The organism is Streptomyces sp. NPDC005494 (assembly GCF_042872025.1).
Taxonomy (GTDB): domain Bacteria; phylum Actinomycetota; class Actinomycetes; order Streptomycetales; family Streptomycetaceae; genus Streptomyces.
In genome coordinates, this window is record NZ_JBIAJR010000003.1 from 510,554 (window position 1) to 565,100 (window position 54,547).

The window sequence follows — 54,547 nt, forward strand, 5'->3', positions numbered from 1 at the left end:
TCCAGATCCGGGTGGCCGGTTACCCGGGCTACAACTCCGTGCTCGCCATCGACGGCTCCTACGGCCCCGCCACCACGGCCGCGGTCAAGCGCTTCCAGTCCGCGTACGGGCTCGCCGCCGACGGGATCGCCGGACCGGCCACGCAGGCCAAGATCTACGCGCTCCAGGACGACGACTGCACCCCCGTGAACTTCACCTATCCCGAGCTCAACCAGTGCAACAGCACCTGGGCGGGCGGAGCGGTCGCCGCGGGTACGGCCAAGGCCAACGCCCTGAGCAGCATGTGGAAGCTGCAGGCCCTGCGGCACGCCCTGGGGGACCAGCCGCTGCGGGTCACCAGCGGCTTCCGGTCGACCTCCTGCAACTCGGCGGTGGGCGGAGCGACGAACAGCCGCCACCTGTACGGTGACGCCGTCGACCTCGGTGCCGGGCCCCACTCGCTGTGCACCATCGCCCAGCAGGCCCGCAACCACGGGTTCAACGGGATCCTCGGCCCGGGCTACGCCGGGCACGGCGACCACATCCACGTGAACCAGGGGCCGAGCCACTTCTGGTCGGCCTCGCAGTGCGGCATCTGACCGCACTCCTTCGGCAGTCCGGCCCCGCCGGGGGTGATGATCACCCCCGGCGGGGCCCTGCGCTCAGGCCACTTCCACCAGGCCGGCCGGTCCCCGGAACGTACGGCGGTACGCGTTCGGCGTCGTGCCGAGCGCCCGTACGAACTGATGACGCAGTGCCGCCGCGTTGCCGAAACCGGTACGGCCCGCGATCGTGTCCATCGTCTCGTCCGAGGTCTCCAGGAGGTGCTGCGCCAGCAGTACCCGCTGGCGCAGCAGCCAGCGGTACGGCGTGGTGCCGGTCTCCTGCTGGAAGCGGCGGGCGAAGGTGCGGGGTGACATGTGGGTCTGGGCGGCCAGCTGCTCGACGGTCAGCTCCTCGTCGAGATGGCGCTCCATCCAGGCGAGCGTCTCACCGACCGTGTCGCACCGCGTGGGCGGCAACGGGCGCTTGATGTACTGCGCCTGGCCGCCGTCCCGGTGCGGGGGCACCACCATGCGGCGCGCGAGGGTGTTCGCGACCGTCGGCCCGTACGCCTGGCGGACCAGGTGCAGGGCGGCGTCGATGCCCGCGGCCGTGCCCGCCGACGTGATGACCGGGCCCTCGTCCACGTAGAGCACGTCCGGCTCCACCCGGGCCTCGGGGAAACGGCGGGCCAGCTCGTCGGCATGCCTCCAGTGGGTGGTGCAGCGGCGCCCGTCCAGCAGCCCGGCCGCGCCCAGGACGAAGGCGCCGGAGCAGACGCTCAGGACCCTCGCCCCGCGTTCCACGGCCCGGCGCAGTGCCTCCAGGGCCTCCCGCGGGTACGTCCGCTCCGAGAAGCGGCCTCCTGAGGGCACAGCGATGAGCTCGGCCTCCTCCAGCCGGTCGAGCTCGCAGAGCGCGCTGATGGAGAAACCGGCGTGGGTCCGCAGGGTCGGGCCCTCGGCGGACACGACGGCGAAGTCGTGGACGGGGAGCCCTTCCTCGGAACGGTCGAGTCCGAACACCTCGCACAGGACGCCGAGTTCGAAGGGGTGGACATCGTCGAGCAACAGAACGGCGACATTCTTCAGCATGACGTCAGTGTGGCAGTAATTCGAGGGTGTGTGACAGTCCTGCCACTGACCGAATCCGGGCGGACGGACGACAGTAGAGCCATGAACACATTCCTGAGCTACCTGTCCATAACCGCACTTTTCGCCCTCGTCCTGCTGCCCGCCCTCGTCGGGTTCGCGCGGGAGCGCCGCATCGACCGTGAGCTGCGGGAGGCGGAACTCCACCGGGAGGTCCGGCCCCCGGAAACGGCGGACGCCGCGCGGCCCGTCACGGCCACGCGGCGCCCGTACCTCAGGTCCTGGGCCAGGATCTAGAAGTCGTCGTCGAAGCCGACCGACCCCTCCACCGCCACCTGGTACGCGGAGGGCCGGCGTTCGAAGAAGTTGGTCAGCTCCTGCACCCCCTGGAGCTCCATGAAGGAGAACGGGTTCTCGGAGCCGTAGAGCGGCGGGAAGCCGAGCCGGGTGAGCCGCTGGTCGGCGACGCACTCCAGGTACTGGCGCATCGACTCGGTGTTCATCCCCGGCAGGCCCTCGCCGCACAGGTCGCGGCCGAACTGCAGCTCCGCCTCGACCGCCTCGCGCAGCATGTCGGTGACCTGCTGCTGGAGTGCGTCGTCGAAGAGGTCCGGCTCCTCCTTGCGGACGGTGTCCACGACCTCGAAGGCGAAGTTCATGTGCATCGTCTCGTCACGGAACACCCAGTTGGTGCCCGTGGCGAGACCGTGCAGCAGACCGCGCGAGCGGAACCAGTAGACGTAGGCGAAGGCTCCGTAGAAGAACAGCCCCTCGATGCACGCGGCGAAGCAGATCAGGTTGAGCAGGAAACGACGGCGGTCGGCCATCGTCTCCAGCCGCTCGATCTTCTCGACCGAGTCCATCCACCGGAAGCAGAACTGCGCCTTCTCGCGGATGGAGGGGATCTCCTCGACCGCGTCGAAGGCCGCCGCACGGTCCTCCGGGTCGGGCAGATAGGTGTCGAGCAGCGTCAGGTAGAACTGGACGTGCACGGCCTCCTCGAACAGCTGACGCGACAGGTACAGCCGGGCCTCGGGCGAGTTGATGTGCTTGTAGAGCGTCAGCACCAGGTTGTTGGAGACGATCGAGTCGCCCGTCGCGAAGAACGCGACCAGCCGGCCGATCATGTGCTGCTCACCGGGGGAGAGCTTCGCGAGGTCGGCGACGTCCGAGTGGAGGTCGACCTCCTCGACGGTCCACGTGTTCTTGATCGCGTCCCGGTAGCGCTCGTAGAAGTCCGGGTAGCGCATGGGGCGCAGCGTCAGTTCGAAGCCCGGGTCGAGCAGGTTCTTGTTCTCGGATGTGCTCATTACTGGCAGGCCTCGCAGGACTCGGGGTTTTCGAGGGAACAGGCGATCGCGTCCGCGTCGGGAGCCGAGGCCTGCTGTACGGGAACGGGGGCCGCGGCCGACGCCGCGCCGGACGCCGCGCGGGCGATCCGGGTCGCCGGGCGCGAGCGCAGGTAGTACGTCGTCTTCAGCCCCTGCTTCCAGGCGTACGCGTACATCGAGGAGAGCTTGCCGATCGTCGGCGTCTCCAGGAACAGGTTCAGCGACTGGCTCTGGTCGAGGAACGGCGTACGGGCCGCCGCCATGTCGATCAGGCCGCGCTGCGGGATCTCCCACGCCGTGCGGTACAGCGCCCGTACGTCCTCGGGGATCCACCCGAAGCCCTGCACCGAGCCACTCGCCTCGCGCAGCGCCTCACGGGTGCGGGCGTCCCAGACGCCGAGCTTCTTCAGCTCCTCCACCAGGTACGCGTTGACCTGGAGGAACTCACCGCTGAGCGTCTCGCGCTTGAAGAGGTTGGAGACCTGCGGCTCGATGCACTCGTACACCCCGGCGATCGACGCGATCGTCGCGGTCGGCGCGATGGCGAGCAGCAGCGAGTTGCGCATCCCGGTCTTCGCGACCCTGGCGCGCAGCGCGTCCCAGCGCTCCGGCCAGTTCAGCTCGGTGTCGTAGTGGTCCGGGTGCAGGACGCCACGGGCGGCGCGGGTCTCGGACCAGGCGGGCAACGGCCCGGACCGCTCGGCCAGGGCGCAGGAGGCCTCGTAGGCGGCCAGCATGATCCGCTCGGAGATCTTCGTGGACAGCGCGCGGGCCTCGGGGGAGTCGAACGGCAGGCGCAGCTGGAAGAACACGTCCTGGAGGCCCATCGCGCCCAGGCCCACGGGGCGCCAGCGGGCGTTGGAACGGCCTGCCTGCTCGGTGGGGTAGAAGTTGATGTCCACCACGCGGTCGAGGAAGGTCACCGCGGTGCGGACGGTGGCGTCCAGCCGCTCCCAGTCGATGGTGCCGTCGGCGACGAACGCGCCGAGGTTGACCGAGCCGAGGTTGCAGACGGCCGTCTCGCCGTCATCCGTGACCTCCAGGATCTCCGTGCAGAGATTCGACGAGTGGACGACGCGGCCCGGCTCGGCGGTCTGGTTGGCCGTGCGGTTGGAGGCGTCCTTGAACGTCATCCAGCCCTGCCCGGTCTGCGCGAGGGTCCGCATCATCCGCCCGTACAGCTCACGCGCCGGCATCGTCTTGCGGGCCAGCCCCTTCGCCTCGGCCGCGCGGTAGGCCGCGTCGAACTCGTCGCCCCACAGGTCCACCAGCTCGGGGGTGTCCGCCGGGGAGAACAGCGACCACTCGGTGTCCGCGTCGACGCGGCGCATGAACTCGTCCGGGATCCAGTGGGCCAGGTTGAGGTTGTGCGTGCGCCGCTGGTCCTCACCGGTGTTGTCGCGCAGCTCCAGGAACTCCTCGATGTCCGCGTGCCAGGTCTCCAGGTAGACCGCGGCCGCCCCCTTGCGCCGGCCTCCCTGGTTGACGGCTGCGACGGAGGCGTCGAGCGTCTTCAGGAACGGCACGATGCCGTTGGAGTGCCCGTTGGTCCCCCGGATGAGTGAACCCCGGGCCCGGATGCGGGAGTAGGAGAGTCCGATGCCGCCCGCGTGCTTGGAGAGGCGCGCCACCTGGTGGTAGCGGTCGTAGATCGAGTCGAGCTCGTCCAGCGGGGAGTCCAGCAGGTAGCAGGAGGACATCTGCGGGTGGCGGGTGCCGGAGTTGAACAGGGTGGGGGAGGAGGGGAGGTAGTCGAGCCGGCTCATCAGGCCGTACAGCGCCGCCACTTCCTCCAGAGCCCGCTCGGAGGTGTCCTCGGCGAGCCCGGCGGCGACGCGCAGCATGAAGTGCTGCGGGGTCTCGACGACCTGGCGTGTGAGCGGGTGGCGCAGCAGGTAGCGGCTGTGCAGCGTCCGGAGCCCGAAGTAGCCGAAGCGGTCGTCGGCGCCGTCGGCGAGCGCCTGCTCGACCAGGGCGTCCAGGGCCGCGGAGTGCAGTGCGACGAACTCCGCCGTACGGTCCGCGATCAGGCCTTCGCGGTGCCCCACGGCGACCGAAGCGGAGAAGGAGACGGCGCCCTGCCCGGCCGCCTCGTCCGCCACGGCACGGGTGAGGAGCCGGGCGGCCAGCCGGGAGTACGCCGGGTCCTCGGAGATCAGGCCTGCCGCGGCCTCGGTGGCCAGCGAGCGCAGCTCCGCCTCGTCCGCCCGCGCGCTGCGGCCGCGGAGCGCGGCGGCGGCGACCCGGCCGGGGTCGGTGTCGGGGAGATCGGCCGTCAGAGCGGTCAGGGTCCGCAGCAGTGCGGTCCCGGGCGCGTCGGTCGTGCGGCCTTCGTAATCCGTGGCTGAAACCGGATCGGCTGGCGCGATGGTCACTTGGGGCTATCCCTCGCTCGGCTCGGTGCCTGCGGGAGCGGGGCAGCCGGGCACGGCGAAGCCCGTCGAAGGGCGCACGGAGTGCACGGCGTCCACCGGCCCTCCGCGGGGCCCGGACGTCTCGGCGTCCGGTTCGGTCGAGCCGGACGCACTGTCGACAGGTCTTCGGACTTCGCCGGTGCGCGCGAGCGCGCCGGTCACACCGTTGCGGGACAGTTCCGGACTCACACCGGATTCCCCTGCGACGACAGCGAGGTCGAGCATACATGTGGGGGCTACCGAATGATGCAGCCCCCACATCTTGTGTCGTGAGGGGTCACAGGGTCAGGCGGAAGGTGAGGAGCGGGAGATCGGGAAGAGGGTTCCAGTCCCGTTCCGGAGTCCGCTCGAAGCCGAGACGCCGGTAGATGCGGTGGGCGCCCAGCATGGCCGGCTGCGTCGACAGGACGATTCCGGTAAGTCCTCCCGCGGCCCGCGCCCGGTCGACACAGGCACGCACCAGCGCCTCGCCGGCGCCCCGCCCCCGGGCCTCCGGTGCGACTGCCAGCATCCGGAACTCCGCCTCGTCCTCCCCGGCTATGTCGGCCCACGGGCTGCCGGGCGCGACGTACGTGACGCCTCCCAGCAGGCGTCCCCCGGCGTCCAGCGCCACCAGCACCTCGGCCTCGGCCGCCCGGCGGCCGACCGCGCGGAGCTGTTCCAGATAGGGGTCCTCGGCTCCGAAGTCCAGGAGACCGTCGCCGAGATACGCCTGGGCGGTGATCTCGCCCAGTTCCTCGTGATGGGCGGGCAGGACCGGCCTGATCGATACGTCCATGGGCGGAAGTGTGCACCAGGCGGTGTGCGCCGCGCGCCCCTGTTTCGTCCCGTGGCCCCTCCGGGGGACGGGGCCACGGGAGGACGCCGTCCCGGGTCCCACGGAGCGGGTCCCGGAACGACGCCGCCCCGGGTCCCGGAAACGACGCCGTCCCGGCAGGAAGGGCCCTGCCGGGACGGAAGCCGCACTTCTCACCAGTGGCGCGAGGTCAGTGGCCCCCGCCCGGGGCGCCCACCGTGGCCGGCGGCAGTTCCGCCTTGACGCCCGGGTCGCCCACGTCCGCCGTGTAGTCGCCGGGGGAGGTCTCGTCCACGCCCGCCGGTGCCTTCACCGCGTTGAGGACGAAGGTCAGGACGACCACGACGACGACGTTCAGCACGAAGGCGGTGAGACCGATGTAGCCGATCTCGCCTATGCCGGGGATCTCCTTGGAGGACCCGCCGAAGTGCTTCTGGGTCGGGCTGGCCACGCCGTACGCCGCCACCGTGCCGTAGAGCATGCCGACCGCCCAGCCGGCGATCAGTGCCCAGCGGTGGAACCAGCGGGTGAACAGGCCGCCGACCAGGGCCGGCATCGTCTGGAGGATCCAGATGCCGCCCAGCAGCTGGAAGTTGATCGCGACCGTCTTGTCCATGGTGAGGACGAAGACGAGTGCGCCGACCTTGACCAGGAGCGAGACCAGCTTGGAGACCTTGGTCTCCTGGGCCGGGGTCGCGTCGGGCTTGATGAAGTCCTTGTAGATGTTGCGGGTGAAGAGGTTCGCCGCGGCGATCGACATGATCGCGGCCGGCACCAGCGCGCCGATACCGATCGCGGCGAAGGCCACGCCCGCGAACCAGTCGGGGAACATGTTCTCGAACAGCTGCGGGATCGCCAACTGTCCGTTGTCCACCTTGACCCCGGCGGCGATCGCCATGAAGCCGAGCAGGGCCAGGAGGCCGAGCATCAGCGAGTACAACGGCAGGATCGTGGTGTTGCGCCGGATCACCTCACGGCTGCGGCTGGAGAGCGTCGCCGTGATCGAGTGCGGGTACATGAAGAGGGCGAGCGCCGAACCCAGCGCGAGGGTCGCGTAGCCCCACTGGCCCATCTCGCCCGGCACGAGGCCGGCGACGGGCTTGCCGGCGGCCTCGTTCTTCGCCGAGAACGCCTCGCTCGCCTTGGCGAAGATGTCGTCGAACCCGCCGAGCTTTATCGGGATGTAGATGATCGCCACGGCGATGACCAGATAGATCAGGCCGTCCTTGACGAACGCGATCAGCGCGGGGGCACGCAGGCCCGAGGAGTACGTGTACGCCGCGAGGACCGCGAACGCGATCAGCAGCGGCAGGTCCTTGATGAACCAGTGCGTCGTCTCGCCGCCGCCCACGCCCATGACGTCCAGCACGGCCTGGATGCCGACCAGCTGGAGCGCGATGTACGGCATCGTGGCGAGGATGCCGGTGAGGGCGACCGCCAGCGAGAGGCCCTTCGAACCGAAGCGCCCTCGGACGAAGTCCGAGGTGGTGACGTAGCCGTGCTTGTGCGAGACCGACCAGAGGCGCGGCAGGAAGGTGAAGATCAGCGGGTAGACGAGGATCGTGTACGGGACGGCGAAGAAGCCCGCCGCGCCCGCCGCGTAGATCGCCGCCGGCACCGCGACGAAGGTGTACGCCGTGTAGAGGTCGCCCCCCAGCAGGAACCAGGTCACCCAGGTGCCGAACGACCGTCCGCCCAGGCCCCATTCGTCGAGGCTGGCCTCGTTCTCGGCCTTGCGCCAGCGCGCGGCCATGAACCCGATGACCGTGACGGCCAGGAAGAAGAAGATGAACACGGCGAGTGCGACGCCGTTCACGCCGTCCTTCATGCGGAAGCACCCCCCTTGCGGGCACGCTGGGCGCGCTGGTCACGCTGCCACAGCTTGTACGCGACCATCGTGAGGGCGGTCGACAGGAGCACCCAGAGCATCTGGTACCAGTAGAAGAACGGGATGCCTACGAAGGTCGGTTCGACCTTCGCGTACGAGCCCACCCAGAGCATCGCCACGAACGGGGCGATCAGACAGAGCGCGATGACCACTCTGGCGGGTGTCACCACCGGTGGTTTCGCATCGTTTTCTTCCGTCATTGGCGACTCCGTCCCCTCGCTGATCACCTGGTGTAATGCGCAGGAAATCTAGGCGAGAGATCCGGCCACCGTCACCCCCCGTCCGCATTGCGGTCCGGCAACGGTCCGGTGAGCGCCCGAAAACGACCGGTCCCCCCGCGCGTGCGCGGGAGGACCGGTGGGGCCGCGTGTCCGTCTGTGTCTCAGTCGGTGGGACGCTTCAGGCGGGCCACGAACTTGTAGCGGTCGCCGCGGTACACCGAGCGCACCCACTCGACCGGTTCGCCGTGTCCGTCGATCGAGTGACGGGACAGCATGAGCATCGGCAGGCCCACGTCCGTGCCGAGCAGCCCCGCCTCGCGCGGAGTGGCGAGGGAGGTCTCGATGGTCTCCTCGGCCTCGGCCAGCCGGACGTCGTACACCTCGGCCAGCGCGGTGTAGAGAGAGGTGTACTTCACCAGGGAACGCCGCAGCGCGGGGAAGCGCTTGGCCGAGAGGTGCGTGGTCTCGATGGCCATCGGTTCACCGCTGGCCAGCCGGAGCCGCTCGATCCGCAGCACCCGCCCGCCGGCCGTGATGTCCAGCAGCCCGGCGAGTGTGTCGTCCGCCGTGACGTAGCCGATGTCCAGCAGCTGCGAGGTCGGTTCGAGGCCCTGGGCGCGCATGTCCTCGGTGTACGAGGTGAGTTGCAGAGCCTGGGAGACCTTCGGCTTGGCGACGAAGGTGCCCTTGCCCTGGATGCGTTCCAGCCGGCCCTCGACGACCAGCTCCTGGAGGGCCTGGCGCACGGTGGTGCGCGAGGTGTCGAACTCGGCGGCCAGGGTTCGCTCGGGCGGCACCGGGGTGCCCGGCGGCATGGTGTCCGTCATGTCGAGGAGATGGCGCTTGAGCCGGTAGTACTTCGGGACGCGTGCCGTACGCCCACCCGCACCGGTCTCGCTCGTACTGCTGCCCCCGTCGGCACCCATGGCCCGCCTTCCCGACTGCTGCGTTGCTGCCGTCACCGGCTCCTCCGTCTGTAGCGGCTCACATGGTGGCACGGTCCGGTCACGGGTCGTCGCCCTCCCTCAGGTGTCGGTCCGATAACGGACGCGAGTGCACTTCTTATACACCCTTGACACCCCTAAAGGTCTAGGCCAAGCTCCCGGTACTGGTCTAAACCATTAAAGACCAGGTCCCAGCCCCACAGGTAGCGCCAGGCGTACGTCTTCGCGGTGGGCGGGGGGTTGCTGGTATCCCTGAGGAGGGTGTGGCATGAATCGCAAGCTCATTGCGGCAGTAGGCGTCGCAGCGATGATGACCGGTATCGCGGCGTGTGGTGGGGACGGTAGTGACAACGCCTCGAAGGACCCGAAGGACCGTACCGAGAGCCTGACGGTCTGGCTGATGGTTGACGCGCAGAGCACCTGGCCGGAGCTGGTCAAGGACGTCAACGCGCAGTTCAAGAAGAAGTACCCGAAGGTCAAGGTCGACGTCCAGTACCAGCAGTGGGCGGACAAGGCCAAGAAGCTCGACACGGCCCTCGGTGGCGACAAGTTCCCGGACGTCGTCGAGCTCGGCAACACCGAGACGATGCAGTACATCCTCAACGGCGCCCTCGCCGAGATCGACCCCAAGAAGTATGACAACTCGGACACCTGGATCAAGGGTCTGAAGGACACCTGCACCTTCGAGGGCAAGCAGTTCTGCGTGCCCTACTACGCGGGTGCCCGTGTCGCGATCTACAACAAGGACATGCTCAAGAAGGGCACCGGCAGCGACGTCCTGCCGCAGACCGAGGACGAGCTGCTCACGGCGCTCGACAAGGTCTCGGCCGAGTACAGCAAGAAGGACAAGCGCTTCTCGTCCCTCTACCTGCCGGGCCGTTACTGGTACGCGGCCATGTCCTACGTCGCGGGCTACGGCGGCTCCATCGCCGAGTACGACGAGGGCGCGAAGGAGTGGAAGGGCAACCTCTCCTCCCCCGAGTCCCAGAAGGGCATCGAGCACTTCGTCAACCTGGTCAAGAAGTACAACAAGGCCGACCAGACGAAGGACGAGCAGGACCACGCCAACGTCATGGCCAACGAGAAGACCTCGTTGATCTACGGCAACGGCTGGGAGGCCGGCTCCGTCGTCGACGGTGCCAACAACGGCAACCCGAAGCTCGAGGGCAAGATCGGCACGGCCGGCATGCCCGGCCCGAACGGCAAGGCCCTCCCGTCCTTCATCGGTGGTTCGGACCTCGCGGTGACCGCCAAGTCGAAGGTCACCGACCTGGGCGAGGAGTGGGTCTCCCTCTTCACCAGTGAGAAGTCGCAGGAGGTGCTCACCTCCAAGAACATCCTCCCGAACAACGAGAAGCAGCTCGAGCCGCTGAAGTCCAAGCCCGAGACGGCCGCCGTCGCCAACGCGGTGCCGGACGCCTGGTTCACGCCGATCGCGCCGGGCTGGACCTCCATCGAGAAGGAGGAGGTCCTGGAGAACATGCTCCTGGAGATCCTCAAGGGCGCCTCGGTGGCCGACGCCGCCAAGAAGGCCGACGACAAGATCAACGAGCTCATCAACAAGTAGTCCCCGGGCCTTCGGCTCTCCAGGCGGGGGTCCGGCGAACACCGGGCCCCCGCCTCCCTTTTCTCAGGTAGAAACGCCGTGATTCCCGGGTGCAGATCCCCGGAATCCCGATGGAAGGTCAGTCACGTGACTGCTGCCGACACCAAGGCCGCCGGTCCACCAGTCCCCGTACCGCGTGTCCCGGAGAAGACCGGGGTCTCACCCTCCGGACAGGAAGCCGACGGGCCCCGCCCGAAGAAGCGGCGTAAGAAGGGAGAACTCCTCCCTTACCTCCTGATCCTGCCGGCGATCCTGGCTATCGCCGCCGTCTACGTCTACCCGCTGATCAAGACCGTGATCATGTCCTTCCAGGACCTGGGACGGGCGGCCCTGTGGGGCAACGGCGAGACCCCGTGGGTCGGCTTCGAGCAGTTCACCAACATCCTCGGCGACCCGGAGTTCTGGGCGGTCGTCGGCAGAACCGTCGTCTTCATGGTCGTCTGCGTCACGCTGACCATGGGCCTCGGGCTGCTCATCGCCCTGATGATGCTGAAGCTCTCCACCTGGGTCCGGCTCGTCCTCACCGTGGCCCTGATCGCCGCATGGTCGATGCCGCTCATGGTCGCCGCCTCGGTCTTCCGGTGGCTCTCCGACTCCGACTACGGCCTGATCAACACCCTGCTCGCCGACATCACCGGCAACGAGGACAAGTGGCTGGGGCACAACTGGTTCCTCGACCCGTGGCAGGGCTTCGGCATCATCACGCTGCTGGTCGTCTGGGGCGCCATCCCGTTCGTCGTGATCACGATGTACGCGGCCCTCACCCAGGTCCCGAAGGAACTGGAGGAGGCGGCCGCCCTCGACGGAGCCACCGCCTTCGGCGTCTACCGCTACGTGACCTGGCCCGTCATCAAGCCGGTCTTCACGATGGTCGCCACGCTCTCGGTCATCTGGGACTTCAACGTGTTCGGCCAGATCTGGCTGCTGCGCGGCAACAAGCCCGAACCCGAGTACGAGACCCTCGGTCTCTACTCCTTCTCCAAGGCGTTCGAGTCCACCTCCTTCAGCCAGGGCAGTGCGATCGCACTGATCACCGTCCTGATGCTGTCCGGCGTCGCCGTGTACTACCTGCGCCAGCTGATCAAGACGGGAGAGGTCGAATGAGCGCCTCCACGCCCACGAACGCGTCGGCCCAGGTCCTGCGGCCGGACCGCAAGAGGAACCGGCTCGGCTACAACATCCTGGCGCTGGTCACGGCCGGGATCATGGCCTTCCCGGTCTACTGGCTGATCGTCAGCTCGCTGCGCCCCAACCACGAGATCCGGTCCTACGACCAGACCCTGTGGCCGTCCTCCCTCACCTTCGACAACTTCGCGCGCGCGGTGAAGCAGGACAACTTCGCCACCGCGATCCAGTCGAGCCTGATCGTCTCGGTCACCGCCGTCGTCGGCGGCATGATCATCGCGACCCTCGCGGCGCTGGCCATCGGGCGCTTCCGCTTCTTCGGGCGGAAGGCGCTGATGATGATCATGATCTTGGTCCAGATGCTGCCGCCGACCGCGATGCTGATCCCGATCTACCTCCAGCTCAACGCGCTGGGAGGCATCGACGAGTACTGGGGACTCATCGTCGTCTACCTGGTCTCCACGCTGCCGTTCGCGACCATCATGATCCGCGGATTCGTCATCAACATCCCCGTGGAGCTCGAGGAGTCCGCGATGGTGGACGGATGCACCCGCATGGGAGCCTTCCGCCGGGTCATCTTCCCGCTGCTGGCACCGGGGCTCGCCGCCGCGTCGATCTTCGCGCTGGTCAACGCCTGGAACGAGTACCTCTTCGCGTACATCCTGATCAACGACAACTCCAAGTACACGCTCAACGTGTGGCTGATGACGTTCACGACGGAGCGCGGAACGGACTACGGCGCGCTGATGGCGGCCTCCACGCTCATCTCCATCCCGGTCGTCATCTTCTTCATGATCATCCAGGGGAAGATGGCTACGGGGCTCACCTCCGGCGCCGTGAAGGGATAACGCAGCCTCATGACCACACTCGTATCCACCACGGACACCGTCACCCGTGACGCCCTGGCCGTCCTCCAGCCGGGCTTCACCGGCACCACGGCCCCGGACTGGCTCCTGCGCAGGGTGGGCGAAGGGCTGGCGTCCGTCGGGCTGTTCGGCCGGAACATCGATTCGCCCGAGCAGCTGGCGGCGCTCACCGCGCGGCTGCGGGCCGAGCGGGACGACGTACTCGTCGCGATCGACGAGGAGGGCGGCGACGTCACCCGGCTGGAGGTCCGCAACGGCTCCTCCTTCCCCGGCAACCTCGCCCTGGGCGCCGTCGACGACGTGGACCTGACCAGGGCCGTCGCCAGGGAGCTCGGCCGGAGGCTCGCCGAGTGCGGGGTCAACCTCAACTGGGCCCCGTCCGCGGACGTCAACTCCGATCCGGGAAACCCGGTGATCGGCGTGCGCTCCTTCGGCGCCGACCCGGCCCTCGTGGCCCGCCACACCGCGGCGTACGTCCAAGGCCTCCAGGCCGCCGGCGTCGCCGCGTGCACCAAGCACTTCCCGGGGCACGGCGACACGGCGGTCGACTCGCACCACGCGCTGCCGCGCATCGATGTGGATTCGGACACCCTGCACGCCCGTGAGCTGGTGCCTTTCCGGGCCGCCATCGCAGCGGGTTCCAAATCCGTGATGAGCGCACATATCCTGCTACCCGCACTCGACCCGTCCCGGCCCGCGACCCTGAGCCCTCGCATCCTCACCGGTCTGCTGCGCGAGGAGCTGGGCTACGACGGGCTGATCGTCACCGACGGCATGGAGATGGACGCCATCGCCGGGACGTACGGCATCGAGCGCGGATCGGTCCTCGCCATAGCCGCGGGCGCCGACGCCATCTGCGTCGGCGGCGGGCTGGCCGACGAGGACACCGTGCTGCGGCTGCGTGACGCGCTGGTGACGGCGGTGCGGACCGGTGAACTGCCGGAGGAGCGGCTGGCCGACGCCGCCGCACGTGTACGGGCCCTGGCGTCATGGACGCTGCGGGCCAGGGGGGCTGCCCCGGGGTCGGGCGCGGACATGCAGGAGGGGACCGCGCCCGGCGCCGGAGCCGATGTCGGCCTGATCGCCGCCCGCAGGGCCGTGACGGTCACGGGCTCCGCCGCACCTCTGCGGGAGCCGGCGTACGTCGCGGCCTTCACCCCCGTCGCCAACATCGCCGTCGGCGCCGAGACGCCGTGGGGCGTCGCGGCGGAGCTGTCCAGGCTCCTGCCCGGCACCGTGGCGGACACCTACGGCAGCGGCAGCGAGAACGCCGCTGCCGATGTGCTGCGGGCGGCGGGGGAGCGGCCCATCGTCGCCGTCGTCCGCGACGCCCACCGGCACCCGTGGATGGGCGCGGCGGTGGACGCCGTGGTGGCGGCGCGGCCGGACACGACGGTGGTCGAGATGGGGCTGCCCATGGCGCCGCCCCGGGGCGCGTGGCACATCGCCACGCACGGCGCGGCCCGGGTGTGCGGGGTCGCGGCGGCGGAGACGATCACCGGCACGGCGCCCTGACCCTGGGTGACGCGACGACGAACGAGGGCCGGGCCACCGCACGGTGGCCCGGCCCTCACGCGTACGAGGAGTCCTACAGGCCCTGCCACTGCGGCTTCGCCGCATAGGTGGCGCGGAAGTAGTCCGCCAGCTTCAGCTTCGACGCCGCGGCCTCGTCGACCACCACGGTCGCGTGCGGGTGCAGCTGCAGCGCGGACGCCGGCACGACGGAGGCCACCGGGCCCTCGACCGTCCGGGCCACGGCCTCGGCCTTGCCCTCGCCGGTGGCCAGCAGGATCGGGTGGCGGGCCTCCAGGATGGTGCCGATGCCCTGGGTGATGACGTGGCGCGGCACCTGCTCGATGTCGTCGTCGAAGAAGCGCGCGTTGTCGATCCGGGTCTGCTCGGTCAGCGTCTTGATGCGGGTGCGGGAGGCGAGCGAGGAGCACGGCTCGTTGAAGCCGATGTGCCCGTCGGTCCCGATGCCCAGCAGCTGGAGGTCCACCCCGCCCGCCTCGGCCAGCGCCTTGTCGTACGCCTCGCAGGCGGCCTGGACGTCCTCGGCCGTGCCGTCCGGTCCCATGAAGGACTTCTCGGACAGTCCGAGCGGCTCGACGACCTCGCGCAGTACGACCGAACGGTAGGACTCGGGGTGGCCTGCGGGCAGCCCGACGTACTCGTCGAGCTGGCAGATCCGTGCGTTCGACGGGTCCACGGCGCCTGAGCGGACCTTCGCCGCCAGGGCCTTGTAGACGGGCAGCGGGGTCGAGCCGGTGGCAACGCCGAGCAGGGCGTCGGGCTTGCGGCTCAGCAGTGCCGCGATGGCCTCCGCGATGAGTTCTCCGCCTGCCGAGGCGTCCGGGACGATGACAACTTCCACGCTGTGCCTGCCGATCTGAAGAGTGGCGGGTGGTATAGACCAATCTAAGCGCCCAATCTAGCAGAACGGGGCGGCTCGGAGGTGAACCGCTCGCCTGTTCGTCACGGGTTGTCGCCCTGTCGGCGGACGGTCGCGCCGACGGGGGATGGAAGCCGCTCGCCGGGGGTGGGGAGGCCGCGCGCTGCGAGGGCGGAGGCCGCTCACCGGGGGGCGCGGGTGCCGCGCACGCGAGGGGTGAAGGTCGCGTGCGGCGGGGGTGTGGAGGCTGCGTACGGCGGAGGTGGAGGCCCCGGAAACACCCGCGGGCCGCGGCGCCGGGACGGGACCCTCAGCCCGTCCGGCACCGCAGCCCGGAGTTTCCTGGCCGGCGGTGTGCGGTGCCTCCGGCCGTGTGAGGTGTCGGCGCAGTCAGGGCAGAGAGCGCCGGACACCTCGGTCCGTTCTCCTGTGCGGGGAGAACGGAGGTCAGTCGTGCACGGGACGGGACCTGGGTCTGGCGTCCGTACATGGTGCATTGTGGACTAGACCAATAGGCCGTGTCCATCCGTGGGCGCGGTTTTCTCCGTCGCGGTGCGCCCTCCCACAGTGTCACGCATCGGAGGGCCGATCGGTTCGGAACCTCTTGGATTCCGCGGGTACGCTCGCACATGTGCCCTCCATGAACGATCTGGTCCGCCAGCACACAGCCCTGAGTGACACCGACCTCGAGTGGCTCCACCTGCTGGTCTCGGAGTGGCAGCTGCTCTCCGATCTGTCCTTCGCCGACCTCGTCCTGTGGGTGCCCACCCGCGACGGGACCCGCTACGTCTCCGTGGCGCAGATGCGGCCCAACACCGGCCCCACCTCCTACCAGGACGACATGGTGGGCCATCTGGTGCCGCGGGGCCGCCGCCCGCTGCTGGACGCCGCCCTGGACGAGGGCCGCATCGTGCGCGAGGGCGATCCGGAATGGCGGGAGGAGGTGCCCGTACGGGTCGAGTCGATCCCCGTACGGAGGGAGGGCCGGGTCCTCGGGGTCATCGGCCGCAACACCAACCTGCTCACCGTGCGCACACCGTCCCGGCTGGAGCTCACCTACCTCCAGTCCGCCTCCGACCTGGCCCAGATGATCGCCGCCGGGTCCTTCCCGTTCCCCGGCCAGCAGGTCGACATGGACGTCTCCCCACGAGTGGGCGACGGGCTGATCCGGCTCGACGCCGACGGCATCGTGCAGTACGCCAGCCCCAACGGCCTCTCCGCCTACCACCGGCTCGGCCTGGCCTCGGACCTCGTCGGCCACAACCTCGGCGTGACGACCGCCGAACTCGCGCCGTCGCGGGGCCCGGTGGACGAGGCGCTGGTCAAGGTGGCGAGCGGATACGCGCCGAGGGAGTTCGAGGTCGAGGGCGCCGGCGGCGTCATCCAGCTGCGCGCGATCCCGCTGTCGCCCAAGGGTGTGCGCATCGGCTCGCTGGTGCTGCTCCGGGACGTCACGGAACTGCGGCGGCGTGAACGGGAATTGATCACCAAGGACGCCACCATCCGGGAGATCCACCACCGGGTGAAGAACAACCTCCAGACGGTGGCTGCCCTGTTGCGGCTCCAGGCGCGCCGGATGGAGTCGGAGCGGGGCCGGGAGGCGCTCAACGAGGCGGTGCGGCGCGTGGGTTCGATCGCCATCGTGCATGAGACGCTGTCCCAGAATCTGGACGAGCGGGTCGAGTTCGACGAGATCGCCGACCGGGTGATCGCCATGGTCGCCGAGATCTCACCCGGCAAGGTCACCTGCCGTCGCACGGGCCGCTTCGGGATCCTCGACGCCGAGGTGGCCACCCCGCTGTCGATGGTCCTCACCGAGGTGCTGCAGAACGCACTCGAGCACGCGTTCACCGTCGCCGAGCACGGCACGGTCGAGGTGTCCGCGGTGCGCGGCGGCTCATCGGCCGAGGCCCGGCTGCTGATCACCGTCACGGACGACGGGCGAGGGCTGCCCGAGGGGTTCGACCCGCAGCGGGCCGGCAACCTGGGTCTCCAGATCGTGCGCACCCTGGTCGAGGGTGAGCTCGGCGGCACCTTCGGGATGGTCCCGGCACCCGATCGCGGCACCCAGGTGGTGCTCGACATCCCCGTCCGGACCGCCCCCTCCCGCAAGGACCAGTAGCGGCGGCCCCGCACACAGCAGTGGGCCCGGACCGTGGTGACGGTCCGGGCCCACTGCGTGGTGCTCACGGTGCGATGCGCTTCGGGGGTACTGCGCGCTGCGACTCGAAGGCGGGGCTGTGCGTACGCTCTGTACGCGCCGCCGGGCTGAGGCTCGTCGTGCGGGGGGCGTCGGTCAGGCGCTGGCGTTACGCGCCCGGTTGCGAGCGGCGCGGCGCTTCATTGCGCGGCGCTCGTCCTCGCTGAGGCCACCCCAGACGCCGGAGTCCTGGCCGGACTCGAGCGCCCACTGCAGGCACTGCTCCATGACGGGGCAGCGACGGCAGACGGCCTTGGCTTCCTCGATCTGCAGCAGCGCAGGACCGGTGTTGCCGATGGGGAAGAACAGCTCGGGGTCTTCCTCACGACAAACGGCGTTGTGACGCCAGTCCATGGCTGCTACCTCTCCTTGGTATTACATGCTGGTGCTTGTGAATGTGAACGCTTTCACGAATCCCCCCGCAGACGAAGGTCCGACGCCCAGAAGAGCTGGATGTGGTCCTGTTGTGGTGAGGAGGGGTTCTGGCTTTCAGTGGAGGCCGATGTTGCGGGCCGTCCCGATCGCCATGTAGAGATTCGCAAACCTCGGCTGCGGATACAACCCCTTCTGGAAAGTTTTTTTTGATTCCTCGGTGTCGACTAGGTCACAGCCGTACTTCTAAGGGGTGGGGGCCAGCCCAAACGTTCGAGTCAAAGGACTTTGGGCCCTTCCACTCACACAATCACACGCAGTGCACGGCGTACGCCTGTGAACGTCACGCTCGTACGCAGTCCCAGGTGGTCACCGTCCATCTGGAAGGGCAGGGGCGCCTTTGAATGCAAGGTGAAGTCCGTGAGGTCGTGCCGGGAGACCGCGTGCTTGCCGTGCGGGCCCTTGTCGGGGCTCGAAGTGAGCAGCTGAGTGGCGTACCGGGCCACCGCGGCGGTGGTGAGACGCTTCAGTCCGAGGATGTCCAGGCCGGTGTCGAAGGAGGCCTTGGGGGCGGCGTACATCGGGCGATTCCCCAGGTAGGTCCACGGCGCGGTGTTGCAGATTATGGACAGCGCGAGATCCGTGACCGGCTCCTGGCCGGGGACGTCCAGCGTGATCAGGCCGTTGCGGCGGTGCGGTTCCTCCAGGAACTGGCGTATCACCTGGCGCACGTAGAGCGGGTGGGTCGAACGCTTGCCGCGTTCGCGCTTCTGTTCCACCCGGCCGAGGACGCCGGCGTCGAATCCGAGCCCGGCGCAGAAGGTGAACCAGCGTTCCGGCACGGCCTCGTCCGCCGTTCCCGGGGTCCCGGTCGCGAGGCCGAGCCCCACCGTGCGTTCGCTGCGGTCGGCGAGCGCGTCCAGGATGGCGCCCGTCGCCTCCACGGCGTCGTTGGGGATACCCAGGGCGCGCGCGAAGACGTTGGTCGAGCCGCCGGGGACCACGGCGAGGCTCGGCAGGCCCTCGGGGTCGGGCCCGCGGTGCAGCAGGCCGTTGACCACCTCGTTGACCGTGCCGTCGCCGCCCAGGGCGACGACCAGGTCGACGTCGTCGGAGTCGGCGGCCCGGCGTCCCAGGTCACGGGCGTGTCCGCGGTACTCCGTGGTCACGGCCTCGATCTTCATCTCGCTCGCCAGGGCGTGAATCAGTACGTCGCGGGTCCGCGCACTGGTAGTGGTGGCAGCTGGGTTGACCACGAGAAGTGCGCGCATGCCCGCCAGGGTACCTATCGCGCGGTACCGCCCTGAAGTTCCGCTCGGTCCGTTCGCTCGCGTGTACGGAGAGTGAGCGGGCCTGTTCGGGTGCGCCGACGGACCCGATCCGGTGGCCCCGGGCCCCGGCTTCGCGTCCGGCGGGCGGGGATGCGAATCTGAATGGCGTGAGCACTCAGCAGAACACGCCCTCCCCGTCGCCGGCGGCCGGCTCCGGGAAGCCCGGCCGCATCGCCGTCCTGGCCGCACTCACCGCCCTCGAAGGCGCGGCGCTCGCCGTCGGCGGGATCTACATGCTGGCCGTCGGGCTGTTCGGCCGGCCCGACAGCATCCAGCAGGCGGAGATGGGCGGGCTCACGCTGGTGGCGCTCGGCCTGATCCCGCTCCTCGCCGCCCGTGGTCTGCTGCTGCGGCGCAGCTGGAGCCGAGGTCCCGCGCTCATCACACAGCTCATGGCGATGCCCGTGGCCTGGACGCTGCTGCGGGCGCAGGGCACCATGATCCCCGCGGGCATCGTGCTCGCCGCCGTCGCCGTCACGGCGCTCGTGCTGCTGTTCAACCCGGCGACCACCCGGGAGCTGGGCATCCGAGGACCGCGTACGACCCCGGACGCCTGACCGGCGGAGCGTCCCGGGCCCCTCGGCTACTCCTCGACGAGCAGCCGCTCGCGCAGCTGCGCGAGCGTGCGGGCCAGCAGGCGGGAGACGTGCATCTGGGAGATGCCGACCTCCTGCGCGATCTGCGACTGGGTCATGTTGCCGAAGAAGCGCAGCAGCAGGATGCGCTTCTCGCGCGGCGGAAGGTCCTCCAGCAGCGGTTTGAGCGACTCGCGGTACTCGACGCCCTCCAGCGCCTCGTCCTCCGAGCCCAGGGTGTCCGCGACCGCGGGCGACTCGTCGTCCGTGTCCGGCACGTCGAGGGAGAGCGTGCTGTAGGCATTGGCCGATTCCAGCCCCTCCAGGACCTCTTCCTCGGAGATGCCCAGGCGCTCGGCCAGCTCGTGCACCGTGGGGGAGCGGCCGTGCTGCTGGGAGAGCTCCGCAGTCGCCGTGGTCAGCGACAGCCGCAGCTCCTGGAGCCGGCGCGGCACCCGCACCGCCCAGCCCTTGTCCCGGAAGTGGCGCTTGATCTCGCCGACGACCGTGGGGGTCGCGTACGTCGAGAACTCGACGCCACGGTCCGGGTCGAACCGGTCCACCGACTTGATCAGGCCGATCGTGGCGACCTGGGTCAGGTCGTCCAGGGGCTCGCCGCGGTTGCGGAAGCGGCGCGCCAGGTGCTCCACCAGCGGCAGGTGCATCCGCACCAGCCTGTTCCGCAGCTCGGCCTTCTCGGGCGAGCCGTCGGGAAGCTCCCGCAGCTCGACGAAGAGTGCCCGCGCACCGCTGCGGTCGTGTGGATCGTGCTGCCTGTGCTCGCTCATCTGGCCCGCCCGCTCCGCCTGCGACTGCTCCACCGCGACCGGACCGCCCTGCACGCCGTCCGCGCCGTCCGCCCCGTCCTCCGGGTGCGGCCGGGCCTGCTGCTCCGGGAGGGCGGCTGGGCGCACCGCCCCGGACCGGATCGTCTCGTCCCGCACAGGACCGTCCCCGTTCCCGTCGCTCACGCCGGCCCGGGTCCCGCGCCGCGCTGTTTGTAGAGGCTGATGCTGACCGTACGGTCGTCGGCGACCGTGGAGTCGACCTTGCCGGCCAGTGCGGAGAGCACGGTCCAGGCGAAGGTGTCGCGCTCGGGGGCGCGGCCGTCCGTGGTGGGTGCCGACACCGTCACCTCGAGGGAGTCCCCCACGAGGCGGAAGACGCAGCTGAGTACGGAGCCGGGCACGGCCTGCTGGAGCAGGATCGCGCAGGCCTCGTCGACCGCGATACGGAGATCCTCGATCTCGTCGAGAGTGAAGTCCAAGCGCGCTGCGAGGCCGGCCGTGGCCGTACGCAGCACCGACAGGTAGGCACCCGCAGCGGGCAGCCGGACCTCAACGAAGTCCTGGTTCCCGGGCTCGCCTGCGATCTGGGACACCCTCACCTCCAAGGTGGCACAAACTCGTTCGAGGCTCCGGGACGACTGCCCGGGGCCGTGCGGTCCGTCGTCGGTCCTGTGGTCCGGCGACGCTATCGCGACCCATGATGCCGTGTCGCCGGGGCTGCGACCCCGTCGTAACTCATGGTAGGCATATGAGCACGCACAGTGGCTAGAGGTCTGCGGCGGTCAATTGCGAAGAACCGGCGCCGGTTTGACGTACCCAGGCGTCAGACGATCGAACCGTCCGCGAAGCACCAGCGCCAGCTGTCCGCGCATTCGAAGCTGCGCATCACCGGATGGCCGGTCTCCTTGTAGTGCGCCGTCGCGTGCTTCAGGGGCGAGGAATCGCAGCATCCGACATGCCCGCAGACCAGGCAGAGCCGCAGCTGCACGGGATGCGTCCCGGCCGCGAGGCACTCAGGGCAGGTGTCGCCGAGCGGGGCGGGCTCGGGGCGCGGCAGTTCGTCAACGTGGAGGCACTCACTCATGATGGCCACGTTACGTCGGATGTGGGGACGGTGAGATGGACGCATTGCCGCTGGTGGCACTCGTCGCGGTCAGTGCGGCGGTGGCGGGGGCGGCCCGCCGGACGCCGGTGCCCGCACCGCTGCTGCTGGTCGCCGCCGGCCTGCTGGCGGCGTACCTGCCGGGGGTGCCGACCTACACGCTGGACGCGCACATCGTGCTGCCCCTGCTGCTGCCTCCGCTGCTGTACACGGCCTCGGTCGACAGCTCGTACCTCGACCTGCGGGCCAATCTGCGGCCGGTCGCGCTGCTGTCCGTGGGCTACGTGCTGTTCGCGACGTTCGCCGTGGGATGGCTCGCCTACCTGCTCGTCCCGGACCTGCCGCTGACCGCGGCCCTGGTGCTCGGCGCCGTGGTCGCCCCGCCGGACGCCGTCACCGCCGCGGCGATCGCCCGCAGGGTCGGACTGCCCGCCCGGGTCACCACGATCCTGCAGGGCGAGTCCCTGGTGAACGACGCCACCGCGATCACCGCCTTCAAGGTGGCCCTCGCCGCCGCGGTCGGCGAGGGCATGAGCTGGGGCGCCGGGGTCGGCGAGTTCCTGCTGGCCTCGGTCGGCGGGGTCGGCGTGGGCCTGCTGCTGATGGTGCCGCTGCACTGGCTGCGCACGCACCTGAAGGAGGCGCTGCTGCAGAACACCCTGTCGCTGCTCATCCCCTTCGTCGCGTACGCGGCCGCCGAGCGGGTGCACGCCTCCGGGGTGCTGGCCGTGGTCGTCGTGGCGCTCTACCTGGGGCACCGCTCCTGGCAGGTCGACTTCGCGACGCGGCTCCAGGAGGCGGCGGTCTGGAAGATGGTCGCCTTCGTCCTGGAGTCCGCGGTCTTCGCGCTCATCGGACTGCAGCTGCCCTTCGTGCTCAGGGGGCTGGGGTCCTACGGGGTGGCCGAGGCCCTCGGCTACGCCGTCCTCGTGTTCGTCGCGGTGGTCGTGGTGCGCTTCGTCTGGGTGTACCCGGCGAGCTATCTGCCGCTGTGGCTCTCCGAGCGGACGAGGCAGCGCGAGGGCCCGTTGCCCTGGAGTTCGCCCCTGATCGTGAGCTGGGCCGGGATGAGGGGCGTGGTCTCCCTCGCCATCGCCTTTTCCATCCCCCTGGTCACGCATGACGGCGAGGACTTCCCCGCCCGCAACCTCGTGCTGTTCCTGACCTTCACCACGGTCATCGGGACACTGGTCGTCCAAGGGCTCACGCTGCCCTTCCTGGTGCGTGTGCTGAGACTCCCGGGACGTGACGTGCGCGCCGAGACGCTGGCCGAGGCCCAGGCGCAGAGCGAGGCGTCCGAGGCCGCGGACGCGCGGCTGGCCGAGCTGCTGGAGAGCCCGGGCAACGCGCTGCCCGATCCACTCGTCCAGCGGCTGCGCACCGTCATGGAGAGGCGTCGCAACGCGGTCTGGGAACGGCTGGGCGCGGCCGACCCGGTCTCGGGCGAGTCGGCGGACGACACCTACCGGCGGCTGGCGCGGGAGATGATCGCCGCCGAGCGTGAGGTCTTCGTACGCCTCAGGGACGCGCGGCGGATCGACGACGAGATGCTGCGTGCCCTGCTGCGACGGCTGGACCTGGAGGAGGCCGCCGCCTACCGGGAGTCGGACGGCGCCTGACCGCGTTCCCGGCCGTCCCGGGGGCGGCCGGTGACGACGGCGGTGACCGTGGACCCCGGGGCGAACGCGCCCTCCCCGGCCAGCACGGTCAGCCCGTGGAGGAGTTTCGCCACATAGAGGCGCTCCACGGGAAGACCGTGACGGTCCTCGAAGTCGTCCGCGAACGAGTGCAGCTCGGGGGTCGTACGGGCGTAGCCGCCGAAGTGGAAACGCTCGTCCAGGGACCACCGGCCCGCGGGGCCTCCGAACGCCTCCTGCTGCAGGGCGCACACGGTGTCCCCGAGGAAACCGCCGCGCAGCACCGGTATGCCCAGGGCGTGCTGCTCCGGGGCGAGACCCGCCGCCAGGCCCGCGAGGGTGCCCCCGGTGCCGCAGGCCACCGCCACCGTGCCGGTCAGGCCGCGCAGTTCCTCGCCGAGGGCTGCGCAGCCCTGTGCGGCCAGCGCGTTGCTGCCGCCCTCCGGGACGACCAGGCAGTCACCGAAGAGGCTCAGCAGGCCGTCCAGGACCTCGGGAGAGGTCTTCGCGCGGTACGTCGTCCGGTCCACGAAGTGCAGTCGCATGCCGTCGGCCGCGCACTGTGCGAGGGAGGGGTTGAGGGGGCGGTGGGCCAGCTCGTCGCCCCGTACGACACCGACGGTCGGGAAGCCGAGCAGGCGTCCGGCAGCGGCCGTGGCCCGCAGGTGGTTCGAGTAGGCCCCGCCGAAGGTCAGCACGGTGCGGCCGGCGGCGGCCCGGAGGTTCGGGGCGAGCTTGCGCCACTTGTTGCCCGGCAGATCCGGATGGATCAGGTCGTCGCGCTTGAGCAGCAGGGTCACGCCGTGCCGCGCGAAGCGCTCGTCCTCGGCCGGCTGGAGAGGCGAGGGGAGCACCGGCCGCAGCCGGGAGAGGTCGGGCGCTTCGTCGTGCATGCCCCCATTGTGTGGCGCACGGGTGCTGCCGACGCAGGCGCCCCGGGCCCGCCGGCGGCGGTGCCCGGGTGCCGCGCTACTTCAGCCGGTCGTGGATCCGGTTGCGCATGCCCGTCATCGAGAAGCCGCGCGGGTCGACCTTTCCCGGTTGCCACTCACGGTGCGCGATGACCGACTGCGCGTCCCAGCCGTGGAAGCGGCAGACCGCTGCGGCGGCCTTCTCGACGGCTTCGAGCTGGACGGCGGGCCAGGGGTCGTCCCCGTCGCCGAGGTTCTCGCACTCGAATCCGTAGAAGTGCCGGTTCCCGTCCGTGTTCGACTCGTTGTCGGACGGCAGCCGCTTCTCGGCGACGACGGCGCGCAGGACGTCGTCGTCGCCGAGCCCGGCGTGGTTGGTGCGGCCGTAACCGACCAGATGGACCCGCCCGTCCTTGGCGATCACGCCGTGGCAGAGGGGCCCCGGCAGGCCCGCGTGGCCGTCACGGCAGATCTCGACCGTGCGCGCAGTGCCCCGGGTGACGGTGTGATGGAGCATGACCCCGTGCACCGGCCCCCAAGGACCCTTGTGGTTGCGGTTGTGCTTACGCCAGTCGCCCACCTGGACGACGGTGAGCCCTTCGTCCTTCAGGGCCTTGAGGAAGTTGCTCGCGGACATGGGTGAGGACATGGCCGACTCCTTCGGTACTGGGGGAGCGTGTCCGTACAGCGCTTCTACCGGAACAGGAGGCTCCGGCGGGAGCGTGTCCGTACAGCGCTTCTACCGGAACAGGAGGCTCCGGCAAACCTGTTCGGATTTGCGCCGGGCCTTGTGCGAGCCGATCCGGACAGTCCGCGAGCGTCGGGTCCCGCGGCGCTCAGTTCTGGGCGAGCCACAGGTCGGGGCCGAACACCTCGTAGTGGATGTCGGCCGCCGCGACCCCCTTGCCGAGGAGCTGGGAGCGCACGGCCCGCATGAACGGCAGCGGCCCGCAGAGGTAGGCGTGGGTGCCCGGGGCGACGGTGAGGCCGCTCAGGTCGACCGTGCCGGTCCGCTCGTCCGAACCGCCGGGCTCCGGGCTCTCGTACCAGAAGTGCGCGGAGGCGTCGGAGAGCTTGGCCGTGAGTGCCGCGTGCTCGGTGCGCAGGGCGTGATCGGCGGGCGACCGGTCGCCGTGCACGACGGTGACGGGCGAACGGTGCTCCTCGGCCACCAGGTGCTCCAGCATCGAGAGGATCGGGGTGCAGCCGATGCCGGCCGACGCCAGGAGCAGCGGGGCGTCGGAGCCGTCGAGCACCAGGTCGCCGTACGGTGCCGAGACGCGCAGGCGGTCACCGGCGCGCAGTCGCTCGTGCAGGTGCGCCGAGACCTCGCCCTCGGGGCCGCTCTCCCCGCGGACGCGCTTCACCGAGAAGGAGCGCAGGTCCTCGCCGGGTGCACCGATGAGGCTGTACTGGCGTATCTGGTGTGCGCCGTCGGGGAGTTCCACCTGCACGGAGACGTACTGGCCCGGCCGGAACGCGGGAGCCGGCGCGCCGTCGGAGGGAGCGAGCCGGAAGGTGGCCACGTCGGCGGTCTCCTCGGTGCGGGAGACCACCGTCCACTCGCGCCACACGTCGCCCGCCGCCACGCCCTGCTGGGCGTAGAGCCGTTCCTCGATCGAGATCAGGGCGTTGGCCATCAGCCAGTAGACCTCGTCCCAGGCCGCGGCGACCTCAGGGGTGACCGCGTCGCCGAGCACCTCGGCGATGGCGGCGAAGAGGTGGGTGTGCACGATCCGGTACTGCGGGGCGGTGATGCCCAGTGAGGCGTGCTTGTTGGCGATCCGGCCCAGCATCACATCGGGCCGGGTGCCGGGGTGTTCGACCAGTTGGGTGGCGAACGCGGCGATGGATCCGGCGAGCGCCTGGCGCTGGGCGCCGGACGCCTGGTTGCCTCGGTTGAACAGATCCCGGAGAAGCTCGGGGTGGGCCTCGAAGAGCTTGCGGTAGAAGAGGTCCGCGATGTCCCCGACGGCCGCGCCGACGGCGGGGAGCGTGGCTCGGACGGTGGCGGTCGAGGTCTCGGAGAGCATCCGTTGGCTCCTCTGTACGTGGGTGCCGTACGGCGGTCACCCGGTTTAATTGGTAAATGAAATGCTTATTTCTGCCCGGCCCGATCCCGCCCACGCGCGAGGGGGTGCGCGCGGGCGGGGCGAGGGTGGATCAGCCGGGCGCGGGGCGGCTGCGGCTGATGCCGAGCAGCAGCGGGCCGGTGGGGGAGGCGGTGAGATCGCTGACCGTGAGCGGGTCGAGGGAGGCGTAGAACGCCTCTTCGGCCTGGCGCAGCGCGGAGCGGAGCCGGCATGCGGAACGCAGCGGGCACGGGGTGCTGCCCTCGCACTCGACGACCTCGCCGGGCCCTTCCAGCTGCCTGACCAGGGTGCCGATCGATGCCGACCGCCCGGCGATGGTGAGGGAGAGCCCTCCGCCCCGGCCGCGGCGCGCGTCGACGAGGCCGAGGTGCTGGAGGCGTGCGACGACCTTCGCCGTGTGGGTGTACGGCACCTGCATGGTGTCCGCCACCTCGCGGGTGGTCGGCGAGTCCTCGCCCTCTGCCGTGACGGCCAGGCGCATCAGTACCCGGAGCGCCACATCGGTGAATCGCGTCAGCCGCATGGCGGCAGCGTAGATAACTTGTATATCCAATGCAAATTATGGTGCCGCTCTGCCATACCGATGGACGCGTCATGATGGGTGGGTGCGGCTCCGTGACGGATGCGGAGTGCGCGAGGTCGAGAGAGGTGGTCAGCGGCCGTGCCGAAGCCGAACGCAGCCGACGGGATACCGGCGAGCAAGGTCATCACCGACCCGGACAGCCTGGGCCGCTACGCACACGACGAAGCGGAGTGGGCGCCGGCCGGGCGCCCACTCGCCGTCGTGCGGCCCCAGGACACGGACGAGGTGCGGGCCGTCGTCGCCCACTGCGTGGAGCACCGCATCCCGGTGGTCCCGCGCGGTGCGGGCACGGGACTCTCGGGCGGGGCCAACGCGGTGGACGGGGCCGTCGTCCTCTCCTTCGAGGACATGAACCGGATCCTGCGCATCGATCCGGTGGAGCGGCTCGCCGTCGTCCAGCCGGGCGTGGTCAACGACGACCTGCGCGCCGCCTGCGCCGGGCAGGGCCTCTGGTACCCGCCGGACCCCGCGAGCTCGCCCTGGTCCACCATCGGCGGGAATGCCGCCACCAACGCGGGCGGCATGTGCTGTGTGAAGTACGGCGTGACCCGCGACTACGTGCTCGGGCTGGAAGTCGTCAACGGCCTCGGTGAGGTCGTCCGCGTGGGCCGGCAGACCGCCAAGGGGGTCGCCGGCTACGACCTGTGCGGGCTGCTCGTCGGCTCCGAGGGCACCCTGGGCGTGATCACCGAGGTCACCGTGAAGCTGCGCGGCGCGCGGCCCGCCGAGCGCACGGTCGCGGGCTTCTTCGACTCGGTGGTCGCGGCCGGCGACGCGGTGAGCAGGGTCACCGAGGCGGGCATCGTGCCCTCCGCGCTCGAACTCCTCGACCGGCACTGCCTGAAGGCCGTCGACGAGTGGAAGAACATGGGGCTGTCGGCCGACGCGGACGCGATCCTGCTCGGCCGGGTGGACACCCCGGGCGCCGCGGGCGACGCGGAGGCGGAGGCCGTCCGCGCCTGCTTCGCCGACGCGGGCGCGGCGTGGGCCGAGGTCTCCACCGACCAGGCCGAGGCGGACGCACTCTTCCAGGCCCGGCGACTCGCCTACCCGGCGCTGGAGCGGCTGGGCCCGGTGCTCACCGAGGACGTGGTCGTGCCGCGGGCCCTCGTGCCCAGGATGCTGGCGCGCGTCGAGGAGATCGCCCGCGCGCACGACGTACGTATCGCCAACATCGCCCACGCGGGCGACGGCAACCTCCACCCCCTCATCATCACCGAACCCGGTGACGAGGCCGCCCGGGCACGCGCCCAGCTCGCCTTCGAGGACATCCTCGACGCGGCGATCTCCTTCGGCGGCACGGTCACCGGCGAACACGGCGTCGGCCTGCTGAAGATGGGCGGCATGGACCGTGAGGTGGGCCCCGTCAACCTGGCCATGCAGCGGGCGGTCAAGGCCGCCCTGGACCCGTACGGCATCCTCAACCCGGGCAAGGTCGTCGCGTCGGGAGCACCCCTGGCGAGGTGACCGCCGGCTCGGACGGAAGCCCCAGGGCGTGTCGTCCGGATCGTGCCGGTCCGGCCCGCTACCGCAGGGGTTCGCCGAGTTCGACGGCGCGCAGGGCCGCCGCCAGGGCCCGTTCGTCACCGATGTCGAGGGCCGTGTCGGTCAGCTTGACGACGTGCTCGTCGCCGTGGGCCACCGCCAGTTCGAAGACCTCCTCGGGCGTGACCGGCCCGGGCGGGACCCAGGCCACCGGGGCGTCCGGCGCGTACATGGCGGTCACCGCGGCGGAGGCCGTCCAGGCGGCCCGGAGGCTCGGGACCCACAGGGTCCGGGGCAGGGCGGGCAGGGTGCGCAACACGGCGTTGGGTGCCGTCGCCGCGTGGACCAGCATCGTCGGGTCGCCGTGGCCGTGGGTCGTGTACCGATGGGTGGCCGCGGTGACCAGTTCGGTGAGGCGGCGGCGGGCCTCGGCAGGGTCCGTGACCGTCCCGGCCCACACCGGGAGGCTCCTGACGCCGTCGAGCCGGGCCGGGAAGCCGCCCTCCCGTTCGGCGATCGGAGACACCGAGTCCAGGGCCGCGGCGGCGCTGGAGGCGCCCGGCGCGGGAGTGAGTCCCCTGACCGGGCGGTGGCGGGCCGCCCAGTAGCCGAGACCGTGGGCGAGTTCCGCCAGCCGGGGCGAGGTGCTAGCGCCCGCCAGGAGCGTGCGCACCGCGTGACCCACGCGGATCACCGGATGCGTCGATCCGCCGTACATGCCGGGCAGGAGGCGCGGCCACCACTCGGCGAGCACATCGCGCCAGGGACGCTCGGCGATCTCCCGTCCGAAGTAGCCGATCCAGTCGGCGGCGCGGCGCGGATCGCCCAGCGCGGAACGCCAGTCGGCCGCGGTGACCGGTGCGACGCCGGCCGGGAACTCCTCCAGCTTCGACGCGTACGCGTCGAGCCAGCGGTGCACCGAGCGTCCCTGTCCGTGCGCGGCGAGGGCCTCGACGGCCATCGGCGCGTGGTTGGTGAGCCGCCCGAGCCGCTCGGGTCCCGAGGCGTGCAGCCGCTGGAGCGCCTCGTCGAGTGCGCCTGTCGTATCCATGGCGCAGACGTTAGGCGGCCGTCCGCGGAGCCGTAACGGGCAGAAGTCCCGGCGCGGGACGGGGGTGGTCCTACGCCCCGGGGCCCGGTCCCGTCCGCCCTGCGGAGGGGGCCGGCGTGACCGGTGACGGACCGGCGGCCGTCCTCCCAGCCCTGCCCCGCGCACCGACATGCATCGGCCCGGGTCCGGGCAATGTGCCCCGCCCAAGCCCGATTAGTCACACTCTTTTGTGTAATAGCGCACGGAGTCCTTCGGCTGCAAGTCTTCTTCTCGCAGGTCAGCCCATGATCGAGAGGATTTCGGATGTCCGTTGGTGAAGAGGTTCGGGACACGCAGCCGCAGCCGCAGCAGAGTCTCGGCACAGCGGCTGCGCGGAACCTCGCGACGACCACCAAGTCCGCCCCGCAGATGCAGGAGATCACCTCGCGGTGGCTGCTGCGCATGCTGCCGTGGGTTCAGGTGCAGGGCGGCACCTACCGGGTGAACCGTCGCCTCAGCTACTCGGTGGGAGACGGCCGGGTGACGTTCGTGCAGACGGGCGACCGGGTCACGGTCATCCCCGCCGAGCTCGGCGAACTCCCGGCACTGCGCGACTTCGAGGACGAGGACGTGCTGGCCGAGCTGGCACGCAGGTGCGAGCAGCGTGATGTCGCCGCGGGTGAGGTCCTCGCGGCGGCGGGCGACGCCGCGGACCGCGTCCATCTGCTGGCCCACGGAAAGATCGAGAAGATCGGGTCCGGGCCGTACGGCGACGAGACGGTGCTCGGAGTCCTCGCGGACGGCGCCTACTTCGGTGACCACGTCCTCGTCGACGGCGACGCGACCTGGGAGTACACGGCCCGGGCGGTGACCGCCTGCACGCTGCTGACCCTGCGCCGGTCCGACGTGCTCAACCTCGCCGCCCGCGCCGACTCGCTCCGCGACCACCTCGCGGGCCTGCTCGCCATCCCGCACCAGCGCACCAACCCTTACGGCGAGGCGGCGATCGACCTCTCGGCGGGACACGTGGGCGAGAGCGTCGTGCCCCACACCTTCGTCGACTACGAATCTGCGCCGCGTGAGTACGAACTGAGCGTCGCCCAGACCGTCCTGAAGGTCCACAGCAGGGTCGCCGACCTCTACAACCAGCCGATGAACCAGACCGAGCAGCAGTTGCGGCTGACCGTCGAGGCGCTCCGTGAGCGTCAGGAGCACGAGCTCATCAACAACCGCGAGTTCGGCCTGCTCAACAACTGCGACTACGGGCAGCGGATCCAGCCGCACGACGGAGCGCCGGGCCCCGACGACATGGACGAGCTCCTGTCGCGGCGGCGCGGATCGAAACTGTTCCTCGCCCACCCCCGCGCCATCGCGGCCTTCGGCCGCGAGTGCAACAAGCGCGGCCTGGTGCCGGAGAGCGTCGAGGTCGGCGGGCACCACGTGCCCGCCTGGCGAGGGGTCCCGATCTTCCCGTGCAACAAGATCCCGGTCACCGACGCCCGCACCACGTCGATCATCTGCATGAGGACCGGTGAGGCCGACCAGGGCGTCATCGGACTTCAGCAGAGCGGCATCCCGGACGAGATCGAACCGAGCCTCTCGGTGCGGTTCATGGGCATCGACGAGCAGGCGATCATCTCGTACCTCGTGACGGCGTACTACTCCGCGGCCATCTTGGTCCCGGACGCCCTCGGCGTCCTGGAGAACGTGGAGGTGAGCCGCTGGCGGTGACGCACCCCGGGCCCGGGCGCCCACCGCCCGGGCCCCGGAAGGCCGAGGCAGCGACCAAGGTGCCCCGGGGCGCCCGGAAGGAGTGACCGTGACCATGACCAGTACGGATGCCGCGATGGAGGGGCGGAAGGCGGCCGTGCTCCTGGAGCACACCCGCAACGCCGTCGACCCGCACCTCCGGGCCGCCGTCGAGACGCTGCCCGGAGCGATGCGCCGGGTCGCCATGTACCACTTCGGCTGGCAGAACGCCGACGGTACGCCCGCCTCCGGGGAGGCCGGCAAAGCCATCAGGCCGGCGCTCGTCCTGGCGGCCGCCCGCGCTCTGGGCGGCGATCCGGAGGCGGCGATGAGGGCGGCCGTGGCCGTCGAGCTCGCGCACAACTTCACCCTGCTCCACGACGACGTCATCGACGAGGACACCACCCGGCGCCACAGACCCACGGCCTGGGCGATGTTCGGCGTGCCGGACGCCGTCATCACGGGGGACGCCATGCTCGCCCTCGCGCTGCGGCTGCTGGCGGACGACCCGCACCCGGCGTCCGCACATGCCGCGGTGCGGCTCTCCGCCTGCGTCATCGAACTCTGCGCGGGACAACAGGCCGACTGCGCCCTGGAGGAGCGCGGCCCCGACGACGTGACGCTGGACGAGTGCCTCGCCATGGCCATGGCCAAGACGGGCGCCCTGCTCGGCTGTGCCTGCGCACTGGGAGCGCTCTACAGCGGTGCGGGGGAGCGAGAGGTCCGGGCCATGGACGGCTTCGGGCGCGAAGCGGGGCTCGCCTTCCAGCTCATCGACGACCTGATCGGCATCTGGGGGGACACGGACCGTACGGGCAAGCCGGCCGGGGCGGATCTGACCGCCCACAAGAAATCACTTCCGGTGGTCGCGGCGCTCACCTCGGGCACCCCGGCCGCGGACGAACTGGCGGCGCTCTACCGGGGCACCATGAACACACGAGGTGAGGTGAGGATGGCCGCGGACGCGGTCGACCGGGCCGGCGGCCGTGACTGGGCCCAGACCGCCGCGGCGGACCGGATGGCCCGTGCGGTGCACCATCTGTCCGTCGCGGTGCCGGGGGCGGACGCTGCCGGGGACCTGTTGGCCCTCGCGGAGTTCGTCACCCGCAGAACGCACTGAGCCCGGACGCCCACGGGCCGGTACCAAGCACCCGGACCCGCGGTTCCCGCGCGGCACCGGCACCCGGATCCGCGGTTCCCCGCGCGGTCCGGGCCCGGTTGCAGGAAGCGGCAGGGACGGGGCCGGTCTGCGGAGCACGGGGAGGGAGCGGGGCTCGCCGGGGTGGTGACCAGGCTGCTCCGCCCTCCTGACGGAGCGTCGGCATACGCCATGTGGCTTGTGTCCAGGGCCTGCTGAGGCCGCGCCGGGTACTGCGGCGCCGGAAGGGGAGGGTGCCACCGGCGGACGCCGGGGTACGGACTACAGTCCCTGCTCATGACAGATGAGTCGTGGGCAGGCTGGTACCGGGACCGTCATGGTTCCGAGGCCGTCATTTTCACCACGGACGGGCAGCAGCTCCGTATCCGCGTCCGGGGAACGGACTTCGAGGGCGAGAGCTTCGACGGTCTGGGGCCCGCCGCGGGCGCCCCGGCCCAGGAGGGCCTGTTCGACCTGGTGGACGGTGTACTCGGCGACTGCGTGCTGGAGTGGGATCTCCCGCTCCCGGTCCTCGTGTCCGGGACGGTCCGCCAGGCCACCCTCAGCTGCCTGCTGTCGCTGCGCCGGGCCGACCCGGATCTGTATCTCGCCCTCCATCTGGACGGGGCGGTCTACGAGTCGAACCGGGCCGAGGGCGACTTCGCCGCCGCCCTGGCCACGGTCCAGCGCATCCTGCCGCCGGACATGCATCTCCAGTCCTGCATAGCCTGCGCCTTCTCCGACTACTTCCCGGCTCCCGTTCGCGGCCTTTCCGGCGGGCTCGCCTGCTTCCGCGGCGCGAAGGACGCCTACCGCGACGTGGCGGGCGGCCAGGACGTCGCCGGACTGTGGGACCGGCGCAGCGGGTTCGTCCAGGAGATATGGAGCTGCCGGGAGTTCGAACCGCGCCCGGCACACGGCGCCGGCACCGGTCACCGGGGCGCCTTCCCACTCGAACTCGCCTGACCGGACGGGCCCGGCCCGGACAGACCTCGCCTGACCTGACCTGACCTGACCTGGCCCGGCTCGGCCCGGACGGAACACGCTTGCCCGGACCGGACCCGGCCCGGACGGACCTCGCTTGCCCGGACCGGACCGGACCCGGCCCGGACGGACCTCGCTTGCCCGGACCGGACCGGACCGGACCGGACCGGCCCGGACGGAACCCGCCTGCCCGGACCGGCCCCGCCCGGACGGACCTCGCCTGACCGGACCCGACCCCGCCGGTCCGGGGGAGGCGAGGTTGGGCGCAGGACGACACGGCAGGACCCGGAGTTCCCCGTTCTGCCGACAGCGAGGTCCGGTTTCCTCGACGCGGCCCGGCGGGCAGCCTCACCGCATGAAGATCTTGATGCTGGGCGGCACGGAATTCGTCGGGCGCGCGGTCACCGACGCGGCGCTCGCCCGGGGCTGGCAGGTGACCGTCTTCCACCGCGGCCACCACCCGCCACCGGCCGGGGTGCTGTCGCTGACGGGGGACCGGACTGCGGGCGAGGCGGGCCTCGCCGCGCTGGCCGGCGGCAGCTGGGACCTGGTGGTCGACACCTGGAGCGGCGCTCCCTCGGCCGTGCGGGACGCCGCCCGCATGCTGTCGGGCAGGGCCGGGCACTTCAGCTACGTCTCCAGCAGATCGGTCTACGCGTACCCCGCCCCGGCAGGCCTCACGGAGGACGGGCCGCTGGTCGCCGGCGCCTCCCCGGACGCGGGGCCGGACGTCCCGTACGCCGAGGCCAAGCGCGGCGGGGAGCTGGCCGCCCTCGACGCCTTCGGCGAGCGCGCCCTGCTGGCCAGAGCCGGGCTGATCCTCGGCCCCGGCGAGAACATCGGCCGGCTGCCGTGGTGGCTGTCCAGGACGGCCCGGGGCGGGCCGGTGATCGCACCGGGGCCACCGGACGCCGCACTCCAGTACATCGACGCCAGGGACCTCGCCCAGTGGCTCCTGGACGCCGCGGCGGACGGCCTGGGCGGGGCGTACAACACGGTGAGCCGGCCGGGGCACACCACCATGGGGGAGCTGCTGGAGGCCTGCGTCCGCGTCACCGGTGACGTCGCAGAGCTGCGCTGGACCGACCCGGAGGTGATCCTGGCCGCCGGTGTCGAACCGTGGACGGACCTGCCGGTCTGGCTGCCGGCCGGAGAGCTGTACGACACCCTGCACCAGGGCGATGTCACCAAAGCCCACGCCGCCGGCCTGCGGTGCAGGCCCGTCGCCGAGACCGTCGCGGACACCTGGACCTGGCTGCGCGGGAGAGGGGGCACGGCCCCGCAGCGGCCCGACCGCCCCTCCGTCGGCCTCGACGCGCAGACCGAGGCGAAGCTCCTCTCGGCACCCGGCAGCCCTTAGCGTGGCCCGATGACCGAACACCTGCTGCACCTCACCGAAGAGCCCTTGTGGGAGGCCGCCCGGAGAGCCGGGACGTACGAGATGTCCACCCGGGGCCGCACCCTGCGCGAGGAAGGCTTCATCCACTGCTCGCTGCCCCATCAGCTGCCCACCGTGGCCCAGGCGTTGTACGGGACGGACGACCAGGGGCTGGTGGTGCTGGTCATCGACCCGGGCCGGCTCCCGGCGCCTGTGCGGTACGAGGCCATGGGACCCGATGGTGAGGAGTTCCCGCACATCTACGGGCCGCTTCCCGCCGAAGCCGTCGTCGAGGTGCGCCCCTGGACCGGACACCCGTCGCGCGCGGGAGGTGAGGCGGGATGACCAGTCCTCTCGTAGCGGTGACCGGGGCGAGCGGAGCGGTGGGCGGCAGGGTCGCCGCGCGACTGGCCCGGGCGGGAGCCCCGGTCCGGCTCCTGGGCCGGGACCCCTCGCGCCTGCCCCGGATCCCCGGCGCGGTCGCCGCGCCGCCCGCTCCGTACGGCGACGCCGAGGCCATGCGGCGCGCCCTGGACGGCGCGCACACCCTGTTCCTCGTCTCGGCGCACGAGAGCCCCGGCCGGGTCCTGGAGCACACCACCGCCGTGGACGCGGCCCTCGCGGTGGGCGTCGAGCGCATCGTCTACGTGTCGTTCCTCGGCGCGGCACCGGACGCCACGTTCACCTTCGCGCGCGACCACTGGCACACGGAGGCACACATCCGGGTGGCCGGGGTGCGCCACACCTTCCTGCGGGACAGCTGGTATCTGGCGGCGATCCCCGCGATGACGGGCACGGACGGCATCCTGCGCGGTCCGGCCGGTGAGGGGCGGGTCTCGGCCGTGTCCCATCAGGACATCGCGGACTCGGCGTCAGCAGTCCTGCTGGACGCGGGAACCGGCCACGACGGGGCGACGTACGACCTCACGGGCCCCGAGGCGTTCACCCTCGCGGAGGCTGCCGGTGAACTGAGCCGGCTCACGGGCCGCACCATCCGGTACGTACCCGAGACCGCTGAGGAGGCCTACGCATCCCGCGCCCACTACGGCGCCGAGGAGTGGGAGGTGGCCGGCTGGGTCACGTCGTACGAGGCGATCGCGGCCGGCGAACTGCAGACGGTCTCGCAGGCCGTCCCCACCCTCACGGGCCACCCCGCGCAGAGCCTGGCCACCTACCTCCTGGAGAACCCGGACAGTTACCGCCACCTCCTGCCGGGCAGCTGACCCCGCCCGCTCACCCGAGAAACGAGAAACCGCACCCGGTTCGCAGGAGCAGCCGTTGCCGGCGGCCTGCGGGCCGGGTGCGGTCAGCCGGGCGGTCCGACCCCCGTGGGAGCGGGCCGGACGTGCCGGGCCCCGAGTCACGCCTTCTTGGTCTCCCAGAAGATCTCGTCGATGCGAGCGATCAGGTCCAGAGCCTTCTGGCCCGTGGCCGGGTCGTTCGAACCCTTGGCCGCGGAGAGCGCCTTCAGGGTGTCGTTGACCAGCTGGTGCAGCTCCGGGTACTTCTCGAAGTGCGGGGGCTTGAAGTAGTCGCTCCAGAGCACCGAGACGTGGTGCTTCGCGAGCTCGGCACGCTGTTCCTTGATCAGAACGGCGCGGGTGCGGAAGTCCGCGTCCTCATTGGCCTGGTACTTCTCCTGGACGGCCTTGACGGACTCCGCCTCGATGCGGGCCTGGGCCGGGTCGTACACACCGCAGGGCAGGTCGCAGTGCGCGCTGACCTTCACCTTGGGGGCAAACAGGCGGGAAAGCATGGAGCTGTCCTTCCTCGTGATCGTCTTCTCAGGTGGGACATTACTCCGTAGGAAGCGGCTTTTTGCGGCTGCCCCCTGGGGCTTAGGCCAAAAGTCCGGGGTGAGGATGGGCCGGTGGGCCGAAAAGACGGACGGTGCGCGCAGCGGTGTACTGGAGGATGGACCGGGAGGTGCCACACATGCCGGAACCGGCGCAGGGGTCAGGGAGCGGGCGGGCGGCGCGGAGGCCGTTCCAGGTCGTGGAGGTGACGGGGCCTTCGATGGTGCCCACGCTGTACCACGGGGACTGGCTGCTCGTGCAGTACGGGGCGCCGGTGCGCCCAGGGGACGTGGTGATCCTGCGTCATCCGTTCCAGCAGGACCTGCTCGTCGTCAAGCGCGTTGCCGAGCGGCGCGGCAACGGCTGGTGGGTGCTGGGCGACAACTCGTACGCGGGCGGTGACAGTACGGACTACGGGACGGTCCCCGAGGAACTCGTGCTGGCCAGGGCGCGGGCCCGTTACCGGCCGCTGGGCAAGGATCAGCGGTCGGTGCTCGGAGTGCTGGGCTGGGCGGTGTCCGCCGTGCGCCGGGTCTCCTCGGAGCGGTCCGTCTCCAGGCGCTTGCGGGCCCGGTAGGCGGCCACGTTGGCCCGGGTCGCGCAGCGGTCCGAGCAGTAGCGCCGCGAGCGGTTGGTGGAGGTGTCGAGGTAGGCGTTGCGGCATGGCGCCGCCTCGCAGAGGCCGAGCCGGTCCACCCCGTGCGAGGTCAGGTGGAAGGCCAGTCCCATCGCCGCGATCGCCGCGAACCCTGCCGTCGCGTTCGAGGGGTGGTCGGCGAGATGCATGTGCCAGTCCGGCTTGCCGTCCTCGTCCCGGGTGTCGTGGCCGGAGATCTGCGGGCTCACCGGGAACTCCAGCAGCAGGGAGTTGAGGAGATCGACCGCGAGGGTCTCGTCCCCCTCGTCCGCGGCCTCGAAGACCGCGCGCAAGCGGGCCCGGACGGACCGGAAGCGGGTCACGTCGCCGTCGGTCGCCCGGCGGGCCGCCTGCGCACTGGCACCGAACAGCTCGCGCACGGCCTCGACCGTCGTGAGGCTGTCCTTGTCGCGGGCCGGCTCCTCGGTGTTGACCAGACGCACGGCGTAGTCCGAGTAATAGGCCAGTTCCACTTGTAGTCCTTACGGCGTCGGTCTATGGTCGCTGTGTCGACCAGTGTAATGGGCGGTCGTACTCAATGGGTCTTACGCATACGGGTGCAGGTGGAGGTTCGCATGACGGGTACGGGCACCGACTGGCAGTCCTGGCAGGAGAGCTGGGACCGGCAGCAGGAGTGGTACATGCCGGACCGCGAGGAGCGGTTCCGGGTGATGCTGGACATGGTCGAGGCCGTGGTGGGGCCCGAACCGAGAGTGCTCGATCTCGCGTGCGGTACGGGAAGTATTACGGACCGGCTCCTCAAGCGGTTCCCCAAGGCCACCAGCACGGGCGTCGACCTCGACCCCGCGCTGCTCGCCATCGCCCGCGGCACCTTCGAGGGGGACGACCGGGTCACCTTCGTGACCGCCGACCTGAAGGACGCGGCCTGGACCGAGCGGCTCCCGCACACCTCGTACGACGCCGTGCTCACCGCCACCGCCCTGCACTGGCTGCACAGCGAACCGCTCGCGGCCCTGTACGGGCAGATCGGCGGGCTGGTCAGGGACGGCGGGGTGTTCATGAACGCGGACCACATGATCGACACCACCACCCCGCGCATCAACGCGGCCGAGCGCGCCCACCGGCATGCCGCCATGGACCGGGCGAAGGCCGCAGGTGCCGTGGACTGGGCCGGGTGGTGGGCCCTCGCGGCCGAGGACCCCGCCCTCGCGGGGCCCACCGCCGAGCGGTTCGCGATCTACGGCGAGCACGCGGACGGCGACATGCCCTCGGTCCACTGGCACGCCCGCACCCTCCGCGAGGCGGGCTTCGGAGAGGCACGAGCGGTCTGGTCCTCGCCCTCGGACAGCCTGGTCCTCGCCGTGAAGTGACCCGGGCGAAGAGACATAGAGACAAAGGGAACACAGAGGCCTGGAAGCGAAGGACGAGGGGCGGCTCCGGCCGCCCCTCGTCACCTTTTCGCCGCCCCCTGCAACCTGCGGCCCGTCCCGGCGCACTGAAAGGGTGAGACGGGCCGCCTCCGCGGACCCGGGAGAGGGGCGCCGATGGCGCGGATCGAGGACGACGCGGCACTGCACGCGTTCGTGGAGAACAGACGCGCGGCGCTGTTCCGCAGCGCCTACCTGCTGTGCGGCGACCGGCACGAGGCCGAGGACCTGGTCCAGACGACGCTGGTCAAGGTCGTGCTCGGCGGGAAGAGGCACGGGCGGCTCGACAACATCGAGGCGTACGCGCGCAAGACCCTGGTCAACACCCACATCGCCGCGCGCCGTCGCTTCTGGCGGCGCGAGCGCCCGTACGACGAACTGCCCGACAGCGCCGGCGAACACGCGGAAGCGGACACGGGCCTCATGGTCCGGGCGGCGCTCGCCCGGCTCACGGCCAGGCAGCGGGCGGTGCTGGTGCTGCGCTACTGGGAGGACCTGAGCGTCCAGGCCACGGCCGAACTGCTCGGGATGCGGGAGAGCACGGTCAAGAGCCACACGGCTCGGGGACTGGCGGCGCTGCGCGCCGTGATGACGGCGGACATGGCGGAGGAACTTGTATGAACGACGTGCGCGAGTTGCTGGGACGGGCCGCCGAAGGGGCGGGACAGCCCGCGGTCTCCACCGAGGCCGTGTACGCGCGAGCGGGCCGGGTGCGCCGGGGGCGCCGTATCGCCGTGTCGGGTGCCGCCCTGGCCGTGGTGGCGACGGGAGCGCTCGTGCTCCCGGGTTTCACCGCCGGGCAGGGGGAGCAGCGGACGCAGGTGGCGGCCGCACTCGAGAAGAGCGGCCCCCAGGACAGGGCGGAGCGGCTCATCGCGCTGCTTCCGGACGGAGTGGGAAGCGTCGAACAGGTCTCCCTCGCCGTCCTCATCAAGAACGCGACACCCGGACAGGCCAAGGAGACCTACACGGGGCCGCTGGACGGGCAGTACGCCGTCCGCAGGGACGGAGGCGTCGGCTTCCTCACCCTCGCGTACATGCCCCGCGCCCAGGTGGTCCGCAAGCTCGCGGGGACGGACCCCGACGACGACCTCTGCGTGGTCCGCGGCAAGGAGACGCTCCGGTCGGAGTGCGTGCGCGAGGAACTGCCTGACGGCAGGGTCCTGACGATCTGGCGCGACACGATGGACTACGGCGACGGCGGCACACCGCAGTGGGGCCCCGAACTCACCGCCCGTCTCGTACTGAAGGACGGTTCGCTGCTGGCCGCCCGCGCCAGCACCGGCTACGAGGGCAGCAGGTCGCAGGGGCCGCTGCTCGAGAGCACCCCGCTGGACCGTGAGCAGCTGCGCACCCTGCTGCTGCGCCCGGAGCTGGTGCCGGCGGGGCAGCCCCGGCAGAAGTGACGGACGGCACGGGCGCACAGCGAGGAGGGCGGTACGGACCGGGTCCGTACCGCCCTCCTCGCACTGAGACGGGTTACAGCACCTTCGACAGGAACGACTTCGTCCGGTCGTGCTGCGGGTTGGTCAGTACGTCGCGCGGGTGGCCGGACTCGACCACGACGCCGTCGTCCATGAAGACCAGCGCGTCGCCGACCTCACGGGCGAAGCCCATCTCGTGGGTGACGACGACCATCGTCATGCCCTCCTCGGCCAGTCCGCGCATGACGTCCAGGACGTCGCCGACGAGCTCCGGGTCGAGCGCGGAGGTCGGCTCGTCGAAGAGCATCAGCTTCGGTTCCATGGCCAGGGCGCGCGCGATGGCCACGCGCTGCTGCTGTCCGCCGGACAGCTGCGAGGGGTAGTTCTTCGCCTTGTCGGACAGGCCGACCCGGTCGAGCAGACGTTCCGCGCGGGCCCGGGCCACGGCCTTGGCCTCACCCTTGACCTGGACCGGGGCCTCCATGACGTTCTCGATGGCCGTCATGTGAGGGAACAGGTTGAAGCGCTGGAAGACCATGCCGATGTCCCGGCGCTTCAGCGCGACTTCGCTGTCCTTGAGCTCGTAGAGCTTGTCGCCCTTCTGGCGGTAGCCGACCAGGTCCCCGTCGACGTACAGCCGGCCGGCGTTGATCTGCTCCAGGTGGTTGATGCACCGCAGGAACGTCGACTTGCCGGAGCCGGACGGGCCGATCAGGCAGAACACCTCACGGGGGGCGACCTCCAAGTCGATGCCCTTGAGGATGTGCGCGGGGCCGAAGGACTTGTGGACGCCCTCGGCCTTCACCATGGCGGTCATGCGGCGCCTCCCTTCGGGCGGCCCAGCGACAGCATGGTGGCCCTGATCTTCTGGAACGGGGTGTCCGGCAGGCTGCGGCTGGAGCCGCGCGCGTAGTACCGCTCCAGGTAGTACTGGCCGACGCTGAGCACCGAGGTGAGCACCATGTACCAGGCCGCGGCCAGGAACAGCATCTCCACGGTGGCACCCGAGGTCTGCGACACGTTCTGGGTGGAGCGCAGCAGCTCGGTGTACTGGACGGCGACCGCGAGCGAGGAGGTCTTCAGCATGTTGATGACCTCGTTGCCCGTCGGCGGCACGATCACCCGCATCGCCTGCGGGACGACGATCCGGCGCAGCGTCTTGCCGTGGCTCATGCCCAGGGCGTGCGCCGCCTCGGTCTGACCTTCGTCGACCGACTGGAGGCCCGCCCGGCAGATCTCCGCCATGTACGCGGCCTCGTTGAGCCCGAGCCCGAGCAGCGCGCAGAGGAACGGCGTCATGAAGGACGACCATTCGTCCTTGTAGACCGGCCCGAGGTTGATGTACTCGAACACGATGCCGAGGTTGAACCAGACCAGCAGCTGTACGTAGACCGGGGTACCGCGGAAGAACCAGATGTATCCCCAGGCTATGGAGGTCGTCACCGGGTTCTTGGAGAGCCGCATCACGGCGAGCACGATGCCCAGCACGACGCCGATGATCATCGACAGAACCGTGATGATGACCGTGTTCTTGACGCCCTCGAGGATCTGGTCGTCGAAGAAGTAGTCGGGGATCGCGTCCCAGTTGATGTCGCCCTGCGCGAACGCGTAGACCAGCGAGGCCAGCAGGCCGAGGGCGACGACCGCCGAGACGTACCGGCCGTAGTGGCGCACCGGGATGGCCTTGATCGCCTCCGGCCCCGCCGACGGGGTGGGCGGGGTGACCGCCGGGCCCGTCTTCTTGATGTCAGTCACAGATGTTGCCTTTCAGCGCCGGAACCCGGTCAGGATCCGCCGTTGATCTTCGCCTCGGTGACCGCGCCGGCCTCGACGCCCCACTTGGCGATGATCTTCGCGTACTCGCCGTTCTCGATGACCGCGTTCAGTGCGGCTTCGATCGCCTTCGTGAGCTCGTCGTTGCCCTTGGCGACGGCGATGCCGTACGGGGCCGCCTCGACCTGCTCGCCGACCAGCTGGAAGTCGTTGCCGCCGCCCGAGGTCTTCACCGCGTACGCGGCGACCGGGAAGTCGGACGAACCGGCGTCGGCGCCGCCGCCGCGCAGGCGGGTCTGGGCCTCCAGGTCGTTGTCGAACGCCTCGATGGCGATCTTGCCCTTGCTGCCGCACTTGGTGCTCTCGGCCTTCGCGAGGTCGTGGGAGACCGTGCCGCGCTGGACGACGAGCTTCTTGCCGCAGAGGTCCGACCAGGTGCTGATGCCCTTGTCGTCGCCCTTCTTGGTGTAGATGGAGACGCCCGCGGTGAAGTAGTCGATGAAGTCGACGCCCTCGCCGACCTTCTTCTTCGTCTCGGAGTCGACGCCCTCCTGGCGGTCCTTGGTGTCGGTCATGGCCGACATCGCCAGGTCGTAGCGCTTCGAGCGCAGGCCCGTGAGCAGCGTGTCGAAGGTGCCGTTCTCGAAGACGAACTTCACGCCGAGCTGCTTGCCGAGGGCGTCCGCCAGGTCGGGGTCGATACCGACCGTCTTGCCGGACTCGTCCTTGAACTCGACCGGCGGGTACGCGATGTCGGAACCGACCTTGATCTCGCCCTTGTCCTTGACGGCCTTGGGGAGGAGGTCGGCCAGCGGCGCGTCCTTCGTGGTGGCCGAAGCCGACTCCTTCTTGCCGGCGCTGTCCGTCTGGTCTCCACAGGCGGTCAGCAGCAGGGTGCCGGCGACCGCGACTGCGCAGACCGCGGCAATCCGGGACTTCGCGGTCGTACGGCAGAGGGTGCTTGCGGTCATGGTCGGAATCCTCCGGCAGTGAGGGAATGCTGGTCAGGTGGGCACGCACGCACCTTCGAGTGTCGCCACCTCGTGTGATTAGGGCATCTTGCCATTCGGACTCACCCAATCAGGGGGCCAGGCATGTCAAAATCGGGTAACGGGTGACCCCCGAACCTCAACGGACCGGTACGGCAAGGCCGGACCATCTACTGAGAAGTGAGCGCTCCTCCGGAGAATCTCCGGTGCGTCTCGGCCTTCGGACGGCCTTTGTGGTCCTTAGTGGACTTGTCCAGATATTCGGTTATGAGTCTTGTCACCGATTCGATACCGACTCGTAAGAGGCCCGGTCCGTCCGGTAAGAAAGACCTTTACACCCCTCATCCGGGGCTCAGGGCGCGTGTGCGGCGCGCCCGCGCGTATGTGTCTCCCCTGCCGGAGCGGCCAACCGCTCAGTGCCGGGAACGTACGCGGTGCCCGCCCACCCCTCCTCAACCAGGAGTGGCCACCCTCAACTGATGAAGACTTAAGGGGTCAACACAATGGCAGCGGAGATCGTCAATCCTCGCAGCGACAGCACAACGGACGGCGTGGCCAGGACGGCCGGAATCAGTGGGGCCGACGAGCCCTTCGATCCCGCGTTCGCCCTGCACCGCGGCGGGAAGATGGCCGTGCAGGCCACCGTTCCGATCCGCGACAAGGACGACCTGTCCCTCGCGTACACGCCCGGCGTGGCGAAGGTGTGCAGCGCCATCGCCGAGAATCCCGAGCTCGTCCACGACTACACCTGGAAGTCACAGGTCGTGGCCGTCGTCACGGACGGCACCGCCGTCCTCGGCCTGGGGGACATCGGCCCCGAGGCCTCCCTCCCGGTGATGGAGGGCAAGGCGATCCTCTTCAAGCAGTTCGGTGGTGTCGACGCGGTGCCGATCGCGCTCGCCACGACCGACGCGGACGAGATCGTCGACACCGTGGTCCGTCTCGCGCCGTCCTTCGGCGGGGTCAACCTGGAGGACATCTCGGCGCCCCGGTGCTTCGAGATCGAGCGCAAGCTCCAGGAACGTCTGGACATCCCGGTCTTCCACGACGACCAGCACGGCACGGCCGTGGTGACGCTCGCAGCCCTGCGCAACGCGGCGAAGCTGTCCGGCCGCACGCTCGGTGATCTGCGTGCCGTCATCTCCGGCGCGGGAGCGGCCGGTGTGGCCATCGCCAAGTTCCTGCTGGAGGCGGGCATCGGTGACGTCGCCGTCGCCGACCGCAAGGGCATCGTCAGCGGGGACCGCGAGGACCTCACGGACGTCAAGCGCGAGCTGGCGGAGATCACGAACCGGGCCGGCATCACCGGACCGCTGGAAACGGCGCTGGCGGGCGCCGACGTCTTCATCGGCGTCTCCGGCGGTACGGTCCCCGAGCCGGCCGTGGCCTCGATGGCTCCCGGCGCGTTCGTGTTCGCCATGGCCAACCCGAACCCCGAGGTCCATCCTGATGTCGCGCACAAGTACGCGGCCGTGGTGGCGACCGGCCGGTCGGACTACCCGAACCAGATCAACAACGTGCTGGCGTTCCCCGGAATCTTCGCGGGTGCGCTCCAGGTGCGGGCCTCCCGCATCACCGAGGGCATGAAGATCGCCGCGGCGAACGCGCTTGCCGATGTCGTCGGCGACGAGCTGGCCGCGGACTACGTGATCCCCTCGCCGTTCGACGAGCGGGTCGCTCCGGCGGTCACGGCCGCGGTCGCCGCTGCAGCCCGCGCCGAGGGCGTCGCCCGGCGCTGACGCCCGGACGGGGCGGGACGGGATACGGAGGCGCACCACGCGCGACCGTGCTCCCGTCCCGCCCCTTTTTCGCGCCGGCGGGGCCGTCGCCTTTCGGGTCCGCGGGGCCGGCCGTGCTCCGTCGGCGGGGCCGGCCACTCTCCGCCGGCGGCGCGCGTGACCCGCGCTGGGGTGTGTGTCACACCACCGAACGGTTACGTCACGGCGCGTCACGTCCTATCGTCGTGCCATGTTCGCCGCCTACGCAGCCCGCATCGACCGTGACCGGCCCCTCGACGGGCTTGAGCTGGGGGAACGTCCGGCCCCCGAGGCACGGCCCGGATGGACCACAGTCCGGGTCAGGGCCGCTTCGCTCAACCACCACGACCTCTGGTCCTTGCGCGGCGTGGGCCTCGCCGAGGACAAGCTGCCCATGATCCTCGGCTGTGACGCCGCCGGTGTCGACGAGGACGGCAACGAGGTCGTCCTGCACTCAGTCATCGGCCAGACGGGTCACGGCGTCGGCCCGGACGAGCCGCGCTCCATCCTCACCGAGCGCTATCAGGGCACCTTCGCCGAGCAGGTCACCGTCCCGAGCTGGAACGTGCTGCCCAAACCGAAGGAACTCAGCTTCGAGCAGGCCGCCTGCCTGCCCACCGCCTGGCTGACGGCCTATCGCATGCTCTTCACCAACGCCGGTGTGCGGCCGGGTGACTCCGTGCTCGTGCAGGGTGCGGGCGGTGGCGTGGCCACCGCCGCGATCGTGCTGGGCAAGGCCGCCGGGCTGCGGGTGTTCGCCACCAGCCGCGACGAGGCCAAGCGTAAGCGCGCCGTCGAACTGGGCGCCGTCGAGGCGTACGAGCCGGGCGCACGGCTGCCGGGGCGCGTGGACGCCGTCATCGAGACCGTGGGGGCCGCGACCTGGTCCCACTCGGTGAAGTCGCTGAGGCCCGGCGGCACGCTGGTCATCTCCGGTGCCACCAGCGGCGACCGGCCCTCGCACGCGGAACTGACCCGGATCTTCTTCCTGGAACTCAAGGTCGTCGGCTCCACCATGGGCTCCAAGGACGAGCTGGAAGACCTGCTCGCGTTCTGTGCGGCGACCGGGGTGCGGCCCGTCATCGACGAGACCCTGCCGTTGGACCGCGCCCGTGAGGGCTTCGAGCGGCTCGCCGCCGGAGACCTCTTCGGGAAGATCGTGCTCACCACCTCGTGAGCGGGGCGATCGAGCTGCCGGCGTCGCAGGGGCTGCTGCTGCGGCCCTGGCGGCCCGAGGACGCGCCGGACGTCCTCCGCGCCTTCGTGCCCGAGGAGATGGCCCGCCAGGCGGGCAGACCCGTCACGACCCTGGCCGAGGCACAGGACTGGGTCGCGGCCCGGGAGGAGGAGCGGGCGGCGGGTACCGCGTACACATGGGCCGTCGTCCGCGAGGGGGTCCCGCTCGGGTCCGTGGCCGTTGCGGCGGTGAACCACGTCCATGGCACCGGCTGGGTCTCGTACTGGACCGTCGAGGCGGCGCGCGGGAGAGGCGTCGCGGTGACGGGCGTACGGACACTGGCCCGCTGGGCCTTCGGCGAACTGGGCCTCTTCCGGCTCGAGCTCGGACACCGGACGAACAACCCCGCCTCCTGCTCCGTCGCCCTGCGGGCCGGCTTCGTCGCCGAGGGTATCGACCGGAAGAAGCTCCGCTACGGCGACGAGCGCTACGACGTGGAGCGGCACGGCCGCCTCGCCACCGACGACGTCAACAACGGTTGACAGGCGTCAGGTGTCAACGTAAGTTGACGTCATGACCGAAGCAACGGATCTCGCCGCACGTGCCGGTGACCACGACCCGCGCGTCGGGCTGCGGGCCGTCGCCGCGCTGCGGCGTCTGCTGGAGCAACTCGAAGCCGTCCAGGTGAGGAGCGCCCGCGCCAAGGGCTGGTCGTGGCAGGAAATCGCTGCCGAGCTGGGTGTCAGCAGGCAGGCCGTGCACAAGAAGTACGGGAGGCATTGATGTTCGAGCGATTCACCAAAGGCGCCCGCGCCACCGTGACGGGCGCGGTGGCCCTGGCGGAGCGGACCGGCGCGGACTCCGTCACCGAGGAGCATCTGCTGCTTTCCCTGCTGGACCAGGAGGGGAGTCGCGCCTCCTTCGCCGTCGCGGCGCTCGGGCTGACCGACCGACGCGCCTCGCTGGAGACCTCACTGGCCGAGGCCCGCCGCCGTGGCGGACTCACCAAGGCCGACACGGAGGCGCTGGCAGGTATCGGCATCGATGTCACCGAGATCGTGGCACGGGTCGAGGACGCGCACGGTGAAGGCGTCCTGGCGGGTGACCGCCGGAACCGCCGGTGGTGGTCGGGGCGCCGTGTTGCCTTCGCGGGGGGTGCGAAGGGCATCCTGGAGAAGTCCCTGCGCATCGCGCTCGGCCGACGCGACCGCTTCATCGGCGAGGAGCACCTGTTGCTGGCCCTGACGGCCTGCCCAGGCGTCGTCGCCGAAGTGCTCGCCGAACACGGCGCGACCTACACCACGGTGGAACGCGCGCTGTACGGCGCGGGAGGCGAGGGGCAGGGCCAGGCGCTGGCCGGCTGACCTCGCCGGCCACCTGCTCCGGCGGCATTCGCCAGTCCGTACTGCCGGGGACGGAAGCCGCCGCCCGTACCGCCCGTACGTGCCCGCACGGGCGGGGCGGAGGGAAGCGCCGCCCCCCACCCCCACGCGCCAGCTGCCCCGGGCGGTGCGGCCGGGCGGCGCCTACGGGACCTGTCCCGTCCCCGCGCCAGGGCGGCCGGGCGGCGCCCGCGCCAAGGCGGCCCGGGCGGCGCCTACGGAACCTGCCCCGCCCCCGGGCTAAGGCGGCCGGGACCTGCGCCGCCCGCAGCAGGGCGGCCGGGACCTGCCCCGCCCACGGCAGGGCGGCGCCTACGGGACCTGCCCCGCCCCCGCGCCAGGGCTGCGTCCGTCAGGCGTTGCCCGAAGCCCTCTTCGCCCCCTCGGTCTGCTCCTTCAGCAGTCCCTCGATCCGGGTCGCGGCCGTTGCCAGGTGATGGCGGGCTTCCTTGAGCTGACCCTCGGTCACGCCGTGGTCCCGGGCCGCGTCGCGGATGTCGTCGCGGAAGCGGTCCAGCAGGCGGTCCAGGTCCCGGCCGGGATCGCCGGTGCTCGCGGCGTCCGCGGCCCACTCGATGTCCGGTTCCTCGGGAGCGGGCCGGCTGTAGTACGGCCAGGTCCCGGTGCTCGCGAAGTTGCCGAGCTGCCCCGTGATCTCGGCCAGCCCTTCCCGCACGCCCGTGGGCCAGTCGCCGCGCGCGAAGTGCTCCTGGACCTGGCGGGCCGCGTTCTGCATCTGCCGCCGTGCGTTGTCGTGGGCCTCCCGGGCCTGACGGCGTGCCTGCTCCGCCTCCTCCCGGGCCCTGCGTGACTCGTCCTTCGCCTTGCGGGCCTGTTCCTTCCACTCCTGCTTGGCCTTGCGCAGCTCTTCCTTCGCGGTGCGCCACGCCTCCTTCTCGCCGAACCCGGCATCCCAGCCGCTGCCCTTGGGCGCGGAGGTCTGCCTGGACTCCGAGGCTGCCGCGCGCATCTCCTTGCGGAGCCGGCCCGCGGCCCCGCGCACGTCGTCGCGGATCTCGGAGGCCAGCTCGGAGACCGACTCGCGGATCTCCAGCTCCAGGTCGGCCAGCTCGGCGCCGCGTCCCTCCAGCTCGGCCCGACCCGCGTCGGTGATCGAGTAGACCTTGCGGCCGCCCTCCGTGGCGTGGGTGACCAGGCCTTCGGCCTCCAGCTTGGCCAGCCGCGGATAGACGGTGCCCGCCGAGGGGGCGTACAGGCCCTGGAAGCGCTCCTCCAGGAGCCGGATCACCTCGTAGCCGTGGCGAGGGGCCTCGTCGAGCAGCTTGAGGAGGTACAGGCGAAGGCGCCCGTGGGCGAATACGGGGGGCATGTCAGAGCACCTTTCCGGTCGGTTCGGCCTCGTGCGTGTGGTCCTGGGCGGGTGGGCGGCGCAGCAGGGCGATGGAGCCCGAGACGGTGGTCGCCTTCAGCTTCCCCGTGCCCGCACCCAGAGTGCCGGTGATCTTCTTGGCGCCCCACTGGCCGCCCACGCGCAGATCCTCGAAGGCGTTGGAGACGGCGCCGCTCGCGGTGTTCGCCTCGACCTTGGCGTCCGCCGGGTGCGGAAGCCGGATGGCGATCTCTCCGGAGACCGACGTCAGCCTGATGTCCGTCGGCTTCGACGAGGCGCCGAGGTCGAGCACCATGTGGCCCGTGACCGAGTCGGCCCGCACCGACGTGCCGCAGCCCTCGACGACCGTCAGATCACCCGACACGGAATGGAAGCGGAGGTCGCCGCTGACGGACTGGGCCTCCAGGCTGCCGGACACGGTCTCGGCGCGGACGATGCCGGACAGCCCCACCACGGTGCTGTCGCCGGAGACGCCCCGCAGCTCCGTGCGGCCCCGGATTCCCGAGAGGACCGCTTCGGCGCCGACCACGCCGACCTCCACCACGGCGCCCGCGGGAACCGCGAGGGACACCGCCGCGCGACGGCGGGGAGTTTTGCGGTCCAGCCAGGTGAGAAAGCCCTGCCACGAGAGGTCCGGGTAGGTGACGGTGAGGGTTCCGCCATCCTGGGTCACGACCAGCGGAGGGCCGTCGATGTCGGACACCTCCAGCCGCGCGGTCGTCTCGTCGGTGCCCACGACGTTGACCACGCCGTCGACGATGCGCACGTGGAGCGCCGTCACGGGGTCGTCGAAAGTGAGCTTCCGGGGCTCGGCGACGGTCCACGTCGACTCGGGCATGGTCTGACCTCCCATGAGGTGGCGTGACGCAACATATCGTGTCTTCTGAGTAACACGATATATCGCGGATCATGGAAGTCAAGGGTGAACAATGACGGGTGCTCGCGGCGTGGCCGGTGGAGCGGAGCTGTGCACATGACTCAGAAGAGGGCAAATTGCCCTAGCGTGTGAGGCATGACCGCGACATCCGTGGGCGCCCTGCTCCTCTGCCGGGCCGACCCCGAGAACGTACGGCCCGTGGCCCACCTCCTGCAGGAGCACATGCTGCTGATGCCGGCCGGCGAGGGCTGGAGCGTGCTCGTCCCCGAGGGAAAGCCGTGGCGGCGGACCGGGCACACGAACGGCGGAGCGGTGGGCCGCAACGGCGGGGCGGCGGGCGGCAACGGCGCCGAACCCGTCGACCGGGTCGTCGGCGGCTGGGCCACCGCACTCGCGGTGGGCTCGACCTGGCCCGTACTCGCCCTGTGGTGGGACGGGGACCGGTCCGGATACACCCTCGCCTCGGGCTTCCGGCGCCCCGTCGGCTACATCTGGCTGGCCGACGGAACCCCGGCCGCCGAGGACGAGGCCATGCGGACGTTCGCCACCCGGCTGGGCCTCGACCCGGTCCTCGACGTACAGGAACTCGAAGCGCTCACCCGCGCGGACCCCGGTTCGGACGCCGACGCCCGCCTTCGCGGTCTGATCGCCGTGCTCACGCGGGCCGGAGTGGCGCTGCCGCCCGGCCTCGCGCCCGGCGAGCCCGCCGACCGGCTGCGCTCGGTGGCGGGGATCCACCCGGAGACGGAGCAGATCGCATGGGCCGGCTGGCGCGACGCCGTCCGTGTGGAGCTCGACTCCGTGGAGAGCGGCAGTCTCGGCCCGTGGATGCTCGGCCCCAGGGCCCGCGCCGTGGCGACGGCGCAGATCGCTGCCGGTCTGCCGCTCACGCTCTGGGGCGCCCGGCGGCGCAGCGGCGGCTGGATCACGGCCGGCCTGGTCCTGCTCGTGCAGGGCGTGCTGGGACTCGCGTACAACCGTTTCAGGAGCGCGGCTGGGAGCGGTCCCGGAAGCTGACTACTCGTCCTCGTCGTCGTCCAGCCGTGCCAGCCAGGTCGCGAGGCGCTCGACGGGGACCTCGAAGTCAGGGTTGAGGTCGACGAACGTACGGAGCTGCTCGGCGAGCCACTCGAAGGTGACCTCCTCCTCGCCGCGCCGCTTCTCCAGTTCCTCGATGCCACGGTCCGTGAAGTACATGGAACAAGAATAACGAGGCCGGAACGCCCGAGGGCCCGGCCCCGCGAGACGCTCGCGGGGCCGGGCCCTCGGGTGACGTACAGCCGCTGATCAGGCCTCGAAGACCTCGGCGACCAGCTGTGTCTGCTCGGCCTGGTGACGCTTGGCCGAGCCGACCGCCGGGGACGAACCGTGCGGACGCGAGATGCGGCGCAGGCGCTCGCCGTGCGGCACATCGGCGCCGACGGCCAGGTCCAGGTGGTCGATCAGGTTGAGCGCGATGAACGGCCACGCACCCTGGTTCGCCGGCTCCTCCTGCGCCCAGAGGTACTTCTCGGCGTTCGGGTACTTGGCGATCTCGGCCTGGATCTCGGCACCCGGCAGCGGGTACAGGCGCTCCAGACGGATGATCGCCGTCTCCGTGTCCCCACGCTTCTCGCGCTCGGCGTCGAGGTCGTAGTAGAGCTTGCCGGAGACGAAGACGACCTTGCGGACCGCCTCGGCCTTGACCGTCTCGTCGCCGATCACCGGGCGGAAGCCACCGCTGGTGAACTCCTCGACCTTCGAGGCCGCGGCCTTGAGACGCAGCATCGACTTCGGGGTGAAGACGATCAGCGGCTTGTGGTGCGGGTTGTGCACCTGCCACCGCAGAAGGTGGAAGTAGTTCGACGGCAGGGTCGGCATCGCGACCGTCATGTTGTCCTGCGCGCACATCTGCAGGAAACGCTCCGGACGGGCGGACGAGTGGTCCGGGCCCTGGCCCTCGTACCCGTGGGGGAGCAGCAGGGTGACGCCGGACGTCTGGCCCCACTTCTGCTCGGCCGAGGAGATGAACTCGTCCACGACCGTCTGGGCGCCGTTGACGAAGTCACCGAACTGGGCCTCCCAGATCACCAGGGATTCCGGGCGGGCCAGCGAGTAGCCGTACTCGAAGCCCATCGCCGCGTACTCGCTGAGCAGCGAGTCGTAGACGTTGTAGCGGGCCTGGTCCTCGGAGAGGTAGAGCAGCGGGGTGTAGTCCTCGCCGGTCTTCTGGTCGACGAGAACCGCGTGGCGCTGGCCGAACGTGCCGCGGCGGGTGTCCTGGCCGGCGAGCCGGACCGGGGTGCCCTCCATCAGCAGCGAACCGATGGCCAGGGTCTCGCCCATGCCCCAGTCGATCGTGCCGTTCTCGACGGAGGCGGCACGGCGCTGCATCTGCGGCAGGAGGCGCGGGTGGACGGTGATCCCGTCGGGGATGTTCACCTGCGACTCGGCGACCAGCTTCACGACCTCCGAGGAGATCGCGGTGTTCACGGCGACCGGGAACTCCGCCTGCACGTCCGGGACATGCGGCTGGGACGGCGCCGAGGTGGCCTCGCGGACCTCCGCGAAGACCTTCTCCAGCTGACCCTGGAAGTCCTGGAGGGCCTGCTCGGCCTCTTCCAGCGTGATGTCGCCACGACCGATGAGGGACTCGGTGTAGAGCTTGCGCACCGAGCGCTTCTTGTCGATCAGGGTGTACATCTGCGGGTTGGTGAACTCCGGGTTGTCGCCCTCGTTGTGACCGCGGCGGCGGTAGCAGATGAGGTCGATCACGACGTCCTTGTTGAACGTCTGCCGGTACTCGAAGGCGAGCCGCGCGACGCGGACCACGGCCTCCGGGTCGTCACCGTTGACGTGGATGATCGGCGCCTCGATCATGCGCGCCACGTCCGTGGCGTACATCGAGGAGCGCGAGGACTCCGGGGCGGCGGTGAAGCCGACCTGGTTGTTGATCACCACGTGCACGGTGCCGCCGGTGCGGTAGCCGCGCAGCTGCGACATGTTGAGCGTCTCGGCGACGACGCCCTGGCCCGCGAAGGCCGCGTCGCCGTGGAGCGCGACGGGCAGGACCGTGAAGTCCGTGCCGCCCTTGTTGATGATGTCCTGCTTGGCGCGGGCGATGCCCTCGAGGACCGGGTCGACGGCCTCCAGGTGCGAGGGGTTGGCGGCCAGCGAGACCTTGATCTGCTCGCCGTCCAGACCGGTGAAGGTGCCCTCGGCGCCCAGGTGGTACTTGACGTCGCCGGAGCCGTGCATCGAGCGCGGGTCGAGGTTGCCCTCGAACTCGCGGAAGATCTGCGCGTACGACTTGCCCACGATGTTGGCCAGGACGTTCAGCCGGCCGCGGTGGGCCATGCCGATGACGACCTCGTCGAGGCGGGCCTCGGCGGCGGAGTCGATGACCGCGTCGAGCAGCGGGATGACGGACTCGCCGCCCTCCAGGGAGAAGCGCTTCTGGCCGACGTACTTCGTCTGCAGGAACGTCTCGAACGCCTCGGCGGCGTTGAGGCGGCGCAGGATCCGCAGCTGCTCCTCGCGCTCCGGAGCGGGGCGCGGACGCTCCACCCGGTCCTGGAGCCACTTGCGCTCCTTCGGCTCCTGGATGTGCATGAACTCGATGCCGGTGGTGCGGCAGTACGACTCACGCAGGACGCCGAGGATGTCGCGGAGCTTCATCATCGTCTTGCCGGCGAAACCGCCGACCGCGAATTCCCGCTCCAGGTCCCACAGGGTGAGGCCGTGCTCGGTGATGTCCAGGTCGGGGTGCTTGCGCTGGCGGTACTCCAGCGGGTCGGTGTCGGCCATGACGTGGCCGCGGACCCGGTAGGAGTGGATCAGCTCGAAGACCCGCGCGGCCTTGGTGACGTCGTCGTCGTGCGAGGCGTCGATGTCCTTGAGCCAGCGGACCGGCTCGTAGGGGATGCGCAGCGCCTTGAAGATCTCGTCGTAGAAGTCGTTCTCGCCGAGCAGCAGCTGGGCCAGGACGCGCAGGAACTCGCCGGACGCCGCACCCTGGATGACCCGGTGGTCGTACGTCGAGGTCAGGGTCATGACCTTCGAGATGCCCAGCTTGTTCAGGGTGTCCTGCGACGTGCCCTGGAACTCCGCCGGGTAGTCCATCGCGCCGACGCCCATGATGAGGCCCTGTCCGGGCATCAGGCGCGGCACCGAGTGGACGGTGCCGATGCCGCCGGGGTTGGTCAGCGAGGCGGTGACGCCGGTGAAGTCGTCCATGCCGAGCTTGCCGACGCGGGCGCGGCGGACGATGTCCTCGTACGCCTGCCAGAACTCGAAGAAGTTGAGCGTCTCGGCCTTCTTGATGGCCGCGACGACGAGCTGGCGGTCGCCGTTGGGCTTCACCAGGTCGATGGCCAGACCGAGGTTGACGTGCTCCGGCTTGACCAGGGTCGGCTTGCCGTCCTTCACCGCGAAGGAGTAGTTCATCGACGGCATGGCCTTGAGGGCCTGCACCATCGCGTACCCGATGAGGTGCGTGAAGGAGATCTTCCCGCCGCGGGCGCGCTTGAGGTGGTTGTTGATGACGATGCGGTTGTCGAAGAGCAGCTTCACCGGGACCGCGCGGACGGACGTGGCCGTCGGCAGCTCCAGGGAGGCGTTCATGTTCTTCGCGACAGCGGCCGACGGGCCGCGCAGCGTCACGTACTCCGGGCCTGCGGGGGCCTCGGCCGGGGCCTCCGCCTTCGCGGGTGCCGGCGCGGCCTTGGCGGGGGCTGCCTTGGCGGGTGCCGGGGCGGCCTTCGCGGGAGCCGCTGCCTTCGCCGGAGCGGCGGCCGCGGGCTGGGCCGGGGCGGCGGGCGCGGCGGGCGCCTTCGCCGGAGCGGGCGCTTCCGCGGCGGCGGCCGGAGCCGGTGTCACCGCTCCCGCGGGTGCGGGTACGGGCTTGTCCGCCGTGCCGGACGCGCCCGGCTTGTAGTCGGCGAAGAAGTCCCACCAGGCGCGGTCGACCGAATTCGGGTCCTGGAGGTACTGCTGGTAGATCTCGTCGACGAGCCACTCATTGGGGCCGAATGCGGCGGCCGGGTTCGACCCGGAGCCTGCTTCTTGATCGGTCGAGATGCTCGAGTTACTGGGGGACTGAGACGACACGGCGGCAACCGCCCTCTTCCGCTTCACAAGGTGATGGACAGCGGAAATCAAGGCTACGCCTCCCGAGCCGTTACGTGCAGGCCGGGCCGGTCTTCGTCGTGCACATCACATCCGAAGCCGGGTTTCGGCGCATGAAATGGCGGGAAACAAGCAGGGTTCCGCTGCCCTTCGGTACGCGAGGCCGGTGCTACGGCCCCCTGGACCGTATCTCTTTCCCGGGACGGGAGAGAACAAGGGCCCTGAACTTCGAACACCAGGTCAACCCAGTAGTTGCGGGTTCCCCGGAAGAGTGACCTGAATCCGGCAGCCGCGGGCGGATTCGGCCACGCCGATGCGTCCGCCGTGGAGATCCACCG

At 70.6% G+C, this 54,547-nt stretch carries 54 protein-coding genes and 1 riboswitch (2 of these 55 cut by a window edge); of the genes, 26 read left to right on the forward strand and 28 right to left on the reverse strand.

The genetic code is table 11. The features are described 5' to 3' along the window. Positions 1 to 578, forward strand: partial view of a D-Ala-D-Ala carboxypeptidase family metallohydrolase gene (locus ACFYQ6_RS12265; protein ID WP_356738122.1) — the 3' portion only. Its footprint begins 160 nt before the window's first position; 578 of the gene's 738 nt are visible here — the last part of the coding sequence; its start codon lies off the left edge, out of view; the stop codon is at positions 576 to 578. 63 nt (positions 579 to 641) lie between these two features. Here ACFYQ6_RS12265 and ACFYQ6_RS12270 read toward each other — a convergent pair whose 3' ends face one another. Beyond that, on the reverse strand, positions 642 to 1,616 hold the full coding sequence (locus tag ACFYQ6_RS12270; protein ID WP_361573548.1) for a helix-turn-helix domain-containing protein: 975 nt from the start codon (positions 1,614 to 1,616) through the stop codon (positions 642 to 644). A gap of 81 nt (positions 1,617 to 1,697) precedes the next feature. Between ACFYQ6_RS12270 and ACFYQ6_RS12275 the strand changes: the two genes are divergently transcribed. Next, positions 1,698 to 1,910, forward strand: a complete 213-nt coding sequence (locus ACFYQ6_RS12275; protein WP_361573550.1) for a hypothetical protein — start codon at positions 1,698 to 1,700, stop codon at positions 1,908 to 1,910. On the opposite strand, the gene ACFYQ6_RS12280 is transcribed toward ACFYQ6_RS12275, so the two are convergent. From ACFYQ6_RS12280 to ACFYQ6_RS12305, 6 genes are all read right to left on the reverse strand, one after another. Then, a complete protein-coding gene (locus tag ACFYQ6_RS12280; RefSeq protein ID WP_388762782.1) occupies positions 1,907 to 2,923 on the reverse strand; it encodes a ribonucleotide-diphosphate reductase subunit beta in 1,017 nt (338 codons plus the stop codon). The two genes, ACFYQ6_RS12275 and ACFYQ6_RS12280, sit on opposite strands and share 4 nt — an antisense overlap. After that, the gene (locus ACFYQ6_RS12285; protein WP_388762784.1) at positions 2,923 to 5,319 is read right to left on the reverse strand and encodes a ribonucleoside-diphosphate reductase subunit alpha; all 2,397 of its coding nucleotides are present in this window, start codon (positions 5,317 to 5,319) and stop codon (positions 2,923 to 2,925) included. Before ACFYQ6_RS12285 ends, ACFYQ6_RS12280 begins: the two co-directional genes overlap by 1 nt. 138 nt (positions 5,320 to 5,457) lie before the next feature. Continuing rightward, a riboswitch (cobalamin riboswitch) is annotated at positions 5,458 to 5,595 on the reverse strand. A 40-nt stretch (positions 5,596 to 5,635) separates the two neighbouring features. After that, positions 5,636 to 6,136: an N-acetyltransferase gene (locus ACFYQ6_RS12290; RefSeq protein ID WP_361573556.1), complete on the reverse strand. Its 501-nt coding sequence runs from the start codon at positions 6,134 to 6,136 to the stop codon at positions 5,636 to 5,638. 208 nt (positions 6,137 to 6,344) lie between these two features. Beyond that, entirely contained in the window at positions 6,345 to 7,982 is a 1,638-nt protein-coding gene (gene mctP, locus ACFYQ6_RS12295) for a monocarboxylate uptake permease MctP (protein ID WP_361573558.1), read from the reverse strand. Further along, positions 7,979 to 8,242 carry a DUF3311 domain-containing protein gene (locus ACFYQ6_RS12300; protein WP_361573560.1) on the reverse strand — a complete coding sequence of 88 codons (264 nt, stop codon included), beginning with the start codon at positions 8,240 to 8,242 and terminating at the stop codon, positions 7,979 to 7,981. The genes mctP and ACFYQ6_RS12300 overlap by 4 nt, the downstream gene beginning before the upstream one ends. Positions 8,243 to 8,424: 182 nt before the next feature. After that, positions 8,425 to 9,189 carry a GntR family transcriptional regulator gene (locus tag ACFYQ6_RS12305; protein WP_361574116.1) on the reverse strand — a complete coding sequence of 255 codons (765 nt, stop codon included), beginning with the start codon at positions 9,187 to 9,189 and terminating at the stop codon, positions 8,425 to 8,427. Positions 9,190 to 9,475: 286 nt separating this feature from the next. Here ACFYQ6_RS12305 and ACFYQ6_RS12310 point away from each other — a divergent pair, with 286 nt between their 5' ends. From ACFYQ6_RS12310 to ACFYQ6_RS12325, 4 genes are all read left to right on the forward strand, one after another. Continuing rightward, positions 9,476 to 10,774 (forward strand): sugar ABC transporter substrate-binding protein, encoded by a 1,299-nt coding sequence (locus ACFYQ6_RS12310; protein WP_361573562.1) that lies wholly within the window; start codon positions 9,476 to 9,478, stop codon positions 10,772 to 10,774. A gap of 126 nt (positions 10,775 to 10,900) precedes the next feature. After that, on the forward strand, positions 10,901 to 11,917 hold the full coding sequence (locus ACFYQ6_RS12315; RefSeq protein WP_361573564.1) for a sugar ABC transporter permease: 1,017 nt from the start codon (positions 10,901 to 10,903) through the stop codon (positions 11,915 to 11,917). After that, positions 11,914 to 12,786 (forward strand): carbohydrate ABC transporter permease, encoded by an 873-nt coding sequence (locus tag ACFYQ6_RS12320; RefSeq protein ID WP_388762787.1) that lies wholly within the window; start codon positions 11,914 to 11,916, stop codon positions 12,784 to 12,786. The genes ACFYQ6_RS12315 and ACFYQ6_RS12320 overlap by 4 nt, the downstream gene beginning before the upstream one ends. 9 nt (positions 12,787 to 12,795) lie before the next feature. Then, positions 12,796 to 14,319 carry a glycoside hydrolase family 3 protein gene (locus ACFYQ6_RS12325; protein WP_388762789.1) on the forward strand — a complete coding sequence of 508 codons (1,524 nt, stop codon included), beginning with the start codon at positions 12,796 to 12,798 and terminating at the stop codon, positions 14,317 to 14,319. A gap of 73 nt (positions 14,320 to 14,392) precedes the next feature. Here the strand turns inward: ACFYQ6_RS12325 and nagB are convergent, their stop codons facing one another. Further along, positions 14,393 to 15,178 carry a glucosamine-6-phosphate deaminase gene (gene nagB, locus ACFYQ6_RS12330; protein ID WP_356738146.1) on the reverse strand — a complete coding sequence of 262 codons (786 nt, stop codon included), beginning with the start codon at positions 15,176 to 15,178 and terminating at the stop codon, positions 14,393 to 14,395. Positions 15,179 to 15,836: 658 nt separating this feature from the next. On the opposite strand from nagB, the gene ACFYQ6_RS12335 reads away from it, so the two are divergent. Further along, a complete protein-coding gene (locus ACFYQ6_RS12335; RefSeq protein ID WP_361574118.1) occupies positions 15,837 to 17,318 on the forward strand; it encodes a PAS domain-containing sensor histidine kinase in 1,482 nt (493 codons plus the stop codon). A gap of 174 nt (positions 17,319 to 17,492) precedes the next feature. Here the strand turns inward: ACFYQ6_RS12335 and ACFYQ6_RS12340 are convergent, their stop codons facing one another. Then, on the reverse strand, positions 17,493 to 17,750 hold the full coding sequence (locus ACFYQ6_RS12340) for a WhiB family transcriptional regulator (RefSeq protein ID WP_003953983.1): 258 nt from the start codon (positions 17,748 to 17,750) through the stop codon (positions 17,493 to 17,495). A 320-nt stretch (positions 17,751 to 18,070) separates the two neighbouring features. Continuing rightward, positions 18,071 to 19,039, reverse strand: a complete 969-nt coding sequence (locus ACFYQ6_RS12345; RefSeq protein ID WP_361573571.1) for a diacylglycerol kinase family protein — start codon at positions 19,037 to 19,039, stop codon at positions 18,071 to 18,073. A 167-nt stretch (positions 19,040 to 19,206) separates the two neighbouring features. Between ACFYQ6_RS12345 and ACFYQ6_RS12350 the strand changes: the two genes are divergently transcribed. Continuing rightward, entirely contained in the window at positions 19,207 to 19,656 is a 450-nt protein-coding gene (locus ACFYQ6_RS12350) for a hypothetical protein (protein ID WP_388762791.1), read from the forward strand. Positions 19,657 to 19,682: 26 nt separating this feature from the next. Here ACFYQ6_RS12350 and ACFYQ6_RS12355 read toward each other — a convergent pair whose 3' ends face one another. The 3 genes from ACFYQ6_RS12355 to ACFYQ6_RS12365 form a co-directional block, all read right to left on the reverse strand. Beyond that, positions 19,683 to 20,618, reverse strand: a complete 936-nt coding sequence (locus tag ACFYQ6_RS12355; protein ID WP_361574120.1) for an RNA polymerase sigma factor SigF — start codon at positions 20,616 to 20,618, stop codon at positions 19,683 to 19,685. Positions 20,619 to 20,641: 23 nt separating this feature from the next. Beyond that, on the reverse strand, positions 20,642 to 21,055 hold the full coding sequence (locus ACFYQ6_RS12360) for an anti-sigma regulatory factor (protein ID WP_014154139.1): 414 nt from the start codon (positions 21,053 to 21,055) through the stop codon (positions 20,642 to 20,644). 230 nt (positions 21,056 to 21,285) lie between these two features. After that, positions 21,286 to 21,546, reverse strand: a complete 261-nt coding sequence (locus ACFYQ6_RS12365) for a UBP-type zinc finger domain-containing protein (protein WP_361573575.1) — start codon at positions 21,544 to 21,546, stop codon at positions 21,286 to 21,288. Between the two features lie 35 nt (positions 21,547 to 21,581). Between ACFYQ6_RS12365 and ACFYQ6_RS12370 the strand changes: the two genes are divergently transcribed. After that, complete coding sequence (locus ACFYQ6_RS12370) at positions 21,582 to 23,183, forward strand: Na+/H+ antiporter (protein ID WP_361573577.1); 1,602 nt, start codon at positions 21,582 to 21,584, stop codon at positions 23,181 to 23,183. Here the strand turns inward: ACFYQ6_RS12370 and ACFYQ6_RS12375 are convergent. From ACFYQ6_RS12375 to ACFYQ6_RS12390, 4 genes are all read right to left on the reverse strand, one after another. After that, a complete protein-coding gene (locus ACFYQ6_RS12375) occupies positions 23,159 to 24,094 on the reverse strand; it encodes a 1-aminocyclopropane-1-carboxylate deaminase/D-cysteine desulfhydrase (protein WP_388762794.1) in 936 nt (311 codons plus the stop codon). The genes ACFYQ6_RS12370 and ACFYQ6_RS12375 overlap by 25 nt on opposite strands. Positions 24,095 to 24,170: 76 nt before the next feature. Beyond that, entirely contained in the window at positions 24,171 to 24,761 is a 591-nt protein-coding gene (locus tag ACFYQ6_RS12380) for an N-acetylmuramoyl-L-alanine amidase (RefSeq protein ID WP_361573581.1), read from the reverse strand. A gap of 187 nt (positions 24,762 to 24,948) precedes the next feature. Then, positions 24,949 to 26,145, reverse strand: a complete 1,197-nt coding sequence (locus ACFYQ6_RS12385; protein ID WP_361573583.1) for a globin domain-containing protein — start codon at positions 26,143 to 26,145, stop codon at positions 24,949 to 24,951. Positions 26,146 to 26,275: 130 nt separating this feature from the next. Further along, positions 26,276 to 26,728 (reverse strand): RrF2 family transcriptional regulator, encoded by a 453-nt coding sequence (locus ACFYQ6_RS12390; RefSeq protein ID WP_388762796.1) that lies wholly within the window; start codon positions 26,726 to 26,728, stop codon positions 26,276 to 26,278. Between the two features lie 99 nt (positions 26,729 to 26,827). Between ACFYQ6_RS12390 and ACFYQ6_RS12395 the strand changes: the two genes are divergently transcribed. Continuing rightward, on the forward strand, positions 26,828 to 28,255 hold the full coding sequence (locus tag ACFYQ6_RS12395; protein WP_388762798.1) for an FAD-binding oxidoreductase: 1,428 nt from the start codon (positions 26,828 to 26,830) through the stop codon (positions 28,253 to 28,255). A 58-nt stretch (positions 28,256 to 28,313) separates the two neighbouring features. Here ACFYQ6_RS12395 and ACFYQ6_RS12400 read toward each other — a convergent pair whose 3' ends face one another. Continuing rightward, positions 28,314 to 29,324 (reverse strand): questin oxidase family protein, encoded by a 1,011-nt coding sequence (locus ACFYQ6_RS12400; protein WP_361573589.1) that lies wholly within the window; start codon positions 29,322 to 29,324, stop codon positions 28,314 to 28,316. Between the two features lie 303 nt (positions 29,325 to 29,627). On the opposite strand from ACFYQ6_RS12400, the gene ACFYQ6_RS12405 reads away from it, so the two are divergent. From ACFYQ6_RS12405 to ACFYQ6_RS12430, 6 genes are all read left to right on the forward strand, one after another. Continuing rightward, complete coding sequence (locus ACFYQ6_RS12405; protein WP_361573591.1) at positions 29,628 to 31,034, forward strand: family 2B encapsulin nanocompartment shell protein; 1,407 nt, start codon at positions 29,628 to 29,630, stop codon at positions 31,032 to 31,034. 94 nt (positions 31,035 to 31,128) lie between these two features. After that, a complete protein-coding gene (locus ACFYQ6_RS12410; RefSeq protein WP_388762801.1) occupies positions 31,129 to 32,172 on the forward strand; it encodes a family 2 encapsulin nanocompartment cargo protein polyprenyl transferase in 1,044 nt (347 codons plus the stop codon). Between the two features lie 315 nt (positions 32,173 to 32,487). Continuing rightward, the gene (locus ACFYQ6_RS12415; RefSeq protein WP_388762803.1) at positions 32,488 to 33,156 is read left to right on the forward strand and encodes a DUF6304 family protein; all 669 of its coding nucleotides are present in this window, start codon (positions 32,488 to 32,490) and stop codon (positions 33,154 to 33,156) included. A gap of 373 nt (positions 33,157 to 33,529) precedes the next feature. Then, positions 33,530 to 34,534 (forward strand): NAD-dependent epimerase/dehydratase family protein, encoded by a 1,005-nt coding sequence (locus ACFYQ6_RS12420; protein ID WP_361573598.1) that lies wholly within the window; start codon positions 33,530 to 33,532, stop codon positions 34,532 to 34,534. 9 nt (positions 34,535 to 34,543) lie between these two features. Further along, entirely contained in the window at positions 34,544 to 34,897 is a 354-nt protein-coding gene (locus ACFYQ6_RS12425; RefSeq protein ID WP_361573600.1) for a DUF952 domain-containing protein, read from the forward strand. Further along, a complete protein-coding gene (locus ACFYQ6_RS12430; protein WP_361573601.1) occupies positions 34,894 to 35,775 on the forward strand; it encodes an SDR family oxidoreductase in 882 nt (293 codons plus the stop codon). The genes ACFYQ6_RS12425 and ACFYQ6_RS12430 overlap by 4 nt, the downstream gene beginning before the upstream one ends. A 137-nt stretch (positions 35,776 to 35,912) precedes the next feature. Here the strand turns inward: ACFYQ6_RS12430 and sodN are convergent, their stop codons facing one another. Continuing rightward, positions 35,913 to 36,308 carry a superoxide dismutase, Ni gene (sodN, locus tag ACFYQ6_RS12435; protein WP_145803274.1) on the reverse strand — a complete coding sequence of 132 codons (396 nt, stop codon included), beginning with the start codon at positions 36,306 to 36,308 and terminating at the stop codon, positions 35,913 to 35,915. Between the two features lie 179 nt (positions 36,309 to 36,487). Between sodN and sodX the strand changes: the two genes are divergently transcribed. Continuing rightward, positions 36,488 to 36,925 carry a nickel-type superoxide dismutase maturation protease gene (gene sodX, locus ACFYQ6_RS12440; protein WP_361573604.1) on the forward strand — a complete coding sequence of 146 codons (438 nt, stop codon included), beginning with the start codon at positions 36,488 to 36,490 and terminating at the stop codon, positions 36,923 to 36,925. On the opposite strand, the gene ACFYQ6_RS12445 is transcribed toward sodX, so the two are convergent. Next, complete coding sequence (locus ACFYQ6_RS12445; RefSeq protein WP_361573606.1) at positions 36,829 to 37,458, reverse strand: CGNR zinc finger domain-containing protein; 630 nt, start codon at positions 37,456 to 37,458, stop codon at positions 36,829 to 36,831. The genes sodX and ACFYQ6_RS12445 overlap by 97 nt on opposite strands. Before the next feature lie 102 nt (positions 37,459 to 37,560). Here ACFYQ6_RS12445 and ACFYQ6_RS12450 point away from each other — a divergent pair, with 102 nt between their 5' ends. The 3 genes from ACFYQ6_RS12450 (at position 37,561) to ACFYQ6_RS12460 (ending at position 39,779) form a co-directional block, all read left to right on the forward strand. Then, positions 37,561 to 38,316, forward strand: a complete 756-nt coding sequence (locus ACFYQ6_RS12450) for a class I SAM-dependent methyltransferase (RefSeq protein WP_388762807.1) — start codon at positions 37,561 to 37,563, stop codon at positions 38,314 to 38,316. A gap of 174 nt (positions 38,317 to 38,490) precedes the next feature. Continuing rightward, positions 38,491 to 38,994 (forward strand): SigE family RNA polymerase sigma factor, encoded by a 504-nt coding sequence (locus ACFYQ6_RS12455; RefSeq protein WP_361573610.1) that lies wholly within the window; start codon positions 38,491 to 38,493, stop codon positions 38,992 to 38,994. Further along, complete coding sequence (locus tag ACFYQ6_RS12460) at positions 38,991 to 39,779, forward strand: hypothetical protein (RefSeq protein WP_361573612.1); 789 nt, start codon at positions 38,991 to 38,993, stop codon at positions 39,777 to 39,779. The genes ACFYQ6_RS12455 and ACFYQ6_RS12460 overlap by 4 nt, the downstream gene beginning before the upstream one ends. 73 nt (positions 39,780 to 39,852) lie before the next feature. On the opposite strand, the gene ACFYQ6_RS12465 is transcribed toward ACFYQ6_RS12460, so the two are convergent. Genes ACFYQ6_RS12465 through ACFYQ6_RS12475 form a run of 3 tightly spaced genes read right to left on the reverse strand, consistent with a single transcriptional unit; the run spans position 39,853 to position 42,541 of the window. After that, on the reverse strand, positions 39,853 to 40,614 hold the full coding sequence (locus tag ACFYQ6_RS12465; protein WP_361573614.1) for an amino acid ABC transporter ATP-binding protein: 762 nt from the start codon (positions 40,612 to 40,614) through the stop codon (positions 39,853 to 39,855). Then, positions 40,611 to 41,552 carry an amino acid ABC transporter permease gene (locus ACFYQ6_RS12470; protein ID WP_361573616.1) on the reverse strand — a complete coding sequence of 314 codons (942 nt, stop codon included), beginning with the start codon at positions 41,550 to 41,552 and terminating at the stop codon, positions 40,611 to 40,613. Before ACFYQ6_RS12470 ends, ACFYQ6_RS12465 begins: the two co-directional genes overlap by 4 nt. 29 nt (positions 41,553 to 41,581) lie before the next feature. Beyond that, complete coding sequence (locus ACFYQ6_RS12475; RefSeq protein WP_361573618.1) at positions 41,582 to 42,541, reverse strand: ABC transporter substrate-binding protein; 960 nt, start codon at positions 42,539 to 42,541, stop codon at positions 41,582 to 41,584. 521 nt (positions 42,542 to 43,062) lie between these two features. Here ACFYQ6_RS12475 and ACFYQ6_RS12480 point away from each other — a divergent pair. The 5 genes from ACFYQ6_RS12480 (at position 43,063) to ACFYQ6_RS12500 (ending at position 46,857) form a co-directional block, all read left to right on the forward strand. Continuing rightward, on the forward strand, positions 43,063 to 44,298 hold the full coding sequence (locus ACFYQ6_RS12480) for an NADP-dependent malic enzyme (RefSeq protein WP_361573620.1): 1,236 nt from the start codon (positions 43,063 to 43,065) through the stop codon (positions 44,296 to 44,298). A gap of 229 nt (positions 44,299 to 44,527) precedes the next feature. Next, a complete protein-coding gene (locus tag ACFYQ6_RS12485; RefSeq protein ID WP_356738199.1) occupies positions 44,528 to 45,493 on the forward strand; it encodes a zinc-binding dehydrogenase in 966 nt (321 codons plus the stop codon). Further along, positions 45,490 to 46,035 carry a GNAT family N-acetyltransferase gene (locus ACFYQ6_RS12490; protein ID WP_361573623.1) on the forward strand — a complete coding sequence of 182 codons (546 nt, stop codon included), beginning with the start codon at positions 45,490 to 45,492 and terminating at the stop codon, positions 46,033 to 46,035. The genes ACFYQ6_RS12485 and ACFYQ6_RS12490 overlap by 4 nt, the downstream gene beginning before the upstream one ends. Before the next feature lie 31 nt (positions 46,036 to 46,066). Beyond that, positions 46,067 to 46,276 (forward strand): helix-turn-helix domain-containing protein, encoded by a 210-nt coding sequence (locus ACFYQ6_RS12495; protein WP_073745141.1) that lies wholly within the window; start codon positions 46,067 to 46,069, stop codon positions 46,274 to 46,276. After that, positions 46,276 to 46,857, forward strand: a complete 582-nt coding sequence (locus tag ACFYQ6_RS12500) for a Clp protease N-terminal domain-containing protein (RefSeq protein WP_361573625.1) — start codon at positions 46,276 to 46,278, stop codon at positions 46,855 to 46,857. The genes ACFYQ6_RS12495 and ACFYQ6_RS12500 overlap by 1 nt, the downstream gene beginning before the upstream one ends. Before the next feature lie 370 nt (positions 46,858 to 47,227). Here the strand turns inward: ACFYQ6_RS12500 and ACFYQ6_RS12505 are convergent, their stop codons facing one another. After that, complete coding sequence (locus ACFYQ6_RS12505) at positions 47,228 to 48,205, reverse strand: helix-turn-helix transcriptional regulator (RefSeq protein ID WP_361573627.1); 978 nt, start codon at positions 48,203 to 48,205, stop codon at positions 47,228 to 47,230. Position 48,206: 1 nt separating this feature from the next. Beyond that, a complete protein-coding gene (locus ACFYQ6_RS12510; RefSeq protein ID WP_361573629.1) occupies positions 48,207 to 49,064 on the reverse strand; it encodes a DUF4097 family beta strand repeat-containing protein in 858 nt (285 codons plus the stop codon). Positions 49,065 to 49,238: 174 nt separating this feature from the next. On the opposite strand from ACFYQ6_RS12510, the gene ACFYQ6_RS12515 reads away from it, so the two are divergent. Next, a complete protein-coding gene (locus ACFYQ6_RS12515; protein WP_388762813.1) occupies positions 49,239 to 50,120 on the forward strand; it encodes a hypothetical protein in 882 nt (293 codons plus the stop codon). On the opposite strand, the gene ACFYQ6_RS12520 is transcribed toward ACFYQ6_RS12515, so the two are convergent. The 3 genes from ACFYQ6_RS12520 to ACFYQ6_RS12530 all read right to left on the reverse strand — a co-directional run. Then, the gene (locus tag ACFYQ6_RS12520; protein ID WP_014048295.1) at positions 50,121 to 50,300 is read right to left on the reverse strand and encodes a DUF6104 family protein; all 180 of its coding nucleotides are present in this window, start codon (positions 50,298 to 50,300) and stop codon (positions 50,121 to 50,123) included. A gap of 90 nt (positions 50,301 to 50,390) precedes the next feature. After that, complete coding sequence (locus tag ACFYQ6_RS12525) at positions 50,391 to 54,191, reverse strand: multifunctional oxoglutarate decarboxylase/oxoglutarate dehydrogenase thiamine pyrophosphate-binding subunit/dihydrolipoyllysine-residue succinyltransferase subunit (protein WP_388762815.1); 3,801 nt, start codon at positions 54,189 to 54,191, stop codon at positions 50,391 to 50,393. 258 nt (positions 54,192 to 54,449) lie between these two features. Further along, on the reverse strand, positions 54,450 to 54,547 hold the 3' end of the coding sequence (locus ACFYQ6_RS12530; RefSeq protein ID WP_361573635.1) for an ATP-binding protein. Its footprint extends 979 nt past the window's final position; 98 of the gene's 1,077 nt are visible here — the last part of the coding sequence; its start codon lies beyond the right edge, outside the window — the gene reads right to left on this strand; the stop codon is at positions 54,450 to 54,452.

Bases quoted from the DNA above. Each gene is read 5' to 3' on its own strand.
- ACFYQ6_RS12290 (WP_361573556.1), bottom strand. From the start codon at position 6,136: ATGGACGTATCGATCAGGCCGGTCCTGCCCGCCCATCACGAGGAACTG.
- ACFYQ6_RS12510 (WP_361573629.1), bottom strand. From the start codon at position 49,064: ATGCCCGAGTCGACGTGGACCGTCGCCGAGCCCCGGAAGCTCACTTTC.
- ACFYQ6_RS12515 (WP_388762813.1), top strand. From the start codon at position 49,239: ATGACCGCGACATCCGTGGGCGCCCTGCTCCTCTGCCGGGCCGACCCC.
- ACFYQ6_RS12365 (WP_361573575.1), bottom strand. From the start codon at position 21,546: ATGAGTGAGTGCCTCCACGTTGACGAACTGCCGCGCCCCGAGCCCGCC.
- ACFYQ6_RS12375 (WP_388762794.1), bottom strand. From the start codon at position 24,094: ATGCACGACGAAGCGCCCGACCTCTCCCGGCTGCGGCCGGTGCTCCCC.
- ACFYQ6_RS12455 (WP_361573610.1), top strand. From the start codon at position 38,491: ATGGCGCGGATCGAGGACGACGCGGCACTGCACGCGTTCGTGGAGAAC.
- ACFYQ6_RS12300 (WP_361573560.1), bottom strand. From the start codon at position 8,242: ATGACGGAAGAAAACGATGCGAAACCACCGGTGGTGACACCCGCCAGA.
- ACFYQ6_RS12410 (WP_388762801.1), top strand. From the start codon at position 31,129: ATGACCAGTACGGATGCCGCGATGGAGGGGCGGAAGGCGGCCGTGCTC.
- ACFYQ6_RS12380 (WP_361573581.1), bottom strand. From the start codon at position 24,761: ATGTCCTCACCCATGTCCGCGAGCAACTTCCTCAAGGCCCTGAAGGAC.
- sodX (WP_361573604.1), top strand. From the start codon at position 36,488: ATGCCGGAACCGGCGCAGGGGTCAGGGAGCGGGCGGGCGGCGCGGAGG.
- ACFYQ6_RS12450 (WP_388762807.1), top strand. From the start codon at position 37,561: ATGACGGGTACGGGCACCGACTGGCAGTCCTGGCAGGAGAGCTGGGAC.
- ACFYQ6_RS12275 (WP_361573550.1), top strand. From the start codon at position 1,698: ATGAACACATTCCTGAGCTACCTGTCCATAACCGCACTTTTCGCCCTC.
- ACFYQ6_RS12465 (WP_361573614.1), bottom strand. From the start codon at position 40,614: ATGACCGCCATGGTGAAGGCCGAGGGCGTCCACAAGTCCTTCGGCCCC.
- ACFYQ6_RS12400 (WP_361573589.1), bottom strand. From the start codon at position 29,324: ATGGATACGACAGGCGCACTCGACGAGGCGCTCCAGCGGCTGCACGCC.
- ACFYQ6_RS12475 (WP_361573618.1), bottom strand. From the start codon at position 42,541: ATGACCGCAAGCACCCTCTGCCGTACGACCGCGAAGTCCCGGATTGCC.
- ACFYQ6_RS12345 (WP_361573571.1), bottom strand. From the start codon at position 19,039: ATGCGCGCACTTCTCGTGGTCAACCCAGCTGCCACCACTACCAGTGCG.
- ACFYQ6_RS12270 (WP_361573548.1), bottom strand. From the start codon at position 1,616: ATGCTGAAGAATGTCGCCGTTCTGTTGCTCGACGATGTCCACCCCTTC.
- ACFYQ6_RS12335 (WP_361574118.1), top strand. From the start codon at position 15,837: ATGAACGATCTGGTCCGCCAGCACACAGCCCTGAGTGACACCGACCTC.
- ACFYQ6_RS12370 (WP_361573577.1), top strand. From the start codon at position 21,582: ATGGACGCATTGCCGCTGGTGGCACTCGTCGCGGTCAGTGCGGCGGTG.
- ACFYQ6_RS12280 (WP_388762782.1), bottom strand. From the start codon at position 2,923: ATGAGCACATCCGAGAACAAGAACCTGCTCGACCCGGGCTTCGAACTG.
- ACFYQ6_RS12310 (WP_361573562.1), top strand. From the start codon at position 9,476: ATGAATCGCAAGCTCATTGCGGCAGTAGGCGTCGCAGCGATGATGACC.
- ACFYQ6_RS12480 (WP_361573620.1), top strand. From the start codon at position 43,063: ATGGCAGCGGAGATCGTCAATCCTCGCAGCGACAGCACAACGGACGGC.
- ACFYQ6_RS12520 (WP_014048295.1), bottom strand. From the start codon at position 50,300: ATGTACTTCACGGACCGTGGCATCGAGGAACTGGAGAAGCGGCGCGGC.
- mctP (WP_361573558.1), bottom strand. From the start codon at position 7,982: ATGAAGGACGGCGTGAACGGCGTCGCACTCGCCGTGTTCATCTTCTTC.
- ACFYQ6_RS12385 (WP_361573583.1), bottom strand. From the start codon at position 26,145: ATGCTCTCCGAGACCTCGACCGCCACCGTCCGAGCCACGCTCCCCGCC.
- ACFYQ6_RS12320 (WP_388762787.1), top strand. From the start codon at position 11,914: ATGAGCGCCTCCACGCCCACGAACGCGTCGGCCCAGGTCCTGCGGCCG.
- ACFYQ6_RS12485 (WP_356738199.1), top strand. From the start codon at position 44,528: ATGTTCGCCGCCTACGCAGCCCGCATCGACCGTGACCGGCCCCTCGAC.
- ACFYQ6_RS12495 (WP_073745141.1), top strand. From the start codon at position 46,067: ATGACCGAAGCAACGGATCTCGCCGCACGTGCCGGTGACCACGACCCG.
- ACFYQ6_RS12460 (WP_361573612.1), top strand. From the start codon at position 38,991: ATGAACGACGTGCGCGAGTTGCTGGGACGGGCCGCCGAAGGGGCGGGA.
- ACFYQ6_RS12500 (WP_361573625.1), top strand. From the start codon at position 46,276: ATGTTCGAGCGATTCACCAAAGGCGCCCGCGCCACCGTGACGGGCGCG.
- ACFYQ6_RS12420 (WP_361573598.1), top strand. From the start codon at position 33,530: ATGAAGATCTTGATGCTGGGCGGCACGGAATTCGTCGGGCGCGCGGTC.
- ACFYQ6_RS12395 (WP_388762798.1), top strand. From the start codon at position 26,828: ATGCGGAGTGCGCGAGGTCGAGAGAGGTGGTCAGCGGCCGTGCCGAAG.
- ACFYQ6_RS12415 (WP_388762803.1), top strand. From the start codon at position 32,488: ATGACAGATGAGTCGTGGGCAGGCTGGTACCGGGACCGTCATGGTTCC.
- ACFYQ6_RS12425 (WP_361573600.1), top strand. From the start codon at position 34,544: ATGACCGAACACCTGCTGCACCTCACCGAAGAGCCCTTGTGGGAGGCC.
- ACFYQ6_RS12430 (WP_361573601.1), top strand. From the start codon at position 34,894: ATGACCAGTCCTCTCGTAGCGGTGACCGGGGCGAGCGGAGCGGTGGGC.
- ACFYQ6_RS12405 (WP_361573591.1), top strand. From the start codon at position 29,628: ATGTCCGTTGGTGAAGAGGTTCGGGACACGCAGCCGCAGCCGCAGCAG.
- sodN (WP_145803274.1), bottom strand. From the start codon at position 36,308: ATGCTTTCCCGCCTGTTTGCCCCCAAGGTGAAGGTCAGCGCGCACTGC.
- ACFYQ6_RS12325 (WP_388762789.1), top strand. From the start codon at position 12,796: ATGACCACACTCGTATCCACCACGGACACCGTCACCCGTGACGCCCTG.
- ACFYQ6_RS12390 (WP_388762796.1), bottom strand. From the start codon at position 26,728: ATGCGGCTGACGCGATTCACCGATGTGGCGCTCCGGGTACTGATGCGC.
- ACFYQ6_RS12305 (WP_361574116.1), bottom strand. From the start codon at position 9,189: ATGGGTGCCGACGGGGGCAGCAGTACGAGCGAGACCGGTGCGGGTGGG.
- ACFYQ6_RS12505 (WP_361573627.1), bottom strand. From the start codon at position 48,205: ATGCCCCCCGTATTCGCCCACGGGCGCCTTCGCCTGTACCTCCTCAAG.
- ACFYQ6_RS12340 (WP_003953983.1), bottom strand. From the start codon at position 17,750: ATGGACTGGCGTCACAACGCCGTTTGTCGTGAGGAAGACCCCGAGCTG.